Source organism: Pseudarthrobacter kochi (assembly GCF_055412805.1).
In genome coordinates, this window is sequence record NZ_JBVAYV010000001.1 from 165,845 (window position 1) to 223,515 (window position 57,671).

The 57,671-nt window shown below is 67.2% G+C and carries 48 protein-coding genes (1 of these 48 cut by a window edge); 32 read left to right on the forward strand and 16 right to left on the reverse strand.

From position 1 onward, the window contains the following. Positions 1 to 118 precede the first annotated feature (118 nt). Both rplM and rpsI read left to right on the forward strand, forming a co-directional pair. Positions 119 to 562 carry a 50S ribosomal protein L13 gene (gene rplM, locus ACZY0Y_RS00905; RefSeq protein ID WP_024367145.1) on the forward strand — a complete coding sequence of 148 codons (444 nt, stop codon included), beginning with the start codon at positions 119 to 121 and terminating at the stop codon, positions 560 to 562. 36 nt (positions 563 to 598) lie between these two features. Further along, positions 599 to 1,108, forward strand: coding sequence for a 30S ribosomal protein S9 (gene rpsI / locus ACZY0Y_RS00910; RefSeq protein ID WP_024367144.1), 510 nt, complete (start codon positions 599 to 601; stop codon positions 1,106 to 1,108). Between the two features lie 120 nt (positions 1,109 to 1,228). Here rpsI and ACZY0Y_RS00915 read toward each other — a convergent pair whose 3' ends face one another. The 3 genes from ACZY0Y_RS00915 to ACZY0Y_RS00925 all read right to left on the reverse strand — a co-directional run bounded on the left by ACZY0Y_RS00915 (position 1,229) and on the right by ACZY0Y_RS00925 (position 6,283). Then, positions 1,229 to 2,878, reverse strand: a complete 1,650-nt coding sequence (locus ACZY0Y_RS00915) for an ArnT family glycosyltransferase (protein ID WP_463956468.1) — start codon at positions 2,876 to 2,878, stop codon at positions 1,229 to 1,231. A gap of 280 nt (positions 2,879 to 3,158) precedes the next feature. Continuing rightward, on the reverse strand, positions 3,159 to 5,048 hold the full coding sequence (locus tag ACZY0Y_RS00920) for a glycosyltransferase family 39 protein (RefSeq protein WP_463956470.1): 1,890 nt from the start codon (positions 5,046 to 5,048) through the stop codon (positions 3,159 to 3,161). Then, on the reverse strand, positions 5,045 to 6,283 hold the full coding sequence (locus tag ACZY0Y_RS00925) for a bifunctional glycosyltransferase family 2/GtrA family protein (RefSeq protein ID WP_463956471.1): 1,239 nt from the start codon (positions 6,281 to 6,283) through the stop codon (positions 5,045 to 5,047). The genes ACZY0Y_RS00920 and ACZY0Y_RS00925 overlap by 4 nt, the downstream gene beginning before the upstream one ends. A gap of 220 nt (positions 6,284 to 6,503) precedes the next feature. Here ACZY0Y_RS00925 and glmM point away from each other — a divergent pair, with 220 nt between their 5' ends. Next, complete coding sequence (gene glmM / locus ACZY0Y_RS00930; RefSeq protein WP_463879837.1) at positions 6,504 to 7,865, forward strand: phosphoglucosamine mutase; 1,362 nt, start codon at positions 6,504 to 6,506, stop codon at positions 7,863 to 7,865. An 84-nt stretch (positions 7,866 to 7,949) separates the two neighbouring features. Here glmM and mscL read toward each other — a convergent pair whose 3' ends face one another. The 3 genes from mscL to coaA form a co-directional block, all read right to left on the reverse strand. After that, a complete protein-coding gene (gene mscL, locus ACZY0Y_RS00935) occupies positions 7,950 to 8,357 on the reverse strand; it encodes a large conductance mechanosensitive channel protein MscL (RefSeq protein ID WP_463879840.1) in 408 nt (135 codons plus the stop codon). Positions 8,358 to 8,428: 71 nt separating this feature from the next. Next, positions 8,429 to 9,346, reverse strand: a complete 918-nt coding sequence (locus ACZY0Y_RS00940) for a M15 family metallopeptidase (protein ID WP_463956472.1) — start codon at positions 9,344 to 9,346, stop codon at positions 8,429 to 8,431. 5 nt (positions 9,347 to 9,351) lie between these two features. Continuing rightward, entirely contained in the window at positions 9,352 to 10,317 is a 966-nt protein-coding gene (gene coaA, locus ACZY0Y_RS00945) for a type I pantothenate kinase (protein ID WP_160664371.1), read from the reverse strand. Between the two features lie 167 nt (positions 10,318 to 10,484). Here coaA and glmS point away from each other — a divergent pair, with 167 nt between their 5' ends. The 8 genes from glmS to ACZY0Y_RS00985 all read left to right on the forward strand — a co-directional run bounded on the left by glmS (position 10,485) and on the right by ACZY0Y_RS00985 (position 23,121). After that, positions 10,485 to 12,374, forward strand: coding sequence for a glutamine--fructose-6-phosphate transaminase (isomerizing) (gene glmS, locus ACZY0Y_RS00950; protein WP_463879845.1), 1,890 nt, complete (start codon positions 10,485 to 10,487; stop codon positions 12,372 to 12,374). A gap of 4 nt (positions 12,375 to 12,378) precedes the next feature. Then, the gene (locus tag ACZY0Y_RS00955) at positions 12,379 to 12,726 is read left to right on the forward strand and encodes a holo-ACP synthase (RefSeq protein ID WP_463879848.1); all 348 of its coding nucleotides are present in this window, start codon (positions 12,379 to 12,381) and stop codon (positions 12,724 to 12,726) included. Positions 12,727 to 12,789: 63 nt separating this feature from the next. After that, positions 12,790 to 14,328, forward strand: coding sequence for an NAD(P)H-hydrate epimerase (locus ACZY0Y_RS00960; RefSeq protein WP_463956473.1), 1,539 nt, complete (start codon positions 12,790 to 12,792; stop codon positions 14,326 to 14,328). 90 nt (positions 14,329 to 14,418) lie between these two features. Next, positions 14,419 to 16,659, forward strand: a complete 2,241-nt coding sequence (gene glgX / locus ACZY0Y_RS00965) for a glycogen debranching protein GlgX (RefSeq protein WP_463956474.1) — start codon at positions 14,419 to 14,421, stop codon at positions 16,657 to 16,659. Then, positions 16,656 to 19,001: a malto-oligosyltrehalose synthase gene (treY, locus tag ACZY0Y_RS00970; RefSeq protein WP_463956475.1), complete on the forward strand. Its 2,346-nt coding sequence runs from the start codon at positions 16,656 to 16,658 to the stop codon at positions 18,999 to 19,001. Before glgX ends, treY begins: the two co-directional genes overlap by 4 nt. A 27-nt stretch (positions 19,002 to 19,028) precedes the next feature. Next, complete coding sequence (gene treZ, locus ACZY0Y_RS00975; protein WP_463956513.1) at positions 19,029 to 20,813, forward strand: malto-oligosyltrehalose trehalohydrolase; 1,785 nt, start codon at positions 19,029 to 19,031, stop codon at positions 20,811 to 20,813. A gap of 15 nt (positions 20,814 to 20,828) precedes the next feature. Beyond that, positions 20,829 to 21,866 carry an L-glyceraldehyde 3-phosphate reductase gene (gene mgrA / locus ACZY0Y_RS00980; protein ID WP_463956476.1) on the forward strand — a complete coding sequence of 346 codons (1,038 nt, stop codon included), beginning with the start codon at positions 20,829 to 20,831 and terminating at the stop codon, positions 21,864 to 21,866. 169 nt (positions 21,867 to 22,035) lie between these two features. Further along, complete coding sequence (locus ACZY0Y_RS00985; RefSeq protein ID WP_463879859.1) at positions 22,036 to 23,121, forward strand: inositol-3-phosphate synthase; 1,086 nt, start codon at positions 22,036 to 22,038, stop codon at positions 23,119 to 23,121. A gap of 85 nt (positions 23,122 to 23,206) precedes the next feature. On the opposite strand, the gene ACZY0Y_RS00990 is transcribed toward ACZY0Y_RS00985, so the two are convergent. From ACZY0Y_RS00990 to mshA, 3 genes are all read right to left on the reverse strand, one after another. After that, entirely contained in the window at positions 23,207 to 24,124 is a 918-nt protein-coding gene (locus ACZY0Y_RS00990) for a DUF559 domain-containing protein (protein WP_463956477.1), read from the reverse strand. Between the two features lie 120 nt (positions 24,125 to 24,244). After that, positions 24,245 to 25,990 (reverse strand): formate--tetrahydrofolate ligase, encoded by a 1,746-nt coding sequence (locus ACZY0Y_RS00995; protein ID WP_463956478.1) that lies wholly within the window; start codon positions 25,988 to 25,990, stop codon positions 24,245 to 24,247. 59 nt (positions 25,991 to 26,049) lie between these two features. After that, positions 26,050 to 27,336: a D-inositol-3-phosphate glycosyltransferase gene (mshA, locus tag ACZY0Y_RS01000; protein ID WP_463956479.1), complete on the reverse strand. Its 1,287-nt coding sequence runs from the start codon at positions 27,334 to 27,336 to the stop codon at positions 26,050 to 26,052. Positions 27,337 to 27,489: 153 nt separating this feature from the next. On the opposite strand from mshA, the gene ACZY0Y_RS01005 reads away from it, so the two are divergent. Continuing rightward, positions 27,490 to 28,026 carry a GNAT family N-acetyltransferase gene (locus ACZY0Y_RS01005; RefSeq protein ID WP_463879869.1) on the forward strand — a complete coding sequence of 179 codons (537 nt, stop codon included), beginning with the start codon at positions 27,490 to 27,492 and terminating at the stop codon, positions 28,024 to 28,026. A 9-nt stretch (positions 28,027 to 28,035) separates the two neighbouring features. On the opposite strand, the gene ACZY0Y_RS01010 is transcribed toward ACZY0Y_RS01005, so the two are convergent. Next, a complete protein-coding gene (locus ACZY0Y_RS01010) occupies positions 28,036 to 29,448 on the reverse strand; it encodes a family 4 glycosyl hydrolase (protein ID WP_463879871.1) in 1,413 nt (470 codons plus the stop codon). A gap of 81 nt (positions 29,449 to 29,529) precedes the next feature. Between ACZY0Y_RS01010 and ACZY0Y_RS01015 the strand changes: the two genes are divergently transcribed. The 6 genes from ACZY0Y_RS01015 to tsaD all read left to right on the forward strand — a co-directional run bounded on the left by ACZY0Y_RS01015 (position 29,530) and on the right by tsaD (position 35,120). Further along, positions 29,530 to 30,621 carry a PfkB family carbohydrate kinase gene (locus tag ACZY0Y_RS01015; protein WP_463879873.1) on the forward strand — a complete coding sequence of 364 codons (1,092 nt, stop codon included), beginning with the start codon at positions 29,530 to 29,532 and terminating at the stop codon, positions 30,619 to 30,621. A gap of 327 nt (positions 30,622 to 30,948) precedes the next feature. Beyond that, a complete protein-coding gene (alr, locus tag ACZY0Y_RS01020) occupies positions 30,949 to 32,169 on the forward strand; it encodes an alanine racemase (RefSeq protein ID WP_463879875.1) in 1,221 nt (406 codons plus the stop codon). After that, on the forward strand, positions 32,166 to 32,777 hold the full coding sequence (tsaE, locus tag ACZY0Y_RS01025; protein WP_463956480.1) for a tRNA (adenosine(37)-N6)-threonylcarbamoyltransferase complex ATPase subunit type 1 TsaE: 612 nt from the start codon (positions 32,166 to 32,168) through the stop codon (positions 32,775 to 32,777). The genes alr and tsaE overlap by 4 nt, the downstream gene beginning before the upstream one ends. Further along, positions 32,777 to 33,448 carry a tRNA (adenosine(37)-N6)-threonylcarbamoyltransferase complex dimerization subunit type 1 TsaB gene (tsaB, locus tag ACZY0Y_RS01030; RefSeq protein WP_463956481.1) on the forward strand — a complete coding sequence of 224 codons (672 nt, stop codon included), beginning with the start codon at positions 32,777 to 32,779 and terminating at the stop codon, positions 33,446 to 33,448. The genes tsaE and tsaB overlap by 1 nt, the downstream gene beginning before the upstream one ends. A 77-nt stretch (positions 33,449 to 33,525) precedes the next feature. Further along, the gene (rimI, locus tag ACZY0Y_RS01035) at positions 33,526 to 33,993 is read left to right on the forward strand and encodes a ribosomal protein S18-alanine N-acetyltransferase (RefSeq protein WP_463956482.1); all 468 of its coding nucleotides are present in this window, start codon (positions 33,526 to 33,528) and stop codon (positions 33,991 to 33,993) included. After that, a complete protein-coding gene (tsaD, locus tag ACZY0Y_RS01040) occupies positions 33,990 to 35,120 on the forward strand; it encodes a tRNA (adenosine(37)-N6)-threonylcarbamoyltransferase complex transferase subunit TsaD (protein ID WP_463956484.1) in 1,131 nt (376 codons plus the stop codon). The genes rimI and tsaD overlap by 4 nt, the downstream gene beginning before the upstream one ends. 111 nt (positions 35,121 to 35,231) lie before the next feature. Here tsaD and ACZY0Y_RS01045 read toward each other — a convergent pair whose 3' ends face one another. Then, positions 35,232 to 36,383: a glutamate--cysteine ligase gene (locus ACZY0Y_RS01045; protein WP_463879887.1), complete on the reverse strand. Its 1,152-nt coding sequence runs from the start codon at positions 36,381 to 36,383 to the stop codon at positions 35,232 to 35,234. 226 nt (positions 36,384 to 36,609) lie between these two features. On the opposite strand from ACZY0Y_RS01045, the gene ACZY0Y_RS01050 reads away from it, so the two are divergent. Then, positions 36,610 to 37,437 (forward strand): shikimate 5-dehydrogenase, encoded by an 828-nt coding sequence (locus tag ACZY0Y_RS01050; RefSeq protein ID WP_463956486.1) that lies wholly within the window; start codon positions 36,610 to 36,612, stop codon positions 37,435 to 37,437. A gap of 32 nt (positions 37,438 to 37,469) precedes the next feature. Here the strand turns inward: ACZY0Y_RS01050 and ACZY0Y_RS01055 are convergent, their stop codons facing one another. Further along, entirely contained in the window at positions 37,470 to 38,747 is a 1,278-nt protein-coding gene (locus ACZY0Y_RS01055; protein ID WP_463956488.1) for a THUMP-like domain-containing protein, read from the reverse strand. A gap of 57 nt (positions 38,748 to 38,804) precedes the next feature. Here ACZY0Y_RS01055 and ACZY0Y_RS01060 point away from each other — a divergent pair, with 57 nt between their 5' ends. The 3 genes from ACZY0Y_RS01060 (at position 38,805) to groL (ending at position 41,439) form a co-directional block, all read left to right on the forward strand. Beyond that, complete coding sequence (locus ACZY0Y_RS01060) at positions 38,805 to 39,236, forward strand: hypothetical protein (RefSeq protein ID WP_463956489.1); 432 nt, start codon at positions 38,805 to 38,807, stop codon at positions 39,234 to 39,236. Positions 39,237 to 39,454: 218 nt separating this feature from the next. Then, entirely contained in the window at positions 39,455 to 39,751 is a 297-nt protein-coding gene (gene groES, locus ACZY0Y_RS01065) for a co-chaperone GroES (RefSeq protein ID WP_024367421.1), read from the forward strand. A gap of 77 nt (positions 39,752 to 39,828) precedes the next feature. Further along, positions 39,829 to 41,439 (forward strand): chaperonin GroEL, encoded by a 1,611-nt coding sequence (gene groL / locus ACZY0Y_RS01070; RefSeq protein WP_024367422.1) that lies wholly within the window; start codon positions 39,829 to 39,831, stop codon positions 41,437 to 41,439. 123 nt (positions 41,440 to 41,562) lie between these two features. Here groL and ACZY0Y_RS01075 read toward each other — a convergent pair whose 3' ends face one another. Beyond that, the gene (locus ACZY0Y_RS01075) at positions 41,563 to 42,531 is read right to left on the reverse strand and encodes a DUF389 domain-containing protein (protein ID WP_463956490.1); all 969 of its coding nucleotides are present in this window, start codon (positions 42,529 to 42,531) and stop codon (positions 41,563 to 41,565) included. 145 nt (positions 42,532 to 42,676) lie between these two features. On the opposite strand from ACZY0Y_RS01075, the gene ACZY0Y_RS01080 reads away from it, so the two are divergent. From ACZY0Y_RS01080 to ACZY0Y_RS01090, 3 genes are all read left to right on the forward strand, one after another. Then, positions 42,677 to 44,755 (forward strand): acyltransferase family protein, encoded by a 2,079-nt coding sequence (locus ACZY0Y_RS01080; RefSeq protein WP_463956491.1) that lies wholly within the window; start codon positions 42,677 to 42,679, stop codon positions 44,753 to 44,755. 180 nt (positions 44,756 to 44,935) lie between these two features. Beyond that, on the forward strand, positions 44,936 to 46,447 hold the full coding sequence (guaB, locus tag ACZY0Y_RS01085) for an IMP dehydrogenase (RefSeq protein WP_463879899.1): 1,512 nt from the start codon (positions 44,936 to 44,938) through the stop codon (positions 46,445 to 46,447). 110 nt (positions 46,448 to 46,557) lie between these two features. Further along, positions 46,558 to 48,399: an ABC transporter ATP-binding protein gene (locus ACZY0Y_RS01090; RefSeq protein WP_463956492.1), complete on the forward strand. Its 1,842-nt coding sequence runs from the start codon at positions 46,558 to 46,560 to the stop codon at positions 48,397 to 48,399. Between the two features lie 21 nt (positions 48,400 to 48,420). On the opposite strand, the gene ACZY0Y_RS01095 is transcribed toward ACZY0Y_RS01090, so the two are convergent. The 3 genes from ACZY0Y_RS01095 to ACZY0Y_RS01105 all read right to left on the reverse strand — a co-directional run bounded on the left by ACZY0Y_RS01095 (position 48,421) and on the right by ACZY0Y_RS01105 (position 50,182). Next, on the reverse strand, positions 48,421 to 48,972 hold the full coding sequence (locus tag ACZY0Y_RS01095; protein ID WP_463956493.1) for a hypothetical protein: 552 nt from the start codon (positions 48,970 to 48,972) through the stop codon (positions 48,421 to 48,423). A gap of 65 nt (positions 48,973 to 49,037) precedes the next feature. After that, a complete protein-coding gene (locus ACZY0Y_RS01100) occupies positions 49,038 to 49,676 on the reverse strand; it encodes a hypothetical protein (RefSeq protein ID WP_463879905.1) in 639 nt (212 codons plus the stop codon). Between the two features lie 65 nt (positions 49,677 to 49,741). Beyond that, positions 49,742 to 50,182: a hypothetical protein gene (locus tag ACZY0Y_RS01105; protein ID WP_463879907.1), complete on the reverse strand. Its 441-nt coding sequence runs from the start codon at positions 50,180 to 50,182 to the stop codon at positions 49,742 to 49,744. 394 nt (positions 50,183 to 50,576) lie between these two features. Between ACZY0Y_RS01105 and ACZY0Y_RS01110 the strand changes: the two genes are divergently transcribed. The 7 genes from ACZY0Y_RS01110 to ACZY0Y_RS01140 form a co-directional block, all read left to right on the forward strand. Next, entirely contained in the window at positions 50,577 to 51,713 is a 1,137-nt protein-coding gene (locus ACZY0Y_RS01110) for a GuaB3 family IMP dehydrogenase-related protein (RefSeq protein WP_463879909.1), read from the forward strand. A 74-nt stretch (positions 51,714 to 51,787) separates the two neighbouring features. Then, a complete protein-coding gene (locus ACZY0Y_RS01115) occupies positions 51,788 to 53,539 on the forward strand; it encodes a glycerol-3-phosphate dehydrogenase/oxidase (RefSeq protein WP_463956494.1) in 1,752 nt (583 codons plus the stop codon). Positions 53,540 to 53,608: 69 nt separating this feature from the next. Next, positions 53,609 to 54,097, forward strand: a complete 489-nt coding sequence (locus ACZY0Y_RS01120; RefSeq protein ID WP_463879912.1) for a PTS sugar transporter subunit IIA — start codon at positions 53,609 to 53,611, stop codon at positions 54,095 to 54,097. A 61-nt stretch (positions 54,098 to 54,158) separates the two neighbouring features. Further along, positions 54,159 to 55,037: an SURF1 family protein gene (locus ACZY0Y_RS01125; protein WP_463956495.1), complete on the forward strand. Its 879-nt coding sequence runs from the start codon at positions 54,159 to 54,161 to the stop codon at positions 55,035 to 55,037. Continuing rightward, the gene (locus tag ACZY0Y_RS01130) at positions 55,034 to 55,546 is read left to right on the forward strand and encodes a DUF3817 domain-containing protein (protein ID WP_463879916.1); all 513 of its coding nucleotides are present in this window, start codon (positions 55,034 to 55,036) and stop codon (positions 55,544 to 55,546) included. The genes ACZY0Y_RS01125 and ACZY0Y_RS01130 overlap by 4 nt, the downstream gene beginning before the upstream one ends. A 108-nt stretch (positions 55,547 to 55,654) precedes the next feature. Further along, the gene (gene guaA / locus ACZY0Y_RS01135; RefSeq protein WP_463956496.1) at positions 55,655 to 57,244 is read left to right on the forward strand and encodes a glutamine-hydrolyzing GMP synthase; all 1,590 of its coding nucleotides are present in this window, start codon (positions 55,655 to 55,657) and stop codon (positions 57,242 to 57,244) included. Positions 57,245 to 57,518: 274 nt separating this feature from the next. After that, positions 57,519 to 57,671: the beginning of an AAA family ATPase gene (locus ACZY0Y_RS01140; RefSeq protein WP_463956497.1), read on the forward strand. It continues 3,927 nt past the right edge of the window; 153 of the gene's 4,080 nt are visible here — the first part of the coding sequence; it begins with the start codon at positions 57,519 to 57,521; its stop codon lies beyond the right edge, outside the window.

Genomic DNA, 57,671 nt, shown 5'->3' on the forward strand with positions numbered 1-57,671 from the left:
CTTCAGGATGACTGGTTACATAGAGCCCTCACCTCTGTTCCGGTAACGCATAGATAGTAGGTGCACCTTCGTGTGACGCCTAAAACAAGAACGCCAGAACAAGAACGAGGCAAACACCGTGCGTACGTACACCCCGAAGCCCGGCGATATCAACCGCCAGTGGCACGTCATTGACGCCACCGACGTTGTCCTTGGTCGTCTTGCCAGCCAGACCGCAATCCTGCTGCGCGGCAAGCACAAGGCCACCTTTGCGTCCCACATGGACATGGGCGACTTCGTCATCATCATCAACGCTGAAAAGGTTGCCCTCACCGGCGCCAAACTGGAGCAGAAGCGCGCATACCGCCACTCCGGTTACCCGGGCGGCCTGACCTCCGTCACCTACGCGGAGCTGCTGGAATCCAACCCGGTCCGCGCCGTGGAGAAGGCCATCAAGGGCATGCTCCCGAAGAACTCCCTCGCTGCCCAGCAGCTGGGCAAGCTAAAGGTCTACAAGGGTGCCGAGCACCCCCACGCCGCCCAGCAGCCCAAGACGTACGAAATCACCCAGGTCGCCCAGTAGTCCTGGCCACCAACCAACTTTTAATCAAGGAGAATCGTGGCTCAGAACGAAGAACTGACCACCGAGGCCGTTGTGGCTGAGGAAAACCTGACCAGCTACACCTCGGAAAGCGGTCCTGCAGAAGCAGAAGCGCCCAAGAAGGAACGCCCGGCCCTCACGGTTGCCGGCGCAGCAGTTGGCCGTCGCAAGGAAGCCGTCGCACGCGTTCGTATCGTGCCCGGCACCGGCAAGTGGACCATCAACGGCCGCGAACTGGCGAACTACTTCCCGAACAAACTGCACCAGCAGGACGTCAACGAGCCCTTCAAGATCCTTGATCTTGACGGCGCCTACGACGTCATTGCCCGCATCCACGGTGGCGGCATCTCCGGCCAGGCCGGTGCCCTGCGCCTCGGCATCGCCCGTTCACTGAACGAGATCGACACCGAGAACAACCGCGCCACCCTGAAGAAAGCCGGTTACCTGCGCCGTGACGCCCGCGTCATCGAGCGCAAGAAGGCTGGCCTCAAAAAGGCCCGTAAGGCTCAGCAGTACTCCAAGCGTTAATCCCGCTTCCACGAAAGCCCGTTCCGCCCCTTGTGGCGGGGCGGGCTTTCGCCGTTTGTGGAAGGCTGTAGCCGCCGGGAGTGCTGCCGCACAGGGGCTCCAGGCGCGCGGCAGGGCACATCAGGGCGTGAGCCGGTAGACAGTGCTGCCGTCCATGTTCTGGGGTGTGTAGTTCGCGCGCACCCAAGCCTGAATGGCCATAAGTTCGGAGCTGTTACCCGGGACCTCAAGCTGCGCAGATTGTTCCACCAGGTAGCACACCCTGCCCGACGCCACCCATTGCTGGAACCGCTCAAGGCTGGGACTTGGATCGAGCGCGGCAAAACCGCCCAATGGCATGATTGCCCGGCCGGTCTCCAACTGGAAGCGCGCCGCGGTCTGGCCCGGATAAGTCGCAGCGGCCCACGTGCACGCCGGATCTGCCGCCATAAGTGTTTCGGCCACCGTGGAATTCGGAGCGTGGCCTATGCCCAGCCCCGTGACCCAGGCAGGGTTACCCGACTTGGCGTCCCGTAAGAACCGACTCAGCGTGTTCTCGCTTCTGGTGACGCTTCCCGATAACGGATTGGAACCGGCCTGTGGCGTCCCTGCCGTAATGACGGCACTCGCTACAGGCCCGATCAAAAGCCCGCCGACGGCGACGGCTCCTGCGACCCGCTCCAGGACCGGCCATGGTGCAGGGGCGGCCAACAGTGCGGCCGACACCAGGACAACGACGAGGATGACTGTCCCGAACTCCAGCGGCAGCGCGACTCCCAGCCGCCACATGGCATAGGAACAAATCGCGCTGAGCAGCAGACCGACCACCACGAGGAGGCGCGCGGGGGCTTTCTTCCGCACCTCAAACATCATGAAGGCCCCGATGGCGCAGGTGAGTGCCAGCGGCGGGGCGAGCGAGGCCGTGTAGTACGAGTGGAAGCTGTTCCCCATGAAGCTCAGCATTGCGTACGTGGTGATCATCCAAACGGCAGAAATGCCGGCTAAGACCGACTGGGGTTCATCGAATCGTCGCCGGAACAGCCGCCAGATGATGACTAAAGCGCTCAGAAGAGCGGGCGCCAGCAGCCAGCCAATTTCCTGGCCATAGTTCATGTTCAACAGCCGGAGAAAGCCTGCGTCTGAGCCGACGCTACGAAGCGCTTCGGGAAGCAACGCTGCGTTAGGGTCGTCTTCTTGCTGGACCACGCGATTGATCCCGTTGTAGCCGAGGGTTAGCTCGAGCACGCTGTTCTGCGGGGAGCCACCCACGAACGGACGCTGATCGGCCGGCGTGAGATCCACGGCCAGGGGCCAGGCCAGGGAAACACAGATGAGTATCGCGCCTGAACCGGCGATGGCCAACATCCGCTTCGGCCAAGGAATCCGAGCAAGAACGAGAAAGACCAAGACGAGGGCCGGGAGGACCAGGAAAGCCTGGAGCTGTTTTGTCATAAAGCCCAGGCCCAGCAGCAGGGCGGCCAGAAAAAGCATCCGTGGCCTGGCCTCCTCGGTTGCGCGGACACCGGCATAAACCGCCGACAGCATCAGGAAGATCATCAAGGGATCGGGATTGTTGTAGCGTGCGAGCAGAACGGTGATTGGCGTTAGGGCGAAGATCGCGCCAGCCAGAAGGGCGCAATATGAGGGGAAACATCTGCGCACCAACGCGTAGACGATGAAGGTGCTGCCGACGGTCAGGAGAGCTTGCGGCAGCAGTAATGACCACGTGTTGAGGCCAAAGAGCCAGACAGAGGCCCCCATAAACCAGAGGCTCAGTGGAGGCTTGTCCACGGTGATTGAATTGCCCCAGTCCAAGGACCCGAAGAAGAAGGCTGACGGATTATGCTGGCCGGCCTGGACGGCGGCTGAATAATAGGCATTCGCCCAGCCGTTCTGATCCAGTCTCCACACATAAAGCAAAGACGCGCACAATAGAAGCGCGAAAAGTGCCGGGCGTTCCCAGGGCTGGCGGTCCGTTGGGCCCTGCCAGATGCTTCTCAGGGCAGATCGGCTGCGGGTGGAGAATGAATCGGTGCTGGCCCTGGACCCGCCGGAGGCTGGAGCGTTTGTGTCAGTTTCGGAGGTCGTAGAGTCGGACACCGTCAATTGTTTGCTCCTTGAAGTTATCCTGCACCCAATGGGAGATCTCTATGGTTTCCAGGCTCAGTTCCCTCCGGTCCAGCAGATCTTGTTGCCAGATGAAGTAGCCTATTCTCCCGTTCGACACCAACTCCCGGAATTGGTCAAGGGTGGGAGCTGGATCAGTACCAAGCCAGCCTCCCAGCGGGATCACCGGCTGCCCTGACTCTAGCTGGTAGAGGGCCGCATTCTGGGCCGAGTAGGTTGCAGCCGCCCAGTCCTGCTCACCCGCCGTCTGCCGCAGCAGCCCCAAGACCGATTCGGAAGGCACGGCCCCAAAGGCAGTCTGCGTGGCCCAGGCCGGATTCCCGGCCTTGACTCCCACCATGTGACTGGAGATCGCCCTCGGGTCGTTGGCGACGGGGCCGGATTGTGGGTTGGTGCCCTTTTGCGGGGCGGACATGGTGTAGACGTTTGCCCCGAGGGGTCCCGCCAAGAGACTCACGGCAACGACAGCCAATGTAGCCCGCCTCCACTTCAGCGACCTGCTCCAAAGCCAGCCTGCCGTGGCGACAGCACCGCTCAGGACAACCACCGCTCGGAACCACAGAGGCCATTCGTCGCTGTAGTTGAGGATCCGCAAGGCCATGTACGTCGAAGCGCCCACTACGACCGCGCCAATGAGCCGGACTACCCATCTGTCTCTTCTTTGCCAGAGAACGGAAAGTCCAATGGGAACTACAAGCGCCACTGGGGCGGCAAGAGAAAACGTGTAGTACGTGTGGATCATGGTTCCCATATAGCAGAGGAGGAGGAATGCCGTGACGAACCAGACAACCGCCAGGATTGCGACCCTCTTTTGCGCCTCGCCAAAGGTTAATGCGCGGTTGAGCGCCACCAGGACAATTCCGAGCGCAATGGCAGGAAACAACAGCCACGCGATTTCGGGAGCGAAGTTTCCATCGAACATTCGGGAGAACCCGCCGTTGTAGGGTGCGAGCTCGTCATTGCCCGGGCTCGGACGATCACCCGAAACCGTTATCGGAATCAGGATGAATCGACCCAGCCCGTTGTAGTCGAGCGTCAATTCAAGGGCGCTGTTACTCGCCGATCCTCCGATGTACGGCCGCTGTGAGGCTGGTGTCAGTTCCACCGCCGCGAGCCAAGCCGTGGACGTCACGAGCAGCGCCGCTGCCGCCGTCAACAGCTGCCGTACCCGCGAGCCCATGCGGCCGTGGCTGAACATGAGCACCGCACTGCACAGGGCCGGAACCATCACCAACGCTTGGGCCTGTTTGGCCATAAAGGCCAATCCCAGCAGTAGACCGGCGGCGGCAAAGGTCCTCAGCTTCCCGCTGTCCATGGCCTTCAGTGCGATATAGGCAGTCCCGACGGTCAAGAGACCCATCAGCGGTTCCGGGTTATTGAACCGGGACATGAGGAACACGACAGGGGTGGCCGCATAGATGGCCCCGGCCAACAATGACGGCGCGGCACCGAAACCGCGACGCACAATTTTGTAGATCAGATAGGTTGTGGCGACCCCCATCAACGCCTGAGGCATCAGGAGGCTCCAGCTGTTCAGACCAAACAGCCTGACGGACAGCGACATCACCCAAATGCTTAGCGGCGTCTTGTCGACGGTGATGAGATTGCCCCACTCAAAAGACCCGAAGAAGAATGCGGTCCAGTCCTTGGAACCTGCCTGCGCAGCCGCCGAATAGTAGGGATTGGCCCAGCCATTGCTGTCGAGCCCCCACAGAAAGAATATTGCAGTGGCTGCAAGGAGCGACGCCAGCCCCACCCGCTCCCACCGGGGCGATCCTTGCTCCGGGTACTCGGTCGCTTGTCTCGCGGCCCCTGAGGCCGTGACCAGCGTCAACGGACTGGTTCCTGGGCCGGGTTCAAGGTGAGACCGTAAGACAGTTCATCGCTGCGGCGGACCCGGAACACCCAGACCCGCAGCAAAACGAACCTGAGAAGCGTCGCGAGAACATTCGCCCCAGTCAGGATAAGGAGCTCGTGGCTCGGCGCAGCGTCAACATTGACGGCATGAAGAATGGTCAGTGCGGACGAGGTAATAGTCCAGGCGAGAAGGAAGACCACTAGTCCCTGGAACTGCTGGGTGAAGAGCCTTGCCGGGCCGCTAATGCCGAACGTGAACCTGCGGTTGGCTGCGGTATTGCCGACGGCGGTCAGAAGCAGCGCCAGGAAGTTCGCCTGCTGTGCGCCAAAAGGTGCCTGAAGGGCCAGATAGAGCAAGGCAAAAGCTATGGTGGAAGCCGCTCCCACCAATCCGAAACGGAGTACCTGGCCGAAGAAACTAGGCCGGCCAGGCGGGACTATGGGCCTGCGGCCCAGTTCCGCGTAAATGGCCTGGACCGGAATAGTTCCCCGCACCAGCGATCCTGCAACGCGGACCAGGCCGCGCAGGTCATCCAGCGCAGTTTGCTTAATATCGACCCTGCTGTCCGGGTCGTCTACCCAATCCACGGGAATCTCGTGAATCCGCAGGCCGGAGCGCTCCGCGATAATCAGCAGTTCGGTGTCAAAGAACCAGCCGTTGTCCTCGACATGCGGCAGCAGCTTCCGCGCTACGTCGGCGCGGATAGCTTTGAACCCGCATTGCGCGTCAGAGAACCTCACCTGCATGGTCCTTTTGAGGAGATAGTTGTAGGACCGGGAAATAAACTCACGCTTGGGGCCGCGGCTGACCCTGGAACTCTGGCCGAGCCTGGTGCCAATGGAGATATCCGAATGTCCGGATAACAGGGGAGCCACCAGTGGCGGCAACGCCGCGAGGTCCGTTGAGAGGTCCACATCCAGGTAGGCAAGGACTTTGGCGGAGGAGGCCCCCCAGGCATCGCGCAGGGCGAAACCGCGGCCCTTAACGTCAAGCCTGCGATAGGCGACGTTAGGTAATTGCGAGGCCAGCCGCGTGGCAATAGCAGCGGTATTGTCCGTGCTGGCATTGTCCGCGATGGTAATTTGCCACGTCGATGGCATTTCCTGCGATAAATACGTCGCGAGCTTTGTGATGCTGTTTTCGAGTACCAATTGTTCGTTAAAGACCGGTACCACGATTTCGAGCGCCAAGCCCCCAGAGCTAGGTGTCATGCGTCGAAGCCTAAACGGCTACTGATTGGCTGGCGAGTGTTTTGGAGAAATAGAGTACACGGGAATGGAAAACCAAGTAGTCGGCTTCCCCTTTTGTACCGAAACAGCTCTTCTCCGCCCCACGCAGGGTTCCCGCGAAGCCTGGACATCGGTCCCTTGAAACCTCGTCGCGTCGGGCCGCGGCCCGCAGGCGGCCCCTGCATCGTCTAAACTTGACACGATGTCTAGATTATTTGGAACAGATGGTGTCCGGGGTTTGGCTAACGGGCTGCTGACGGCCGAGTTGGCGTTGCAGCTGGCCCAGGCCGCCGCCGTCGTGCTCGGCCATGACCGCAATACCAGCGGAACACGGCCGCGTGCCGTGGTTGCGCGCGACCCCCGCGCCAGCGGTGAGTTCATCGCGGCCGCCGTGGAAGCAGGGCTGTCCAGCTCCGGGATCGACGTTTATGACGCCGGCGTGCTCCCGACCCCGGCCGCGGCGTATCTGGTGGCGGACCTGGACGCGGATTTCGGCGTGATGATTTCCGCTTCGCACAATCCCGCCCCGGACAACGGCATCAAGTTCTTCGCCCGTGGCGGACAGAAACTCCCTGACGCTGTGGAAGACGCCATCGAGGAACAGCTCAGCAAAGAGCCTTTCCGCCCGGTTGGGGGAGATGTCGGCAGGATCCAGCGCTTCTCCGACGCTGAAGACCGCTACATCGTGCATCTGCTGGGCACGCTGCCGCACCGCCTGGACGGGCTCAAGGTGGTGCTGGACTGTGCCCATGGTGCGGCGAGCGGCTGTTCCCCCCAGGTCTTCAAGGATGCCGGCGCCGACGTCATTGTCATCGGTGCCGAACCGGATGGCCTTAACATCAATGACGGCGTCGGGTCCACCCACCTGGGGCCGCTGAAGCAGGCGGTCCTGGACCACGGCGCAGACCTGGGCATTGCCCACGACGGCGACGCGGACCGCTGCCTGGCAGTGGACCACGAAGGCGGCGAAGTCGACGGCGATGAGATCATGGCCATCCTCGCCGTGGCCTTGAAGGCTTCGGGCAAGCTCAAGGACGACGTCCTGGTGGCGACCGTGATGAGCAACCTCGGACTCAAGATCGCTCTGCGTGAGGCCGGCATCAGCCTGCTCGAAACCGGTGTGGGCGACCGCTACGTCCTGGAAGGGATGCGCGAAGGCGGCTTCAACCTCGGCGGCGAGCAGTCCGGCCACGTCATCTTTGCCGACCATGCCACGACAGGCGACGGCGTCCTCACCGGCCTGCAGATTGCCGCACAGGTGGCCCTCACGGGCCGCCCGCTGAAGGAACTGGCTGCGGTGATGACCAAACTCCCGCAGGTCCTGATTAACGTCAGGGGCGTGGACCGCACCCGCGTCAAGGGCGACGACGCCGTGGCGGAGGCCGTGGCCCTGGCCGAAGCCGAGCTCGGCGACGCCGGCCGCGTGCTCCTGCGCCCCTCCGGCACCGAACCGGTGGTGCGCGTCATGGTTGAAGCAGCGTCGCAGGAAACCGCCCAGGACGTCGCGGAACGCCTGGCGCAGGTGGTCCGGACCGAGCTGGCCCTGGTGCTTGTCTCCGACTAAGCCGGACCCGTAGCCGACACAAACAACAATGGCGTCCCCCAAGGGGCGCGCCATTGTTGTGTGTCGAGGTTTTGTGCCGGGTTATTACACGGTGCGATCAGTCCGGAGGGCGTCGCGGATTTCGGTGAGCAAGGCAATTTGCGGATCCTCGGCCGCTTCTTCCTTGACGTCCGCGTTGATGCCGAGGCGGCGGTTGCGCCGTTCGATCATGTGGTTCATGGGCACCACAACAACGAAGTAGATGGCGGCCGCGACCAACAGGAAGTTGACGATCGCCGTTAGCAGCACCCCGAACTTGATGTCGTTGCCGTTCAGGGTCACGACGGCGAAGCTGTCGAAGTTGGGCGAACCGACCAGGCCCGCAATGAAGGGCATGAGGACGCTCTGGACCAGTGCCGTTACCACGGCGCCAAACGCGGCGCCGATGACGACTGCAACGGCAAGGTCCACGACGTTGCCCTTGAGAATGAAGTTCTTGAATCCTGTCAGCATGTCCCCACGCTAGCCCAGCCGCGTGAACGCCCTGTGTCACGCAGGTAAGCAGCGAGGTCCGTGTAGGGCCGCTACAGGTACCCCGGGGCAGCTTCGAGTCCGAAGTACTCCTCGAGGGTCGCAATGCCCCGGGCATTCATGTCGGCCGCCGCCTCCACGCCCACGAAGCGCAGGTGCCAGGGCTCGTAGTAATATCCGGTGATCCCATGGAACATCCACGGGTAGCGCACCACGAAGCCGAATAGGTGGGCGTTGGCCTTCGCCCAAACCGCGGCCGGCTGGTTGGCGAAGGCCGGGGTGAAGCTGTCCCGGCCGCTGCCGTCGCCGATGTCGAAGGACCAGCCCGTCTGGTGTTCCGAATAGCCCGGCCGCGCGGAGGCGGTGTCCGCCGCGGCCTGGCCCTCTGTGTTCACCCAGCTGTTATAGGTGGCGACCTGGGTGTTGAAGGAGCGGTAGCCGCTCGCGAGGGTAAGGACGACGCCGCCGGCTGCTGCCGCCGCGAACATCGTTTCCGCCGCTCCCGCCGTCGTGCTGTTGAGCAGTGCCGCTTCGCCCGAGGTGGCCAAACGCACGCGGGGCTGGACGAGGTCGGCCGGGACGAAATCGGCGGGGGAGAGCGGCCGGTGCTTGTTCACCACCACCCACGGGCTCGCCGGATCGGTGAGGGAGTGGCGTGCCGCGGGGGCGGCGGCGGAGGGCGCCGGGGCCAGCGGGATGGATGCCGGGGTCGTCGCGGCGGGACTGCCCGGCACGGGCTCAGCGGACGGGGTGGCACCGGGGCCGGCGGACGCCGTCGTGGTGTTGCCCGCCGACGTCAGTGACATGGAGGCCGGGGCCGACGGCGTCAGCCCGGACCCCTCCGGGGTGCAGGCGCTCAGGGCTGCGAGTCCGGTTCCTGCCAGCAGCAGGCGGTTGAAGGCCCGCCTGCCGGGCGTGCCGGGGGTGGTCTCCGCCGCCACCGGCCACTCCCCGGAACCGTCGTAGCACACGTGTGCTAGACCTTGCGCAGCAGCATGCGCCGAATGGAGTGGTCGGAGTCTTTGGTGAGGACCAGCTGCGCCCGCCCGCGGGTGGGCAGCACGTTCTCCTCAAGGTTCGGCTCGTTGATGCGCTTCCAGATCTCGCGGGCTGTCTGTTCCGCCTCGGCGTCCGAGAGCGTGGCATAGCGGTGGAAGTAGGAGTCCGGCTGCGCGAACGCCGTGGTCCGAAGTTTGCGGAAGCGGTCCACGTACCACTCCTCGATGTAGGACGTTTTGGCATCAACATAGATGGAAAAATCGAAGAAGTCACTCAGGGCCAGGCCCTGCCGGCCGTCATGCCGCGGCCGGGCCGGCGCCAGGACGTTCAGCCCCTCGACGATCAGCACGTCGGGGCGGCGCACCACCACTTCCTTGCCCGGGACGATGTCATAGGTCACATGGGAGTACCAGGGCGCCCGGACCTCCTCCGCGCCGCCTTTGATTTCGCTCACAAAACGCAGCAGGGCCCGGCGGTCATAGGACTCAGGGAATCCCTTGCGTTCGAGCAGCTGGCGCCGCTTGAGTTCCGCCAGGGGGTAGAGGAAGCCGTCCGTGGTGATGAGCTCAACATTGGGGGTGCCGGGCCAGCGGCGAAGCATCTCACGGAGCACACGGGCGATGGTCGACTTGCCCACGGCCACCGAACCGGCGACGCCGATCACAAACGGGGTGCGCTGGGTCTGCTCGCCCAGGAAGGTGGTGGTTGCCGCGTGGAGCTGGCCGGCAGCCTCAACATACAGGTGCAGCAGCCGTGACAGCGGGAGGTAGACCTCGCGGACTTCCTTCATATCCAAGGGATCGCCGAGGCCGCGGAGACGGAGCACGTCCTCCTCGTTGAGGGGCTGCTCCATCTGGGCAGCGAGCCGGGACCAGGTCTGCCGGTCCAGCTCCACGAACGGGGAGACGCCGTCGCCGTTCGCTTCATTGCGTTGCAAAGTCACCCTAGAGATTCTGCCCTCCGCCGGGCCGAGAGCGAAATGGGCGGTCCTGCCCGGGCGGCAGGCGGGCCCCGTGCGGGCGGCAGGCGGGCCCCGTGCGCGCGGCGGGCGGCGTGGTGTGGCCGTTCATCCTACGTCCGCTGTCCCGGAAACCCGCTAGGCTTGAGTCCATGTGTGGAATCGTTGGATATGTGGGCCACTCCGCTGGCCGGGTAAATACTCACAATGCCCTGGACGTTGTCCTTGAGGGACTGCGGCGCCTGGAATACCGGGGCTACGACTCTGCAGGCATCGCCGTCGTGGCGGACGGGACTATTTCGTCCCGCAAGAAGTCGGGCAAACTGATCAACCTGATTGCCGAACTCGAGGCCAACCCGCTGCCGGACTCGCTGACCGGCATCGGTCACACACGCTGGGCGACCCACGGCGGACCGACAGACCGGAACGCCCACCCGCATCTCGCCGATGAGGGCAAGCTGGCTGTCATCCACAACGGCATCATCGAAAACTTCGCCGAGCTCAAGCTGGAGCTCGTGCGCAAGGGAGTGACGTTCCTCTCCGAGACTGACACCGAAGTTGCCGCCGCGCTCCTGGGCGACATCTACCGGAACCAGCTCCAGGGCGACCCCTCGAAGGGCGGCCTCACCAAGGCCATGCAGCTCGCCTGCCAGCGCCTCGAAGGCGCCTTCACCCTCCTCGCCGTACACGCGGACCAGCCCGACGTCGTCGTGGCGGCCCGCCGCAACTCCCCGCTCGTCGTGGGCCTCGGTGACGGCGAGAACTTCCTCGGCTCCGACGTCTCCGGCTTCATCGACTACACACGCCGCGCCGTCGAACTCGGCCAGGACCAGATCGTCACCATCACCGCCGACACCGTGGAAATCACCGACTTCTACGGCGCCCCGGCCGAAGGCAAGGAATACCACGTCAACTGGGATCCGGCCTCGGCGGAAAAGGGCGGCTTCCCGTCCTTCATGGAAAAGGAAATCCACGACCAGCCGGACGCCGTCCTGCAGACCCTGCTGGGCCGCTCGGACATCAACGGCAAGCTGACCCTCGACGAGCTCCGGGTTGACCCTGAACTGCTTAAGAACGTCGACAAGATCATCGTCCTGGCCTGCGGAACCTCCGCCTACGCCGGCCAGGTCGCCAAGTACGCGATCGAGCACTGGTGCCGGATCCCCACGGAAGTGGAGCTCTCCCACGAATTCCGCTACCGCGACCCGATCGTGGACGGGAACACCCTGATCGTCTCGATCTCCCAGTCCGGCGAGACCATGGACACCCTGATGGCCGTCCGCTACGCCAAGGAACAGGGCGCCAAGACGGTCTCGATCTGCAACACCAACGGCTCCACCATCCCGCGCGAATCCGATGCCGTGCTGTACACCCACGCCGGCCCGGAAATCGCCGTCGCCTCCACGAAGGCCTTCCTGGCGCAGATCACCGCCGCCTACCTCCTGGGCCTCTACCTGGCCCAGCTGCGCGGCAACAAGTTCCAGGGCGAGATCAAGGACATCCTTGCGGACCTCAACAAGATCCCGGCCAAGATCCAGCAGATCCTCGACAACGAGGCGCAGATCAAGGAGCTCGGCCAGTCCATGGCCGACGCCAAGTCCGTGCTGTTCCTGGGCCGCCACGTCGGCTTCCCGGTGGCGATGGAGGGCGCGCTCAAGCTCAAGGAGCTCGCCTACATCCACGCCGAGGGCTTTGCCGCCGGTGAACTCAAGCACGGCCCGATTGCGTTGATCGAGGAAGGCCAGCCCGTCTTCGTGGTGGTTCCCTCGCCCCGCGGCCGCGACTCGCTGCACGCGAAGGTGGTCTCCAACATCCAGGAAGTCCGGGCGCGCGGCGCCAAGACGATCGTGATTGCGGAGGAAGGCGACGAGGCCGTCAAGGCCTACGCCGAGCACGTCTTCTACATCCCGGAGACCCCGACGCTGCTGGCTCCGCTGCTCAGCACGGTCCCGCTGCAGATCTTTGCCCTTGCCCTGGCCTCCGCCAAGGGTTACGACGTCGACCAGCCTCGCAACCTGGCCAAGAGCGTGACCGTAGAATAACGCCATGATTGTTGGCATTGGCGTAGACGTCGTAGACATTGAACGGTTCGGCCGGCAGCTGGAGCGCACCCCTGGGCTGCGCGACCGGCTGTTCGTCCCCGCGGAGCGCGAACTGAACACCCGCTCCCTGGCTGCCCGGTTCGCCGCCAAGGAGGCCGTGGCCAAGGTCCTCGGCGCTCCGGCCGGCATGAACTGGCAGGACTGCTGGATCGGGCTGGACCAGAACGGGCCCACCGTCCAGGTCAAGGGCACGGTGCTGGCTGTCGCGGAGTCGAAAGGTGTCAAACGCTGGCACCTGTCGATCAGCCACGACGGCGGCATTGCCACGGCGACGGTCATCGCCGAAGGCTGAGCTGTAGACGCCTGACAAGAGCCGGACTTCCCGCAGCGACAGCACCGAGAATGGACTGAGACCATGATCAGCGCCTACACCGGAACCCAGATACGAACCGTTGAAAAGCGGCTTCTTGACTCAAGTTTGGGAACTGGTGTGGGCGCTGTTCTCATGCAGCGGGCTGCGTATGGGCTGGCTAACGCCGTGGTCCGCGAAGTCCAGGCCCGCGGCGGGCGCCTCTACGGCGCCAGTGTCACGGTGCTCGCCGGCAAAGGCAACAACGGCGGGGACGGTCTGTTCGCGGCGGCCATGCTGGCCCGCCGCGGCATGCGGACGACGGCGGTACTCACCATGGGGGAGGCCCACCCGGACGGACTCGCAGCCTTCGAGGCGGCCGGCGGCCGGGTGCTCCGCCTGACGCCGGAGAACGTCGCCGTTGCGGCGGAGGCCGCTGCCGGAGCCGGCGTTGTCATAGATGCGGTGCTTGGCACCGGTGCGCAGGGCGGGCTCCGGGGCTCCGCCGCGGCGCTGATGGATGCGCTGATACAGGCGCCAGGACATTCGCACTCCGGACTCGTGGTGGCCTGCGACATCCCCAGCGGCGTGGACGCCGATACCGGCGTTGCCCACGCTCCCGTGCTCAGCGCGGACGTCACCGTGACCTTCGGGGCCGCCAAAGCCGGTCTACTGGCCGATCCGGGCGCGGACTTCGCCGGCCGCGTCCAGGTCATTCCGATCGGCATCGAGGCGGCCCTGCCTGAGCCGGCCCTGCGCCGCTTCGAAGCCGAGGACCTGACGACGCTCCTGCCCCATCCCGGACGGCGGTCCCACAAGTACTCCCGCGGCGTTCTGGGCGTCGTGGCCGGCTCTCAGCAGTATCCCGGCGCCGCCGTGCTGGCCTGCCGCGGCGCGCTGGCCTCCGGGGTGGGCATGGTGCGTTACCTCGGGCCGCCGGATGTCGCCGACCTGGTCCGCCGGTCCTGCCCGGAAGTCGTGTGCGGCTCCGGCAGCGCCGCGGATACCCACGTCCAGGCCTGGCTCCTGGGGCCGGGCCTCGATGAGCAGGCCCACGAGCAGCTGGAGCGCGTCCGCGACGCCGCGGCCACCGGGCTTCCCGTCGTGGCCGACGCCGGGGCCCTGCCGGCCCTGCCCCTCGAGCTCGCCCCGCAGTTCGTGCTGACGCCGCACGCCGGAGAACTTGCCGCCCTGCTGGCCCGCTACGGCGCAGAACCCGGCCGCCCCGAGGTGGAGGACGCCACCCTTGCGGCCGCACGGCGTGCCGGTCAACTGACCGGCGCCACCGTGCTGCTCAAGGGCGCCACGACACTGGTGGCCGCACCGTCGGGTACCGTCTTCAGCCAGGCCGAGGCGACTCCCTGGCTGGCAACGGCCGGCAGCGGCGATGTCCTGGCGGGTGTGCTGGGGTCCCTGCTGGCGCAGCTGGCCGAAAACGCCGGGGCGTTCGCCGCCCATGGCATCCCTGCCGCCGACCGCTGGGCCGCCATCGCGGCGCTGGCCGCCAGCGTCCACGGCCGGGCCGGAAGCCGCGCCTCGCACGGCGGGCCGGTGACGGCGTCGGACGTGGCGAAATCCGTCCGGGAGGTCATGACAAAAGTGTAATAAACGCGCGCGCCAGTGCGCTGAGTCAATTAGTAATCCTACTTACCAGTAGTCTATCTAGAGAATTTTCGCCACGCACGAGGAGTACACATGGAAGTCTGGCCCGGAACGGCTTACCCGCTGGGAGCCACCTTTGACGGCACCGGCACCAATTTTGCCCTGTTCAGCGAACGCGCCGAGCGGGTGGAGCTGTGCATCCTTGCTGATGATTTGAGCGAGACGCGGATCGAGCTGACCGAGGTGGACGGCTACGTGTGGCACTGCTACCTGCCGCACATCCAGCCGGGACAGAAGTACGGCTACCGGGTCCACGGCCCGTACGAACCCGAGCACGGCAACCGCTTCAACCCCAACAAACTGCTGATGGACCCCTACGCCAAAGCCGTCCAGGGCCAGATCGACTGGGACCCGGCGCTCTTCACCTACGAATTCGGCGACCCCGACTCCCGCAACGACGCCGACTCGGCGCCGCACACCATGCACGGCGTGGTCATCAACCCGTTCTTCGAGTGGGACGGCGACCGCCAGCTGCGCATCCCCTACCACCAGTCGGTCATCTACGAGGCCCACGTCAAGGGCCTGACCGAGCTCCACCCGGAGGTCCCCGAAGAGCAGCGCGGCACCTATGCCGGCGTCTCGCACCCGGCCGTGATCGACCACCTGAAGAAGCTGGGCGTCACCGCGATCGAACTGATGCCCGTGCACCAGTTCGTCAACGACGGCACGCTCGAGGAGAAGGGCCTCAACAACTACTGGGGCTACAACACCATCGGCTTCTTCGCGCCGCAGAACACCTACAGCTCCTCCGGCGACGTCGGGCACCAGGTCCAGGAATTCAAGGCCATGGTCCGCGATCTGCACAAGGCCGGCATCGAGGTGATCCTGGACGTCGTCTACAACCACACCGCGGAAGGCAACCACCTCGGCCCCACGCTGTCCTTCAAGGGCATCGACAACCAGGCCTACTACCGGCTGGTCGACGACGACCTGAAGCACTACATGGACTACACCGGCACCGGAAACTCCCTGAACGTCCGGCACCCGCACTCCCTCCAGCTGCTGATGGACTCCCTGCGCTACTGGGTGACGGAAATGCACGTCGACGGCTTCCGCTTCGACCTCGCCTCCACCCTGGCCCGCGAGTTCTACGACGTCGATAAGCTGTCCACCTTCTTCGAACTCATCCAGCAGGACCCGATCGTCTCCCAGGTCAAGCTGATCGCCGAGCCGTGGGACATCGGCCCGGGCGGCTACCAGGTGGGCAACTTCCCGCCGCAGTGGACTGAGTGGAACGGCAAATACCGCGACACGGTCCGTGACTTCTGGCGCGGCGAGCCCTCGACCCTGGGCGAGTTCGCTTCCCGCCTGACCGGCTCGGCCGACCTCTACGAAAGCTCGGCCCGGCGTCCGGTGGCCTCGATCAACTTCGTCACGGCCCACGACGGCTTCACCATGCGCGACCTCGTGTCCTACAACGAGAAGCACAACGACGCCAACGGCGAAGGCAACAACGACGGCGAATCCCACAACCGCTCCTGGAACTGCGGCGAGGAAGGGGACACGGACAACGACCACGTCCTGACCCTCCGCGCCCGCCAGCAGCGCAACTTCATCGCGACCCTGCTGCTCTCACAGGGTGTCCCGATGCTCCTGCACGGCGACGAACTCGGCCGCACCCAGCAGGGCAACAACAACACCTACTGCCAGGACTCCGACCTGAGCTGGATCCACTGGGACGCGATGGACCAGCCGCTGGTGGAGTTCACCGCAGTCGTCAACAAGATCCGCCACGACCACCCGACGTTCCGGCGCAGCCGCTTCTTCGACGGCCGCCCCGTGCGCCGCGGCGAGGGCGAGAAGCTGCCGGACATCGTCTGGCTGACGACGGACGGCACCGAAATGCTCCCGGAGGACTGGGACAGCGGCTTCGGCCGGACCATCGGCGTGTTCTACAACGGCCACGGCATCCAGGAGCAGGACTCCCGCGGGCGCCGGATCACCGACGACAGCTTCGTGCTGTGCTTCAACGCCCACGACGACGACGTGGACTTTGCGCTGCCGACCGAGGAGTACTCACGGTTCTGGGACGTGCTGGTGGACACCGCGGACCAGGCCGACACCGAGGAACCGCTCAAGGCCGGCTCTGTGGTGAAGCTGGCGGCGAAGTCGATGGTGGTGCTCCGGGCACACTCCGGCCCCGAGGTGGAAGTGGACTACTCCGCGGCCGCTTCGCTGGCTTCCATGGCCGAGCACGAGGAAGCCCACGAGGACATGGTGGAGGCCCAGGAGGAGGCCGCCGCAACCAGCGCCGCGAAAGCTACCGCTCAGTGAGGACCCCCGCCTCCACCTACCGGCTGCAGATCCGGCCCGGCTTCACCCTGCAGGATGCTGCCGGGACCGTGCCCTACCTGAAGTCGCTCGGCGTGGACTGGATCTACCTCTCGCCGATCCTGACCGCGGAAAAGGGCTCGGACCACGGCTACGACGTCACCGACCCCTCCGCGATCGACCCGGACCGCGGCGGCGCCGAAGGCCTCGCCGCCGCGTCACGGGCGGCCCGGGAGGCCGGCATGGGCGTGCTGGTCGACATCGTGCCCAACCACGTCGGCGTCGCCACCCCCGCGCAGAACCCGTGGTGGTGGTCCCTGCTCAAGGAGGGACAGCAGTCCCGCTACGCCACGGCGTTCGACGTCGACTGGGACTCCGGCGGCGGCCGCATCCGGATCCCCGTACTGGGGGAGGACTCCGACGTCGACGCCCTGGAAATCACGGACGGGGAGCTGCGGTACTACGACCACCGCTTCCCGCTCGCCGAGGGAACCTATACCGCAGGTGACTCCACTGCCGATGACCCCCGCGCGGTCCACGACCGGCAGCACTACGAGCTGATCGGCTGGCGCCGGGCCGACACCGACCTGAACTACCGCCGGTTCTTCGCCGTCAACAGCCTCGCCGGGATCAGGGTGGAGCTCCCGGAGGTCTTCGACGAGGCGCACGCCGAGATTGTCCGCTGGTTCGGCGAGGGTCTGGTCGACGGGCTCCGGATCGACCACCCGGACGGGCTGGCCGACCCGGAAGGATACCTGCGCCGGCTCCGCGAGGTCACCGGCGGCAGCTACCTGCTGATCGAGAAGATCCTTGAACCGGGGGAGGAACTCCCGGCCGGCTTCGACTGCGACGGGACCACCGGTTACGACGCCCTCGCGGACGTCGACCGGCTCTTCGTTGACCCCGCCGGGCGGGAAACCCTCGACGCCCTCGACACCGAGCTGCGCGGCGGCCAGGCCGCGGACTACGAGGACATGATCCGGGGCACCAAGCGCCGGATCACGGACGGGATCCTGCACTCCGAGATGCTCCGGCTGGCGCGGCTGGTGCCGTCCGGAACAGGACTAAGCGGAGAACAGGCCGCTGACGCCCTGTCCGAGATCATCGCCGCCTTCCCGGTCTACCGCAGCTACCTGCCCGTGGGTGCTGAGATCCTGAAGTCGGCGTGCGAACTAGCCGTCCGCCGTCGCCCGGAGCTGGCGGACGCCGTCGGGCTGCTGCTGCCGTTGCTGCTCGACGCCGGTCCGGAGGACGGCGCCGAACTCGGCCGCCGCTTCCAGCAGACTTCCGGCATGGTCATGGCCAAGGGTGTGGAGGACACTGCCTTCTTCCGCTACACCCGGCTGGGCACCCTGACGGAGGTCGGGGCCGACCCGACTGAGTTCTCGGTCGCGCCGGACGAGTTCCATCGCCGGATGACGCGCCGCCAGGCCGAAATCCCGCTGTCCATGACCACGCTGAGCACCCATGACACCAAACGCAGCGAGGACACCCGGGCCCGGATCTCCGTGCTCGCGGAGCTGGCGCCGGAATGGCGGGCCGCCCTGGCCCGGCTGCAGGAACTGGCGCCGCTGCCCGACGGGCCGCTGGCCAACCTGCTGTGGCAGGCCATTGCCGGTGCCTGGCCCGCGGACCGTGAGCGGCTTCAGTCGTATGCGCAGAAGGCTGCCCGCGAGGCCGGCAACTCGACCGACTGGCTGGACCCGGACGCCGCCTTCGAGGAGAAGCTGGCCGCCGCCGTCGACGCGGCCTTCGACAACCCGGACGTCCGGGCGGAACTGGAATCCCTCGTGGAGCTCCTGGCGCCTTTTGATGCCGTCAATTCGCTCGGCGCCAAGCTGGTCCAGCTGACCATGCCGGGAGTCCCGGATGTCTACCAGGGCACCGAGTTCTGGGACCGTTCGTTGACCGATCCGGACAACCGGCGACCGTTCGACTACGGTGCGCGGCGCGCGGCCCTGGCCGCGCTCGACGCCGGCGAACGTCCGGCGTCGTACACCGACGAGGCCGCGAAACTCCTGGTCACTTCGCGGGCCTTGCGCTTGCGCCGCGACCGGCCCGGGCTGTTCACCGGCTACACGCCGGTTGCGGCAGCCGGTGCAGCTGCGGGGCATCTGATCGGCTTCGACCGCGGCAGCGCAGGTGCCCCCGGCGCCGTCACTCTCGCTACCCGGCTGCCGCGCGGACTCGAGCAGCAGGGCGGCTGGCGGGACACCGCAGTCGTCCTTGCCTCTGCGATGACGGATGAACTGACGGGTGCCACGTTTGGCCCCGGCGCCGTGGAGCTGGCCGCGATTCTGGCCAGCTACCCGGTGGCCCTGCTGGTCCCCGCCAGCACTGATTGAACCCCTGAACGCGAACGGAAAGCTGTGATCACTGTGCCTGCCGATGGAAATGACCGCCTTGACCTCTGGGCGCCGGAAGCGGGCACCGTGACGCTGCTGGCCGACGGCCGGCAGTATCCGATGATCCGCCGGCCCGACGGCGACGGGGATGCCGGCGGTGACACCGGCGGCTGGTGGACCGCCCCGGGTGCCCCGGCTTCCGGGGATGTCGACTACGGCTACCTCCTCGACGGGGACACCACACCCCTGCCTGACCCCCGGTCCCGGCGGCAGCCAGCCGGCGTCCACGCCCTGTCCCGGACGTTCGATGCCGGGAGTCACCAGTGGGCCGACAGCCAGTGGCAGGGCCGCGGGCTGCAGGGCGCCGTGATCTACGAGCTGCACCTGGGCACCTTCACCCCCGAGGGGACCCTGGATGCGGCTATCGGGAAGCTGGACTACCTCGTGGAGCTCGGCATTGACTTCGTGGAGCTGCTGCCCGTGAACGGCTTCAACGGCACGCACAACTGGGGCTATGACGGCGTCCTCTGGTACGCCGTGCACGAAGGCTACGGGGGACCCGCCGCGTACCAGCGCTTCGTCGACGCCGCCCATGCCGCCGGGTTGGGCGTCATCCAGGACGTGGTCTACAACCACCTCGGCCCCAGCGGGAACTATCTTCCGCGTTTCGGGCCCTACCTGAAGCCGGGGGAGGGCAACACCTGGGGCGACTCGGTGAACCTCGACGGCCCCGGGTCCGACGTCGTGCGCCGCTACATCCTGGACAACGCCGCCATGTGGCTGCGGGACTACCATGTGGACGGGCTGCGGCTCGACGCCGTGCACGCCTTCAAGGACGAGCGGGCTGTCCACCTGCTCGAGGAATTCGGTGCGCTCGCGGACGAAGTCTCCGCCGAAACCGGACGTCCTGCGACGATGATCGCCGAGTCCGACCTCAACGATCCGCGGCTGCTGTACCCGCGCAACATCAACGGCCACGGCCTCGCCGGCCAGTGGAGCGATGACTTCCACCATGCGGTGCACGTCAACGTCAGCGGCGAAGCCACGGGCTACTACGCGGACTTCGAATCCCTCGAGGCCCTCGCCAAGGTCCTGGTGGATGGGTACTTCCACGACGGCAGCTACTCCAGCTTCCGCGGCCGGCACCACGGCCGGCCCATCAACACCGGCGTCGTCCACCCGGCAGCGCTGGTGGTCTGCAGCCAGAACCACGACCAGATCGGCAACCGGGCCACCGGTGACCGGCTGTCCCAGACCCTGGGGTACGGGCAGCTGGCGCTTGCCGCCGTCGCAACCCTGACCTCGCCGTTCACCCCCATGCTGTTCATGGGCGAGGAATACGGCGCCACCACCCCGTGGCAATTCTTCACCTCGCACCCGGAGCCGGAACTCGGGAAGGCCACTGCGGAGGGCCGGATCCGGGAGTTCGAGCGGATGGGCTGGGACCCCGCCGTCGTGCCCGACCCGCAGGACCCGGAGACCTTCACGCGCTCCCGGCTCAACTGGGCCGAAGCGGCCGAGGGCGACCACGCCCGCCTGCTGGAGCTGTACCGGCAGCTGATCGCGCTGCGGCGCTCGACGCCGGAACTCGCCGGACTCGGCTTCGAGGACACCGCCGTTGCCTTCAGCGAGGCCGACGGCTGGCTGCGCCTGCGCCGCGGCAGCGTGGAAGTGGCCATGAACTTCTCCGCCGGGCCGCGCCGGCTCGCCGTTACCGGGGCCTCGATCCTGCTGGCCACCGACAGCGCAGTGCGCCTCGACAGCGGCCAGCTCGAGCTGCCCGGCCACAGCGCCGCCATCATTTCGAAATAGGACAGGATAGTACGTATGACTTATGTTGCAGCAGACACCCGTTATGACTCGATGCCGTACCGCCGCGTGGGCCGCAGCGGGCTGAAGCTCCCCGCCATTTCGCTGGGCCTGTGGCACAACTTCGGGGACGACTTGCCCTTCGAAACCCAGCGCGCCATCCTGCGCCGGGCCTTCGACCTCGGCGTGAACCACTTCGACCTGGCCAACAACTACGGGCCGCTGGCCGGTTCGGCCGAGACCAACTTCGGCCGCCACCTGAGGGACGATTTCGCGCCCTACCGGGACGAGCTCATCATCTCCACCAAGGCCGGCTACAACATGTGGCCGGGCCCGTTCGGTGAATGGGGTTCCCGCAAATACCTGCTCGCCAGCCTGGACCAGTCGTTGGACCGGATGGGCCTGGACTACGTGGACATCTTCTACAGCCACCGGCCCGACCCGGAAACGCCGATGGAAGAGACCATGGGCGCCCTGGACCACGCCGTCCGCTCCGGGAAAGCCCTGTACGCGGGCATCTCCTCCTACACCCCGGAACAGACCCTCGAGGCCGCCCGGATCCTCAAGGAGCTCGGTACCCCGCTGCTGATCCACCAGCCCAGCTATTCCATGCTGAACCGCTGGACCGAAAACGGCAGCCCCAACCTGTACGAGGCCCTGGAACAGGTGGGGGCCGGCTCGATCGCGTTCTCGCCGCTGGCGCAGGGCATGCTGACCGACCGCTACCTGAACGGGATCCCGGCCGATTCACGTGCCGCCCAGGACAAATCCCTGGACGAACACAGCATCACTGAGGACAAGCTGGACCGGGTGCGCGGCCTGCACCGGATTGCCGAAAGCCGCGGGCAGTCCCTCGCGCAGATGGCCATCGCCTGGATCCTGCGCGAGCAGGGCAAGGGCTCCCCGGTGACCTCCGCGCTGGTCGGCGCGTCCAGCGTCCGGCAGCTCGAGGACACCCTGTCCGCCATCAACAACCTCCGCTTCACGGCCGCGGAGCTGGCGGCGATCGACGAGTTCGCCGTCGAGTCCGACATCAACCTGTGGGCCCAGAAGTAGCCCGCTCCGCCCGGAATTAACACAAACGGTGCGGCGGCCGGGAACAACTTAGGCCGCCGTGCCGTTGACTAGAATGCTAAGGGCGCCGTACGGCGCCGTGTCCGCTGCCGCCGTCGTGCATCAGAGTACTTCCGCGCCGGGCACATGAAGTTGTCCCCAAAGGAGTTCCGTGTCTTCACATCCGATTCGTGTTGCAATCGTCGGCGTAGGTAACTGTGCCACTTCGCTGGTCCAGGGCGTCGAGTACTATCGGGATGCCGACCCCACAGCCACGATTCCGGGGCTGATGCACGTGGAGTTCGGCAAATACCACGTCAACGACGTCGAGTTCGTCGCCGCGTTCGACGTCGACGGCAAGAAGGTGGGCCTGGACCTGTCCGACGCCATCCTGGCCAGCGAAAACAACACCATCAAGATCGCCGACGTCCCGCCGAAAGGTGTCACCGTCCAGCGCGGCCCGACCCTCGACGGCCTCGGCAAGTACTACCTCGAGACCATCGAGCAGTCCACGGAAGAGCCGGTCGACGTCGTCCAGGCCCTCAAGGACGCCAAGGTCGACGTGATGGTCTGCTACCTGCCTGTCGGGTCGCAGGAAGCCGCCGAGTTCTACGCCCAGTGCGCGATCGACGCCGGCGTCGGCTTCGTCAACGCCCTGCCGGTCTTCATCGCCGGCACCAAGGCCTGGGCGGATAAGTTCACGGCCGCGGGTGTCCCGATCGTGGGCGATGACATCAAGAGCCAGATCGGTGCCACCATCACGCACCGCGTCATGGCCAAGCTGTTCGAGGACCGCGGCGTCACCCTGGACCGCACCTACCAGCTGAACGTCGGCGGCAACATGGACTTCAAGAACATGCTGGAGCGCGACCGCCTCGAATCCAAGAAGATTTCCAAGACGCAGGCCGTCACGTCCAACGTGGAAGCCGACCTCGCGCCGCGCGACGTCCACATCGGCCCGTCGGACTACGTCCAGTGGCTCGACGACCGCAAGTGGGCCTTCGTCCGCCTCGAGGGCCGTAACTTCGGCGACGCCCCGGTGTCGCTCGAATACAAGCTGGAGGTCTGGGACTCGCCCAACTCCGCCGGCGTGATCATCGACGCCATCCGCGCCGCCAAGATCGGCCTGGACCGCGGCATCGGCGGCCCGCTGCTCTCCGCGTCGAGCTACTTCATGAAGTCCCCGCCGGAGCAGTTCAACGACGACCTCGCCCGTGACAAGGTCGAGGCCTTCATCCGCGGGGACCTGGAGCGCTAACCCCTCCCGCCTCCCCTGGTTGCCCTATCACTTACGGTCCCCAAACCCCTGGTTTGGCCGCCACAAGTGATAGGGCAACCGGCGTTTAACGGCAGTGGAGCGCGAGCCGGACCCGTCGGACCGCACCGCGGAAGTCATCCGCCAGATCGTCGGCGTTGAACTTGAAGTAACGCCAGCCGGCCGCGTTGAATGTTTCGTCACGGCGGTTGTCGCGGGTCTGTTGTTCGCGTGTGCGGTGGTGGCCGCCGTCGTACTGTATGGCGACCCTTTGCCTCCGGTAGCCGAGGTCCGCCGCGGGGGAGTAGGGGTCGCCCGGCGCGATCCGGAGCTGCAGCTCGGGCTCCGGCAGCCCGGAGGCGGTCAGCGCCAGGCGCAGGAACGTTTCCGGGGCGGAGTCGGAGCCGGGCCGGATGAGCTCCAGTGCCTGGCGCGCTTTCACGATTCCTTTGAGTTTCGGGTGCCGTGTGAGCATCGCCCTGAGCTGGGGAAGTGTCGCCCACGGCTCCGTGCGGTCCTCCAGACCAACGCGGGGCCGCCGCACTAATTGGTCGCCAACCGCCACGAGATCCTCCAGCGGCAGGATGCGGGCAAGGTCCAGCCAGGTCCGGGCGGGCGTTGACATCCGGATTCCGTCCCAGACCATGAGCTCGTCGTCGAACACCAGGACGGTATGCCCGACCACACCCTCACGCCGGACCGGCGGCAGCGCCTTGGGCTTGCTGAGATGCAGTTCCCGGACCCCGCGATACCACGAGGGGAGCCACAGCCCCAGCAACACGGCTGCCGTAAGGTGCGAAATCCACGCACCCGGCGTTGCCGCTGACAGGGCGCGCGCCAGCCCGCGGAGTTCGAACTCCCAGCCGGTGGGCAGATAGAGCAACCGGCCGGCCGTCGCGAGGTCGGAAGCACGGAGCCGGGCGCTGCCCAGGGTGGCAGCCCGCGCCTCATAGACGGTGAAAGGGGCCGAGGCGAGGTGCGCAGGCAAAGCTGCTGGTGGTCGCATGCGGACCATTCTTATCCGAAGGCCGGATCCCCGCTCGCGTTATCCACAGGCGCCCGTTGCGCTATCACTTTTGGTCCCTATCCGCCGGAAATAGCAGCCAGAAGTGATAGGGCAACGGGTCTAGAAGAGGCCGACTGGGTTGCCGCCGGCGTCGACGTCCATGCGCATTGCGGCCGGGACCCTGGGCAGTCCCGGCATAGTCATGACCGCGCCGGTGAGGGCCACGATGAAGCCTGCGCCGGTCTTGGGGATGAGGTCGCGGACATGCACCGTGAAACCCTTCGGGGCGCCCAGCTTGCCCGCGTCGTCACTGAAGGAATACTGGGTCTTCGCCATGCACACCGGGAAGCCCGACCAGCCGTTCTTCTCGATCTCCGCAAGCCGCTTAAGGGCCGGGACGGAGAAATCCACCCCGTCGGCGCCGTAGATTTCCTGCACGATCGTCCGGATCTTGTCCTCCACCGACATCTCCAGCGGGTACAGGTGCCGGAAGGTGTGCGGCGCCTCAATGGCCGCGGCGACCTTGGCCGCGAGCTCGTCACCGCCGTCGCCGCCCCCGCCGCGGCCCCAGACATCGGCCACGGCCGCCTGGACGCCCTCCGCGGCGCACCATTCCAGCAGCCAGTCCAGCTCCTCGCGGGTGTCTGTGGCGAACTTGTTGATCGCCACTACCGGGGTGATGCCGAACTTTTCCACGTTGCGGACATGGCGCTGAAGATTGACGACGCCGGCAGCCAGCGCGTCCAGGTTGGGCTCCTTAAGCTGGTCCTTGGCGACGCCGCCGTGCATCTTCAGGGCCCGGACGGTCGCCACGATCACGACGGCGGACGGAGCCACATCGGCGACGCGTGACTTGATGTCCATGTATTTTTCCGCGCCCAGATCCGCGCCGAAGCCGGCCTCGGTGACGACGATGTCCGCGAGGCTGCGGGCGGTCTGGGTGGCGATCAGGGAATTGCAGCCGTGGGCGATGTTGGCGAACGGTCCGCCGTGGACCAGGGCAGGGGTCCCGGCGATGGTCTGCACCAGGTTCGGTTTGATGGCGTCCTTGAGCAGCATGGTCAGGGCGCCCTGGACCCCCAGCTGGGCCACTGTGACCGGCTGCCGGTCGTAGGTGTAGCCGAACGTGATGCGGCCCAGCCGATCCCGGAGGTCGGCGAGGTCCGTGGCGAGGCAGAAGACCGCCATGATCTCCGAGGCCACGGTGATGTCGAAGCCGTCCTGCCGCGGGATGCCCTGCGTGGGACCGCCCAGGCCGATCACGACCTCGCGCAGGGAACGGTCGTTCATGTCCAGCACCCGCTTGAAGGTCATCCGGCGCGGGTCGATGTTCAGCTCGTTGCCCTGGTAGATGTGGTTGTCCACGAGGGCCATGAGGGCGTTGTTTGCCGAGGTGACGGCGTGGAAATCGCCGGTGAAGTGCAGGTTGATCTCATCCATCGGCAGCACCTGGGAGTAGCCGCCGCCCGTGGCGCCGCCCTTCATGCCCAGGATCGGGCCGAGCGAGGGTTCGCGCAGGGCGATCATCACCTTGTGGCCCGCACGGGCCAAGGAGTCCGCCAGCCCCACCGTCGTGGTGGACTTGCCCTCGCCGGCGGGCGTGGGCGACATCGCGGAGACGAGCACCACCTTGCCCGGGGCGCGGGCCGGGCCGCCCGCCGTCGAACCCGCGAGCTTGGCCGGATCGATCTTCGCCTTGAACCGGCCGTAGAGCTCGATGGCCTCGGCGCTGATGCCGGCCGCGGCGGCAATCTCCTCGATGGGCTTCATCGTGGCCTTCTGCGCGATCTCCAGGTCACTCAGCGCTGCGGTGCCGCCGGACGGTGCGGCGGCGGCAGCGGATCCGGGAATCGTGGTTTCAGACATCGTTGTCCTTTTTCTCGTGGCGTCGGTGGGTGTACCGGCCAGTGGTTTCAGGCCGCTTGTCAGCGGCCCGCGGTTCCGGTGGAGGGCGTGTGGCCCACCGGAATGGTCAAGTTTCCAAAATACTGGCTCAGCGCCGTGTGGTAGCTCTCCAGCGTGATCGCTGCCGTGCGTTGCCAGCCGAATTCCTGTGCATGCAGTGACGCCGCGCGGCCCATGTCCTCGCGGGTCGCCGGGTCGTCGTACAGGGCTTCCAGGGCATCGGCCCAGTCCGCGGCCTTGTGGCCCTCGACGAGCAACCCGGTCCGGCCGTCGAAGATGGCCCGGGACAGACCGCCGACTTTGGTGGCCACCACCGGTGTCCCGCACGCCTGGGCTTCGAGGGCCACGAGACCAAAGGATTCGCTGTAGGAGGGCATCACCACGACGTCGGCGGACCGGTACCAGCCAGCCAGTTTCGGAGCGCTGACCGGCGGATGGTGGGTGACGACGTCGTCCATTCCGGCGGCGCTGATTAGCGACTTCAGATCGAAGTCCCGGGACCCGCTGACCGCCCCGACGATAGTCAGCTGAAGGTCGATGTCAGGGCGGCGTGCCCGCAGCAGGGCGGCGGCCTTGATCAGGACCTGCGGGCCTTTCAGTCGCTGGATCCGCCCGGCGAACAGCAGATGGAAGCGGCCCGGCGGCACTCCGTGGGCGGCCCGGGCCCGGCTGCGGAACGCCGGCGTGAAGATGTCCAGGTCCACGCCCGGCGGGGCCACATCGATGTGGTCGTTGTCCGCGTTGTAGTGCGAGACCAGTTCCTCCGCTTCGGTGCCCGTGTTGGCGATCAGCCGGGTGGCGCCGTCGACAATGCGCTGCTCGCCGTCCTCGCGCCGGCGCGGTTCCGGCTGCTCACCGGCAACCAGCAGCATGTTCTTCACCTTGGCCATGGTGTGCATGGTGTGGACGAGGGGAAGTCCCCACAGGCTGGCGAGCTCGAGCCCGGCCACCCCGGAAACCCAGTAGTGCGAATGGATCACGTCATAGCGGCCGTGCGGCTGGAGCTGCCGGATCCGGTCGATTTCGGCAACCATGCTGTGCAGCAGCCCGGGCAGTTCCTCCTTGGGCAGCTTCCGGGCCGGGCCGGCCAGGACGTTGTGGACGCAAACTCCGGGGGAGGGGTGTTCGACGGCGGCCTGCCCGGCGGACGTGGAACGGGTGAAGATCTCCACCTCGACGCCGGTATCGGCAAGGGCCGCGGCGAGGGCGCGGATGTAGACGTTCATGCCCCCGGCGTCACCGGAACCGGGCTGCTCCATCGGCGAGGTGTGCAGCGAGAGGAAGGCGACGCGGCGGATCAGCGACATTCTGCTCCCTCCCGTGGACAGGTCCTGATGGCGCCCTGTTGGACACTGCCGGATCTGCGTTTCGATAAAACACTACTCCTGAAGTTCCCGCGGGTTCACAGGGCGGCGGGCGGCGCCGGTCACAGGGCCGGGCGTGCTGCTAACGTGACGGCTGTGAGCACAGAAGATCAGACAGCATCCACCGCCCCCGGCTGGGTCATCCGCCCGGCCGCCGGCGCGGACTGGCCTGCGGTCTGGGAGATCCTTGAGCCCGTCATCAGGGCCGGGGAAACCTTCACCTGGGACCGGGACACCACCGAGCACCAGGCCCGCGAACGCTGGTTCAAGCAGACCCCGGGCCAGACCTTCGTCGCGGCGGGGCGGGGTGAGCTCGCAGGGGTCATCCTGGGCACCGGCGAGCTGCACGCGAACCAGGGCGGCGGCGGAAGCCACGTCGCCAACGCCGGGTACATGGTCCATCCGGCGCACGGGGGCAAGGGGGTGGCCCGCGCGCTGTGCGCCTACTCGCTGGACGCGGCACGGGCCGCCGGGTTCCGCGCCATGCAGTTCAACGCCGTCGTGGAAAGCAATGTCCGGGCCGTTGCGGCCTGGCGGTCCATGGGCTTCGAGGTGCTGGCCACCATCCCGGACGCGTTCCTGCACCCGCGCCTGGGCTATGTGGGCCTGCTCGTGATGTACCGCAGGCTGTAGGTCCGGGACCTACTGCTTCCCGCGCCAGAGCTCCTGGAGTTGCGGAAATGCGTCCTCGTACCCGGCCAGCAGTTTTCCCGCGAGGTCCCCGGAGCCGACCAGCGGGTGCCGGGCGAAGGCCGCCAGGGCCGCGTCCCGCCGCCCGGCCCCCGTGGTCCCGGCATCCCGGCTGGTGGCCGTCACGACGAGCCGTTCGACGTCCTTGACCTGCTGCAGCAGCGCGAGTTGCGCCGGTGCGGGGCGTTCCTGCCGCAGGGGGACGACGCCGTCGGGACTCACCTGGCAGGGGACCTCGACGACGGCGTCCGCCGGCAGCCCCGGGATGGCCGGGTCGCCCGCGCCGGATTGGCCGGTGCTGTTGGGGGTGTTCAGGATCAGCTCCGCCGGGCCGCCGCCGGAGAGGGCGCGCATGACGGCGAGGGCGACCCGTTCGTAGCCGCCGCCGGCCAGATCCGTTTCATCCCGGCGCTCGCCGGCGGCCCGGGCTTCGGCGAGATAGCCCTCCTCGCGGGACCGGCGGGCGGCGTTCCACAGGGGGTAGGCCTCCGGGCCGGCGGCCGCGAGCCGGGGATAGAGCTCGGACTGTTGCCGGTCGATGGACTCGCCGCGTGTCGTGGCGGCGGACTGGATGCCGGCCAGGGCACGTTCGGTCTCGTAGTAGTAATAGAGGTATTCATTCGGCAGGCGCCCCAGGTCAGCGAGGAAGGGCTGCGGAAATAGCCGGCCTTCCTCGAAGCCGGCCAGGGCGCCGGCGTCGGCCAGCAGCCCGGGCAGCCTGTCCCTGCCCCCGGACTCCAGCCGGTACAGCCAGCCGAGATGGTTCAGGCCGTAGTACCCGACGCCGTCGAGCGTTCCCTCGGGCAGCACGACGCCGGCGGCGAGTGCCGCCCGGTGCACCAGCCCGCTGGCCGAATCGCAGATGCCGACCACCTTGCGGCCGAGCACCGGAACCAGGGCCTCGGTGACCATGCCCGCCGGGTTCGTGAAGTTCAGCAGCCACGCATCGGGGCAGTAGCGGCGCATGTGGGCAGCGAGGTCCAGCATGCGGGGGATGGAGCGCAGCGCGTAGGAGATGCCGCCGGCCCCCGTGGTCTCCTGGCCCAGGAGGCCCAGGTCCAGGGCCACCCGTTCGTCCGCGGTGCGGCCGGCTGTCCCGCCGGGGCGGATCGCGGCGAAGACGAGGTCCGTGCCGCGCAGCGCCTCGGCCAGGGATGTGGTGGCCCGGACGGCGGGAAGGGCGGCGGCGCGGGGCGCGTCCTGTTCTGCGAACGAGGCCAGCACCGCGTTAATGGCGGCGAGGCGGCCGGGGTCGACGTCGTACAGCACCAGCTCCCGGACCAGTCCGGCGAAGGGTCCCGCGCAGAGCGCCCGGTAGACCAGCGGTACCCGGAATCCGCCGCCCCCGGCAATCATCAGCCGCATGCCGACAGTCTATGCACACCGGCCCCGTCCGGGCCCGGCGCACGCCTTTCCAGCGGTTCCGGGACGGCGTAGGGTGCATACATGGACGCGATACCGACGCGGCGTTTTGACCCGCTTTCCGCTGTCCGTACCCCGGCGGCGGAGGGCTTCGACCTGCTGCTGACCGGAACTGTCTTCCAGGACATCATCTTCACCGGACTGCCGCACGCCCCCGTCGCCGGAACCGAGATCTGGAGCGACGGGATGGGCAGCTGCCCCGGAGGCGTGGCCAACCAGGCCATCGCTGCTGCACGGCTGGGGCTGCGGACCGGGCTGGCCGCCGCATTCGGCGACGACGGCTACGGCGACTACAACTGGAAGATCCTGGCCGGACAGGAGCACGTGGACCTGTCCCTGTCCCGGCGGGTCGCAGGCTGGCACTCACCGGTCACGGTGTCCCTCAGCGTGGAGCACGACCGGTCCATGGTGACGCACGGGCACCCGGCACCCGTGAGCTCCAGCGAACTGGTCGGCTGCCCGCCGCCGGCGCTCGCGGCCGTGGCTGAGCTTGGCGAGGAGCTGGAGCCGTGGGCGCTCGATGCGTACAAGGCCGGGGTGCGGCTGTTCGGCGACGTCGGCTGGGATCCCACCGGTGCCTGGTCCTCCTCCCGGCTGGACAACCTGCAGTACTTCCACGCCTTCATGCCGAACCAGCACGAGGCGATGGCCTTCACCGGGCACGACAACCCGTGGGCGGCCCTCTACACGCTGGCGGACAAGGTGCCGGTCGCCGTCGTGACCCTGGGGCCGCAGGGGGCCATGGCCGTGGACTCCCTAACCGGCGAAGAGGAGTGGGTGCCGTCGTTGCCCGTGTCCGCGTACGATCCGACCGGCGCGGGGGACTGCTTCGGCGCTGCGTTCATCGTTGGCTGCCTGGCCGGCTGGCCGCTCGGCGACAGGCTGCGGTTCGCCAATCTCTGCGCAGCCCTGGCCGTGCAGGAGGTCGGCGGCTCGCTGGCCGCACCCGGCTGGGGCGACATCGCCGACTGGTGGCAGCGGGCCAACGCCCGGAAGGAACGGCAGAGCAGCCAGTGGCTTCGGCGGTACCGCTTCCTCGAGGACATCATCCGTGATGTTCCGCAGGAAGCGCAAAGGCGGGCGACGGCGACCATCGCGCACCTTTCGGACGCGTAGACGGAGTCCGCGCGGCCCCCTCCCACTGGACATGCCCTCCGCTCAGGTCAGGGATTGGACATAATGCCGTTGTGCCCAGTCGTGGTCGCGGGCACTGAGCATGTCCCTCGCTCGGGCGGCGCGGGCGGCTCGGGTGGGCGGGGATGTGCATCACTCCTGGACCTGTTGGCCGCTGGACATGTCCTCCGCTCAGGTCGGGGAATGGACATAATGCCGTTGTGCCCAGTCATGGTCGCGGGCACTGAGCATGTCCCCCGGGGAGCGGAGTGCCAGGCGGCCGCGGCGCCCGAATTAAGCCGCATGCCCAGCCGCCCCTAGAATCGTTAAGTGACTTACCCAGCAGCAACAGGTGAATTCCGGCCCGACCCGGCGGTTCAGCCGGCCTACGCCGAGGAACGATCGGCAGTTATCGACCTTGAAGCCATCCGGCACAACGTCCGACGGCTGGCGGCTGTGGCATCGCCGGCGCAGGTCATGGCGGTGGTCAAGGCCGATGCCTACGGCCACGGCGCTGTTCCCGTGGCCCGCGCGGCCCTCGGCGCCGGAGCGAACTGGCTGGGGACCGCCCACATTTCCGAGGCCCTGGCCCTCCGCGCCGCCGGCATTGACGCCCCTCTGCTGGCCTGGCTGCACACCCCGGAGAGCAACTTCGCGGCTGCCGTGGCTGCCGGGATCGACATCGGCTGCTCGGGCTGGGAACTGGAACGCATCGTGGCGGCCGCCCGGGAGCAGGAACGGCCGGCCCGCGTGCACCTCAAAGTGGACACCGGGCTGGGCCGCAACGGGGCGACCCTGGATGCCTGGGACGGCCTAGTCGGCGAAGCCATGGAATATCAGGACCAGGGCCTGCTGCGGGTGGTGGGCATCTTCTCCCACCTGGCCGTCGCCGACGAACCCGAGCGCCCGGAAACTGACGAACAGCTCGCAGCCTTCCGCGAAGCCCTGGCCATCGCCCGGGACGCCGGCGTGGATCCCGAGGTGCGGCACCTCGCCAACACCCCGGCCACACTGTCCCGCCCCGACACGCACTTTGACCTTGTCCGCGTCGGGCTCGGCCTCTACGGGCTGTCGCCGTTCGACGGGCAGAGCTCGGGGGAGCTGGGCCTGCGCCCCGCCATGACCGTCCGCACGGTCGTTGCGCACTGCAAGGATGTGCCTGCCGGCCAAGGCGTCTCCTACGGGCTGAACTACCGCACCGGCGGTGCCAGCACGCTGGGGCTGATCCCGCTGGGCTACGCCGACGGCGTCCCGCGGATCGCCACCGGCGGACCGGTCCGGGTCGATGGCGTGAACTACCCCGTGGTGGGACGCATCGCGATGGACCAGATGGTCATCGATTTGGGTCCGCTCAGCGTGGCGGCCGGCGGGCGCAGCGTCCTCGGCGCCGAGGCGGTGCTGTTCGGCAACGGTGACGACGGCGGCCCCACCGCAGAGGACTGGGCCCGCGCGGCCGGCACCAACAACTATGAGATCGTCACGCGGATCAGTCCCCGGGTGCCGCGCCGCTACATCAATGAAGAGCCCGCCCGCGACGGGTCGCGGCCGTGAGCGCGCCAGCCTGGGAACGGACCCTGAACGTCCGGACCGCCGACGAAACCCACGCCCTTGCGGCCGTCCTCGGCGCCCAGCTCAGGGCCGGCGACCTGCTGGTCCTCACCGGCGAGCTCGGAGCGGGAAAGACCACCTTCGCCCAGGGCCTCGGGGAGGGCCTGGGGGTCCGCGCCGGGATCATCTCGCCGACCTTCGTGCTGGTCCGCATCCACCCCAACCTGCCCGACGGCCCCCGGCCGGGCGGCCCGGACCTGGTCCACGTTGACGCCTACCGGCTGGGTTCGGCCTCGGAAATCGACGACATCGACCTGGAAAACACCATGGACAGCGCGGTGACGGTCGTGGAATGGGGCCGCGGCCGGGTGGAGCACCTGAGCGAGAGCCGGCTTGAGGTGGACCTGATCCGCAGCCTGGGCGGCACCTCCGCCGCCCCCGAAACCGCCACCCTCTCGCCGGGAACCCTCGATTTCGACACCGGGGAGGACGACGAACCCCGTACGATCGTGATCCGCGGTTTCGGTCCCCGCTGGCTGGATCCCCCCGTCCTGCCCGCGCCCGCGAGGACCGCAACCACGCCCGCGCCCCACACCCCGGAAGGGAACTGATGCTGATCCTTGCCATGGACACCTCGGCCGTGGCCAGCGCCGCGCTCGTTTCCGATGACACCCCGGAATCCGTCGTGGCGAGCTTTGCCACCGAGGACACCCGGAGCCACGCCGAAGTACTGGCGCCGGGAATCGCGGCGCTCCTGGCCGAGGCCGGCCTCACCGGCGCGGACGTCGACGCCGTCGTCACCGGGGTGGGGCCCGGCCCCTTCACCGGCCTGCGCTCGGGGATTGTCACGGCCCGCACCCTCTCGTTCGTCTGGGGCAAACCTCTCTACGGCCTCATGAGCCTGGACGCCATCGCCTTGGAGGTGGCGGAGTCCACGGACGCGGCGCCCGAGTTCATCGTCGCCACCGATGCCCGGCGCAAAGAGGTCTACTGGGCCCGGTATGCCCTCAGCACTGGCCAGCTGCCCCAGCTGCTGGACGGCCCGCACGTCGGCTTCGCCGCGGAACTTCCCGGGCTTCCGGTCTACGGCGCCGGCGCCGGCCTGTATGCCGACGTCGTCAAGGCCGTCCCGGAATTCAGCTCCCGCCAGCCGGAGGCCCTCTCGCTGGGCCAGTTCGCCCTCGCACGGCTCGCGGCAGGGGAACAGCTGCTCGATTCCACCCCGCTCTACCTGCGCGAGTCCGATGCCCAGGTCCCCGGCCCGCGGAAGCGGGCGCTGTGAACACGGGGTCCGCAGGACCGAACACAGGACAGAATGCAGGACCGGCGGGGCTTCCCGGCGGTGTGACCCTCCGGGACATGACCGCTGCGGACATCCCCGCGGTGCATGAGCTGGAGTGCCGGCTGTTCCCGGTGGACGCCTGGCCCATGCAGATGTTCGTCGCCGAGCTGGCGCAGGCCGACACCCGGCGCTACCTCGTGGCCGAGCGTGCCGGTCAGATCGTCGGCTACGCCGGGCTGATGTGCATCGAGCCGATCGCGGATGTCCAGACCATCGCCGTCGTGCCGGAGCAGGAAGGCAAGGGGATAGGGTCGGCGCTCCTCACCGAACTCATCCGGGAAAGCCGGCAGCGACGTGCCGAGGACGTGCTCCTGGAGGTCCGGGCCGACAACCCCCGCGCCCAGCAGCTCTACCGCCGCTACGGATTCGAGCAGATCCACGTCCGGCCCCGCTACTACCGCGACGGCGTCGACGCGCTGATCATGCGGCTCCGGCTCGGCACCACCCACCCCCACACCGCGCCCAGGGAAGCAGACCGCCCATGAACAGCACCCAGCACGCCGGGCCGCTGGTCCTGGGCATCGAATCCTCCTGCGACGAGACCGGCGTCGGGATTGTCCGCGGGACGCAGCTGCTGACAAATACTGTGTCCTCCTCCATGGACGAACACGTCCGGTTCGGCGGCGTGATTCCCGAGATCGCCTCCCGCGCCCACCTGGACGCCTTCGTCCCCACCCTCCGCGAGGCGCTGGCCGAGGCCGGGGTGACGCTGGAGGACATCGACGCGATCGCCGTCACGTCCGGTCCAGGGCTCGCGGGAGCCCTGATGGTGGGGGTCTGCGCGGCCAAGGCGCTCGCCGTTGCCACCGGCAAACCGCTTTACGCCATCAACCACCTCGTGGCGCACGTCGGCGTCGGGCTGCTCCAGACGGACGACGGCGGCCCGGCCTTCGCCGGCACCCCGCGGGCGAACGCCATGCCCACGAACGCCCTGCCGGAAAACTTGGGCGCCCTGCTGGTCTCCGGCGGCCACACCGAAATCCTGCGGATCCGGAACATCACCGGGGACGTTCAGCTGCTCGGGTCCACCATCGACGACGCCGCCGGCGAGGCCTACGACAAGGTGGCGCGGCTGCTGGGCCTGGGTTATCCGGGCGGCCCGGCCATCGACAAGCTGGCACGCGCCGGCAACGCCAAGGCGATCCGCTTCCCGCGCGGCCTGAGCCAGCCCAAATACATGGGGACCGCGGACGAACCCGGCCCGCACCGCTACGACTGGTCATTCAGCGGACTCAAGACCGCCGTCGCGCGCTGCGTGGAGCAATTCGAGGCCCGCGGCGAGACGGTGCCGGTGGCGGACATCGCCGCAGCCTTCCAGGAGGCTGTCGTGGACATCATTACGTCCAAAGCGGTGCTCGCTTGCCGGGAGAACGGCATCACCGAACTGCTGCTGGGCGGCGGCGTGGCAGCGAATTCACGGCTGCGCCAGCTCACGGAACAGCGCTGCAGAGCCGCCGGGATCCGGCTGACCGTCCCGCCGCTGGCCCTGTGCACGGACAACGGCGCCATGGTCGCGGCCCTCGGCGCGCAGCTGGTGATGGCCGGGATCGCCCCAAGCGGCATCGGCTTCGCACCGGATTCCTCGATGCCGGTCACCACCGTCTCGGCCTGAGGCGGTCCGCGTCGCTGGCCCAAGTAGCTGGCAGTTGCGGCCGTTTTGGGGGCTGAAAACGGCCTTTGCTGCCAGTCAGATGGGCGCGCCTCGCGGAAGCAGAGGCGTGTCCTAGGCTTCGGGGCCCTTACGCATCTGCTGGACCAGATCCAGTACGACGGCGCGCAGGTCGCCGCCGTGCTCTGCCGCCACGCGCCGCTGCCGCTGGTACCCGGCGCCGCGCTCGATGATCTTCAGGACGTCAGCCAACTCTGCAACGCAGTCCAGTTTCACGGCGACGGGTCCAAGCCGCGCGACCGTCTCGCGGATGTGGTCCGTGACGAGCTGTTCGTTGCCCTCGGCGTCGAGGATGATGATGGCGTCCAGCCCGTAGCGGGCGGCACGCCACTTGTTCTCCTGCACATGCCAGGGCGGCATGGTGGGGATGGTGCCGCCGTTGTCCAGCGTCGTGGAGAACTCGTCGACGAGGCACTGGGTCAGGGCGGCGATGGCGCCGACTTCCTCGAGCGTGGCCAGACCGTCGCAGATGCGCATCTCGATGGTGCCGAAATGCGGGACGGGCCGGATGTCCCAGCGGATTTCGGAGAGTGAATCGATCACGCCGGTGGTGAACATGTCCTGGGCGTAGGACTCGAAGTCCTCCCAGGTGGCGAACTGGAACGGGAGGCCAGCGGTGGGCAGCTGCTGGAACATCAGGGCCCGCTGGGAGGCGTAACCGGTGTCCTCGCCGCCCCAGAACGGGCTGGAGGCGGAGAGCGCCTGGAAATGCGGGAAATAGTTCACCAGGCCGTCCAGCACGGGAAGGACCTTGTCCCGGCTGTCCAGGCCGACATGCACGTGGACGCCGTAGATCACCATCTGGCGGCCCCACCACTGGGTGCGGTCAATGAGCTTGGCGTAACGCTCCTTGTCCGTCACGGGCTGCAGCTGCGGGGGGCTGAAGGGGTGGCTGCCGGCGCAGAAGATTTCGACGCCCATCGGATCGGTGACGTCACGGACGGCGGCGAGGGAGCTGCTCAGGTCCGCTTTCGCTTCCGCCACGGTGTTGCAGATCCCGGTGACCAGCTCCACCGTGTTCAACAGCAACTCCTGCTTGATGTGCGGGTGCTCGTCGTCCTCGTTCAGCTCGGGATGCCTCGCAGCGACACCGCGGAGGACCTCTTTGGCCACGGAGGCCAGTTCCCCGGTTTCCGCGTCCACGAGGGCGAGTTCCCATTCCACACCAAGAGTTGATTGCCTGGATGAAGCGAAATCAATCTTCATGTGGTCCCTTCATTGTTTGGCTGTCCGTTTCCTGCCGGCGGCCAGCGTCATGGGCGGATTTGCCGGACAGTTGGCGGGGCAACGGTGGCTCAAGTCTAGTGCAGGAGCGGCATTGGGCCGGCGGAAGGATTGCTGCAAAAACGTGAAAGTGTTCACAAAAGTACGCGGATGCGGCGCTGTGCGGGGGGCGCCCGCCGTCGCGGCCGGCCTGGCGTTTAATGGAGGGGTGCCCATCCTGAATAAAGACATGACCCTGTGCATCTCGCTCTCGGCCCGGCCGAGCAACAACGGGACGCGCTTCCATAACCACCTGTACGAACAGCTTGGCCTGAACTGGATCTACAAGGCCTTCGCCCCCACGGACCTTGCCCAGGCTATCGCCGGCGTGCGTGGCCTGGGAATCCGCGGCTGTGCCGTGTCCATGCCCTACAAGGAAGACGTCATTGCGCTTGTGGATGTGATGGACCCGTCCGCGAAAGCCATCGACTCGGTCAACACAATCGTGAACGACGGCGGCACGCTCACCGCGTACAACACCGACTACACGGCGATCGAGCAGTTGCTGCAGCGCAACGCCGTGCCGACTGGCTACTCGGTGCTGTTGAAGGGTGCCGGCGGCATGGCCAAGGCCACCGCCGCTGCCCTGCGCGACGCCGGGTTCCGGAACGTCACCGTGATCGCTCGCAACGAGGAGGCGGGACGGGCGCTCGCCGGGCTCTACGGTTTTGCCTGGCGCGCCGACGTCGATTCATCCGGCGCGGTGGCGGCCGACATGCTCATCAACGTGACGCCTATTGGTATGGCAGGCAGCCCCGACGCCGGCTCGCTGTCATTCCCGCAGGAGGCCATCGACGCCGCAAAGGTGGTCTTCGACGTCGTCGCGTTGCCGGCTGAGACCCCGCTGATCAAGGCCGCGCGCGCGGCCGGCAAAGCCGTCATCACCGGCGCAGAGGTGGCGACCATCCAGGCGCTGGAGCAGTTTGTGCTCTACACGGGGATCCGGCCCACGGACGAGCAGGTCCGGGCAGCCGAGGAGTTTATGCGCGCCCAGTAGCGCACTGCGGCTCCGGGCCAGGGAAACCAGCCCTAGACCGGCGCCACCGAAATGGCCACCCGCTCGTCCCCGATCCGGGTGAGGACCAGGGTGGCCGTTTCTTTGCCGACGCCTTTCCCTCCGGTCTTCCCTCCCGTCTTCCCTCCGGTCTTCCCTCCCGTCTTCCCTCCGGTCTTCCCTCCGGGGAGGAGCTGTTTGCGCAGCTCCTCCGGGGTGACGGAAGTGCCGCGCTTCTTGATATCCAGCACGCCGATGCCCTGGTCCTTGACCCAGGCCTTGAGGGCCTTGACGTTGTAGGGCATCACATCCAGGACCTTGTAGGCCCGGGCGAAGGGGGTGTCCCGCAGTTCCGGGGCGCAGATGTAGGCGATGTGCTCGTCCACGAGGTGCCCGCCCAGCTGCAGGGCGACGTCGGCCACGAGTCCGGCGCGGATGACGGCGCCGTCGGGCTCGTAGAGGTACCCCTCCACCGGGCCGACCGGGGCGACCGGGCCGCCGTCGAAGTCCTCGGCGCTGGTGAGCTCCGCTGCGCCTGCGGGCCCGAGCAGGAGGGCCGCGCGCCGGATCCCGGGCCGCCGGACAGCGTTGAACCACAGCGCCACTTCGGTGACGTCCCCGCCCACCGACACCCACTGGGCTTCGCAATCCCCGGGCACTGAGTCGTGCGGCATGCCCGGGCCCATCTTCACGCCCACGGCGAGCCCGGCGCCGGCCAGGGACTCGACGAAGGACAGCGGCGGGGAAAAGTCCTCCGGGTCCCAGAGCCGCTTCGTGCCCGAGGTGGAGGTGGTGCGGCGCGCCGGGTCCAGCCAGACGCCGTCGATTCCGTCGAGGGAAACGGTCGTTGCATCGGAATGGACCACCGTGGCGTTCCGGAACGGGATCAGGTTCATCGTGGCGCAGGCCGCCGTCGTTTCGTCCCTCTCCACGGCCGTGACCGTGATGTCCAGGGAGGCGAGTGCCATGGCATCGGCACCGAGGCCGCAGCCGAGATCCGCCACATGCTGCGCGCCGGCCTCCGCGAAACGCTGCGCGTGCCGGGCCGCCACGGTGAGCCGGGTGGCCTGTTCCAGACCCGCCTGGGTGAAGATCATCTGCCGGGCGAACTCGCCGAACTTGGCCTCGGCCCTGGTCCGCAGCCGGGACTGGGTGAGTACGGCGGAGACGAGTTCGGGGGAGTGGCCGGCCTTCCGGAGGGAGGCGTTGAGGCGGAGCGCCTCCTCCTCCCGGTACGGGCCGAGCGACGCCAGTAACTCCCAGCCCTCGGGGTTCAGCAGCGGTGCGATCTGGTCCTGCGGTGCGTCAGCCATGGGATCAAGCCTAGTTCAGGGCGTCGTGGGGGCCTTGCGCCCGATAGGCTTGACGGCATGGACGACAGCGGCACAGCAGACAGCGGCACGGATGCAGGATACCCGGAAGGCGACGCCGCCCGGCCGGATGCCGACGGCGGCCGTCCCGCCCGCCACGGACTCGCCCGCTATGCCCGCCCGGCGCTGGTCGCCGGCATTGCCATCGCCGTCGTTTGCGCGGCGTTCCTGGTCATCATCTTCTTCCTGGACTCCTTCAACGCCACCGTGTATTCCGTCGGCGGCAAGGACGTCACCGATGCCACCGACGAGGCCAAGGCCATCCGCGAGAACTACGCTGCGGTCCGCGCCGGCGGCATTGCCTTCCTGGTCACCGGCGCTGCCCTTGCAGCGGCGGGCGGACTGGTGCTGTACCGGCACCGGAACGACCCCGGAGGCCGCGGCGAGGACAACGGTGAGGATGTGGACTTCGAGGACCTCGGCGGACAGTAGCCAGCCGCGGTGCAGCGTTCACCCATGACGAATTTCTGGCACTCGCCTTGACCGAGTGCTAACTCCTTACATAGAGTCGTCATTAGCACTCTCCCTAGGCGGGTGCTAACACCTGAAGCTTTATCAGCCAGGCTGCTGCCGGCACCGCGACGACGGTCTGTATGCCTTGGCCCCACAGCTTTAATGTCCACGAATTTGCTGACGAAAAGGAGAGGTCATTGTCGGTCTCTATTAAGCCTCTTGAGGATCGTATTGTTGTCCGCCCGCTCGAAGCCGAGCAGACCACGGCTTCCGGCCTGGTTATCCCGGACTCCGCGCAGGAAAAGCCGCAGGAAGGCGAAGTTGTTGCAGTAGGCCCCGGCCGCTTTGACGACAACGGCAACCGCGTTCCGATCGACGTCACCGTCGGCGACGTTGTTATCTACTCCAAGTACGGCGGAACTGAAGTCAAGACCGGCGGCACCGAGTACCTCGTGCTCTCCGCCCGCGACGTTCTGGCGATCGTCGTAAAGTAACTCTCTTGGACCCCGCGCCGCAGATCCTTTTCAGACGGGTCAGCTGCGCGGGGTTCTGTCTTTGAAAGGACAAAACCATGGCAAAGCAGCTTGCGTTTAACGACGCTGCCCGCCGGTCGCTTGAAGCCGGCATCGATAAGCTCGCCAACACGGTCAAGGTGACGCTTGGCCCCCGCGGCCGCAACGTCGTGCTGGACAAGAAGTGGGGCGCCCCCACGATCACCAACGATGGTGTCACCATCGCCCGCGAAGTCGAACTCGACGATCCCTACGAAAACCTTGGCGCGCAGCTTGCCAAGGAGGTCGCCACCAAGACCAACGATGTTGCCGGTGACGGCACCACCACGGCTACCGTCCTGGCTCAGGCGCTCGTCAAGGAAGGCCTCCGCAACGTGGCGGCAGGCGCAGCTCCGGGCGAAATCAAGCGCGGCATCGAGGTCTCTGTTGAGGCCGTCGCAGCCCGGCTGCTCGAAAACGCCCGCCCGGTCGCCGGCGACCAGGTCGCCAACGTCGCAGCCATCTCCGCGCAGAGCGACGAGATCGGCGAGCTTCTGGCCGAGGCCTTCGGCAAGGTCGGCAAGGATGGTGTGATCACCATTGAGGAATCCTCCACCACGCAGACCGAACTGGTCCTCACCGAGGGCATGCAGTTCGACAAGGGCTACCTGTCCCCGTACTTCGTCACCGACGCGGAACGCCAGGAAGCAGTCCTCGAAGACGCACTGATCCTGATCAACCAGGGCAAGATCTCCTCGGTCCAGGACTTCCTGCCGCTGCTGGAAAAGGCGCTGCAGAGCTCCAAGCCGCTCTTCATCATCGCCGAGGACGTCGAGGGCGAGGCACTGTCCACGCTCATCGTCAACCGCATCCGTGGCACCCTGAACGTTGTCGCCGTCAAGGCACCGGGCTTCGGCGACCGCCGCAAGGCCATGCTGCAGGACATCGCCACCCTCACGGGCGCACAGGTTGTCTCGCCGGAACTGGGCCTCAGCCTGGACACGGTCGGCCTTGAGGTGCTCGGTACCGCCCGGCGCATCACGGTCACCAAGGACAACACCACCATCGTTGACGGCGCCGGTTCGGCAGAGGACGTTGCAGCCCGGGTTTCCCAGCTGCGCGCCGAGCTGACCCGCACCGATTCCGACTGGGACAAGGAAAAGCTGCAGGAACGCCTGGCCAAGCTGGCCGGCGGCATCGGCGTGATCAAGGTCGGCGCAGCCACCGAGGTCGAGCTCAAGGAAAAGAAGCACCGCATCGAGGACGCCGTGTCCTCGACCCGCGCTGCCCTTGAAGAAGGCATCGTCGCCGGCGGTGGCGCCGCCCTCATCCACGCCCTCAAGGCGCTCGACGAGGATCCCGCCGTCAAGGCCCTCGAAGGTGACGCGGCTGCTGCTGTCGGCATCGTCCGCCGGGCACTGACCCAGCCGCTGCGCTGGATCGCCCAGAACGCAGGCTTCGACGGCTACGTCGTCGTCGCCAAGGTGGCCGAATCCGCCAACAACCAGGGCTTCAACGCCAAGACCGGCGAATACGAAGACCTGATCGCTGCCGGCGTCATCGACCCCGTAAAGGTGACGCGCGCGGCCCTCCGCAACGCGGCTTCCATCGCGGCGCTGGTGCTCACCACGGAAACCCTCGTGGTCGAAAAGCCTGCCGACGAAGACCAGCACGCAGGCCACCAGCACTAAGGTTCACGGCGGCTCCTACGCGGGTGCCGAAGCTACACCAGGACCAGCACAATAAAAGACCGGACCAGCACCAGCTGGTCCGGTCTTTTATTGTTCGCCCCCCGCTGGCCCCTTCGGCGTGGATCAGCCCCCGGAGCGTGTGGCCTTCCGCCGCAGCCGCAGTGCGGCGCCCCGCGGAGGGCGATTGGTGACGAGCCGGTAGAAGATCAGCACGGCAACCGCGGCGGCCACGATTCCCACGAGGTTCAGCCCCAGCTGAAGGGCCGAACCGGCCGCCTTCTGGTATTCGCCCAGGACCAGCGCCACAGCTACGAACCCCGCGGCCGGGACCGTCGTCACGGAGATGAACACCCCGACCAGCGCAGCAGACCGCCGGCTGATCACGGACAGCATCCCCGCGGTCCCGGCCAGCACGGCAACGATGAGCGAATAGGGGCCGGGGTGGTAAATGAAATCCACGGCGGATCCGCGGTCGAGCACGTCGGCCGGAAAGAGGCCCAGCGGCACGGATAGCCACGCGGTGAGGGCAGCCGCCAGCATGGCCACCGGGAAACCGATGCCAAGCGCCAGCGCCGCACTGCGCCCCAGCGGCCATTGCCGCCGCACAAGTGCCACCGCCAATGCCGCCAGGGGACCGAATTCCGGGCCTACCGCCATCGCCCCGACAATGGCGATGGTCGAATCCGTGACGATCCCGATGGCCGCCAGCTGGGTCGCAAGGATCAGGAACGCCAGATAGCTCCATGTGAGCCGCGAGTCTTCGCCTGTCTGCCGGGACACCTCGTCCCAGATCACGGTGTCCGCGCCTTCGCCGGGGGCGTCGGCAGTGGCCTTGTCCGCCCGGTCCGAGAGCACCAACTCGGGCGTGGTGACCGAGATCGACCCCAGCTCCTGGACATTCAGGGCGTGGAGTTTCTCCACGAGCCGCTCCACGGACTCCCGCGCCAGCAGGACGTGGAGGATGTCCCCGGGAGGAAGAACGGAAGCAGCACGCTGGCGGGAAACTTCCGCGACGCCCAGCTCGCCCGTGCAGCAGTCCATGACGGCGGCGGACAGCTCGTCCGGGACACAAATGCGCAACTGTGCGATCACGACGGGGCCTCCTCTGGCTCGTTACAGGGTAGCCTCCGGGACGGCAGAAGACCCGCGGCCAAGCCTCTGTGTGGGGCGGTGATTGGCCAGAGAAATTACGGCTCGGTAACATTGACGTTTTGGAATCCGCCTGAAGGGGCTCTTTGTGTCGAACGAGCGAACCATAGCCAGCCCGCAGCCAGCGGATGCGGGTTCTCCAAGGCGCACAAAACCAGGCTACCGGCCCGAAGTCCAGGGCCTGCGCGCCCTCGCGGTCCTGATGGTGGTCACCTACCACGTGTGGCTCGGGCGGGTCTCGGGCGGGGTGGATGTCTTCCTGCTGATTTCGGCGTTCCTGATGACTCTCAGCTTCGCCCGCAAGGTCGAGGGCGGAAAGCCCCTGCGTCTGGCAAGCCACTGGCTCCACTTGCTCAAGCGGCTGCTGCCCGCCGTCGTCGTGGTCGTCCTGGGCGTCCTGGTGGGCACCCGGGTGATCCTCCCCGAGAACCGCTGGCCGGACGTGCTGGACCAGTCCTGGGCCTCCCTGCTGTACCGGCAGAACTGGCTCCTGGCGGAATCCGCCGTCGACTACTACGCACAGGACCATTCCGGCGCCAGCCCGCTGCAGCACTTCTGGTCGCTGTCCATCCAGGGCCAGGTGTTCCTGCTCTGGCCGCTCGTGTTTGCCGGCGCCGCCCTGCTGCTGCGCTTCCTGCGGCGGACCCCCTGGGGCAACCGGGTGAGCTACGCCGCCCTCCTGGCCGCGGCTTTCGGCGCGATCTTCGTTGCGTCGCTCCTTTTTTCCATCGAACAGACGGCCACCAACCAGTCCTACGCCTACTTCGACACCCGCACCCGGCTCTGGGAGTTCGCGCTCGGCTCGCTGCTGGCCCTTGCGCTGCCGCACCTCAAGCCCGGCAAAATGCTGCGGGTAGTCCTCGGCTGGGTCGGCCTCGCCGCGATGCTCTCCTGCGGCCTCCTGCTCACCGTGGACCGCTCCTTCCCGGGCTTCATTGCGCTGTGGCCGACGCTGGCCGCGGCCGCCATCATCGTGGCCGGACAAAGCGGCAGCCGCTTCGGCGTGGACCGATTCCTGACCTGGAAGCCGCTGGTGGCCCTCGGGGACAACTCGTACGCCCTGTACCTCTGGCACTGGCCGCTGCTGGTGCTGGCCCTCGCCGGGACGGGCATCGCCGCGCCGAACCTCGTCCAGGGCCTGGCGATCGTGGCCGCCTCGATCGTGCTGGCCGTGCTGACCACAAGGTTCGTGGAGAAGCCGTTGCGCGAGTGGCACTGGCCGCAGCGCCGCGGCTGGCGAACCGCCGTCGTGATTGCAGCGTGCGGCGCGCTGCTGGCGGGTCCGGTGTCCGTGTGGCAGAGCAGGATCATGGCAGACGAGGCCGTCGCCGCGGCGCAGCCGAAGGAATTGACCCCCGGCGCGGCCGCCCTGGCGCCCGAGAATGCGGGCAAGCCGACGCCTGAGGCGAAGATCATCCCGGCTCCGGTCGCCATGAAGAACGAGTGGGCTGACATCGACGGGCGGTGCGCGGACGGGAACGTCCCGGGCGATCCGCTGCTCGCCGGTTGCCTGCAGAACAGCCGCCCGGACACCGTCACCAAGCGCATTGTGGTGCTCGGTGATTCCCACGCCCAGCAGTACATGGCGGCGCTCGGCCCGATCGCCCGAAGCCACGGCTGGGAAGTCGTCGCGCTCCTGAAAGGCAACTGCCGTTTCGGCGGCGAGTCCCCGGACCGGGACGCCGAGTGCAACGCCTTCAACGCAGCCAGCGCCCAGTACGTCCTGGACCACAAGCCCGACGCGGTCTTCACGGTCGCCTCGCTCACCCACAAAGACGCACCCTTCGAAACCGAGGTGCCCCGCTACCTGGAAGGCATCAAACCCTTCACCGACGCCGGCATGGACGTGGTGGGCATCCGCGACAACCCGCGCTTCAACATGAACATGCCCGAATGTGTCCAGAAAAACGGACCCGACGCCCCGAAGTGCAGGGTGCCGCTGCAGGAGTCCCTGGCCGACTCCTCGCCCCTGGACGCGTACCGGGGGAGGGTGCCGGGACTGCACCTGATGGACCTGAGCGACTTCATCTGCGCCGACGGAATCTGCCCGGCCGTCGTCGGGAATGTGTACGTCTACAAGGACGACAACCACCTGACCAAGACTTATGTCCAGAGCATGATCCCCATGTTCGAAGACCGGCTGCTGGCGGCTACCGGCTGGACGTGACGCGGCGGCGCCGCATGGCCGGTGCCGTTGCTCACATTACTGCCCCGGAATATGGGGATCGCCGCCGAGGTTCTAGTATTTATTCAACACTTCTGCACAGGCCATGCCCGTAATGACGGGCTGGTCATCTGTTGCAACCCCTACCCGTGAAACCCCGTAACCAAGGTAAGAGGCGCACTCATGACCCAGCCCGAACACAACCCCTTCGGCTTCATCGGACTGACGTATGACGACGTCCTGCTGCTGCCCGGCCACACGGACGTCATCCCGTCCGAGGCAGACACCTCCTCCCGGATCTCCAAGCGCATCACCGTGAACACGCCGTTGCTCTCCGCCGCGATGGACACCGTGACCGAGTCGCGGATGGCGATCGCCATGGCGCGCCAGGGTGGCCTCGGGGTCGTGCACCGCAACCTCTCCATCGAAGACCAGGCCGACCAGGTGGACCGGGTCAAGCGCAGCGAATCCGGCATGATCACCAACCCGCTGACCATCGGCCCGGAAGCGACGCTCGCCGAGCTGGATGAAATCTGCTCGCACTACCGCGTCTCCGGCCTGCCCGTGGTGGACGAGGGCATGAGGCTGCTGGGCATCGTCACGAACCGCGACACCCGCTTCGTGCCGGAAGCAGACTTCCCGATCCGCCTGGTCAGCGATGTTATGACCAAGATGCCCCTCGTCACGGGGCACGTCGGCATCAGCCGCGAGGAAGCCTCGCACAAGCTCGCGACCAACAAGATCGAAAAGCTCCCGCTCGTTGACGAGCAGGGCCGGCTCAAGGGCCTCATCACCACCAAGGACTTCACCAAGGCCGAGCAGTACCCGCTGGCGACCAAGGACGACGAAGGCCGGCTGCGCGTCGGCGCGGCCATCGGGTTCTTCGGTGACGGCTGGGAACGGGCCATGGCCCTGATCGATGCTGGTGTGGACGCGCTCTTCGTGGACACCGCCAACGGCCACTCCCAGGGTGTCCTGGACATGATCCGCCGGCTGAAGTCGGATCCGGTGGCGGCACACGTGGACATCATCGGCGGCCAGGCCGCCACGCGCGAAGGCGCCCAGGCGCTCATCGACGCCGGCGCTGACGGCATCAAGGTCGGCGTCGGCCCGGGCTCCATCTGCACCACCCGCGTGGTCGCCGGCGTCGGCGTCCCGCAGATCACGGCCATCTACGAATCCGCCAAGGCCGCTATTCCGGCCGGCGTCCCGCTGATCGCCGACGGCGGACTGCAGTACTCGGGCGACATCGGCAAGGCCCTGGTCGCCGGAGCGGACACCGTGATGCTCGGCTCCCTGCTGGCCGGCTGCGACGAGTCCCCGGGTGACCTGATCTTCGTCAACGGCAAGCAGTTCAAGCTCTACCGCGGCATGGGTTCGCTCGGGGCCATGCAGACCCGCGGCAAGAACACCTCCTACTCCAAGGACCGCTACTTCCAGGCCGACGTCTCCGGCGATGACAAGCTCATCCCGGAGGGCATCGAGGGCCGGGTAGCCTACCGCGGCCCGCTCGCCTCGGTGGCGTACCAGCTGGTCGGCGGCCTCCGCCAGACCATGTTCTACACGGGAGCCCCGACCGTTCCGGAGCTCAAGGCCCGCGGGAAGTTCGTCCGGATCACGGCGGCCGGGCTCAAGGAATCCCACCCGCATGACATCCAGATGACGGTGGAAGCCCCCAACTACGGGTCGCGCTAGTCCCCAGCCGCCCGGTTCACCAAACTAACTGGCAGCAGGGGCCGTTTTGGACGCTCAAAACGGACCCTGCTGCCAGCTGGTTGGGCTGGCGCGTGTCCTAGGCTGGAGCCATGTCCGAACTTCTGCCCGCACGTGAGCCCAAGCGCAAACTGGCGCTAAGGCCCTACGCCCGGGCCGTGGCGCAGGTGTTGCGCGTCAGTTTCCGGGCCTCTCCCGCCGCCGTCGTGATGAAGGTTGTGGGCTCGCTGATTTCGGCGTTGCTGCCGCTGGTCACCACCTACTTCGCCGCCCTGACCACCACGGCCCTCGCGGCTGCCTATGCGGGCGACGCCGCGGCGGGGCAGCAGGCGATTGTGTATGTCATCATCACCGCGGCCCTGGGACTGTTCTGGGGCGCCTTCAGCAGCGTGGACCGGTACATCCAGCAGCTGATGAGCTTCCGGGTCGGAGCGATCGTGGGTGACCTGATGTACGAGCGCTTCCTGGCCCTCGATTTCTGGCGCTATGACGATAAAGAGACGGTGGACCTGTACGACCGGGCCAAGCGGTTCTCCGATTCCTACGCCCGGGTCCTGGACCGGATCGCCGCCATCTTCACGCAGCTGGTCTCGGTGATCCTCGCCATCGGGGCGCTGCTGCTGGTCAGCTGGTGGATCGCCGTGATCGTCCTCGTGGCGATCGTGCCCAGCGTCTACCTGCAGTTCAAGCTCTCCCGCGAGCAGATCGCACACTGGAACACCCAGGTGGATTCGCGCCGGCAGCGGCGGATGATCGAGACCAACCTGCTGCGCCCGCAGCACATCGCCGAGATGCGCCTCTACGGGATTGTCGGTTACCTCATGGGGCTGCGCTTCCGGCTGCGGGACGCTGACGAGAAGCGCCGGCTGGATTTCCAGAAGCGCTATATCCCCAAACAGCTGGCCGCCGACACCCTGCAGTACGGCGCCGAGGTCATCTCGCTCATCTGGGTGGTGGGGCAGATCATCGCCCGGGCGCAGCCGGTGGGGCAGTTCCTCTACGTCCAGCAAATCGTCAGCCGCGCACTGTCCACCGCCAACAGCCTGGTCTCCTCCCTCAGCTCCATCGACGAGGACCTCGCCAACCTCAAGGACTACGAGCTCTTCATGGCGCTCCCGGTGCACTCCGACCACGCACCGCCGCTGTTGCAGGCACCCACGACCGTGGAACTGCGGGACATCCGCTTCACCTATACAGGCAGCGAGCTGGAAGTCATCAAGGGCATCTCGCTGACCATCCGCGAAGGCCAGCACATCGCCATCGTCGGGGAGAACGGCGCCGGCAAGTCCACCCTCATCCGGATCCTCGCCGGGCTCTACCGCCCGGACTCCGGTCAGGTGATGCTCGACGACGTCGACCTCGCCGCCGTCGACGTCAAGTCCTGGCACCGCCATCTGGCGGTGCTCAGCCAGGAATTCCTGAAATACGAGTTCGCCACGGCGGCGGAGAACATCTTCTTCGGCGACGTCGATGCACCGCGCGACGACGCCCGGATCCGCCGGGCCGCGGCCGACGCCGAGGCCCTCGAGTTCATCAACAAGCTGCCCAACGGACTGGACAACCACGTCAGCAACTGGATGGAGGATCCGCGCGGACGCAAGGGGAGCGGGCTGTCCGGCGGTCAGTGGCAACGGCTCGCGATGGCCCGGAACTTCTACCGGAACGCCGCGTTCATGGTCATGGACGAGCCGACGTCGGCCATTGACGCCCTCGCGGAGCACCGGATCTTCACCCGGCTTTTCGCCGACCGCAGCAGCACGATCATCGCCATCAGCCACAGGCTGGCCACGATCGAGAAGGCGGACATTGTCTACATGCTCGAGGACGGCCGGATCGTGGAGCAGGGCACCCACAAGGAACTCGTGGCCCTGCGCGGCCGCTACTTCCGGATGTTCGAATCCCAGCTTGCCGTGGACGAGGCCGAAGGGGTCTGACGGGGGAACGCTGGCCCGGGTTTAGCTTCGTTCCCGCCACCGGGCATACAGACTGGCGCTGTTCATCATGAGCCGCCGGGTGTGGGCCAGCCCAGCGGCCAGGCCCAACGGCCAGACCACCAGCATGCCCAGCACCGGAAGTGTTTCCGGCGAGCCGCCCTGGGGTGTGAAGAGCACCAGCGCGGCAACGCCCAGCGCGCTGACGATCAGGACGCTCCGGATCATGACCGGAGTGATCCGGATTCCCTGTTCCACCCGGGGGATGTCCGATGCTGGCCTGGGTGGTTTGCGGCCGAACCGCGGCCAGGCCGTGAGGGCCCAGCCCAGGGCCGCGAGAACTGTTCCCGGGATTGCCAGGACAATCCCGGTTTCCGGGCTCTGGCCCAGCGCCAGGGCGAGCCCGGCATAAACGGCCCCGGAGATGGCCAGCACCGCGGGGTACCACCAGGCGGAGAAGACCCAGGACCGGCGCTGGGCGAAGCCGAACGCCGTAGCGTCCGGAACCGCCCCGGTGGCCGGGCCGGTCATGCCCGTACGGGCACCGGTGCCGGTTCCATGGAAATGTGGCTCCACCTTTTCCCCAAGTTGATTCTCCGTGCAGGATCCCGAAGGACTCGATCCAACCTAGATCATCCCCGTCAGTTTCGCGATGGGGACTCGTCCCCATCGGCTGCCGCTTGAACCACGGTGGTCCGGACCCGCGCCAGGCTGGGCTGTGGGGGAACGCTGCTGAAGCCAAAGGTGACGGCGGGCCGGATCGCGGACAGTCCGCCGGCGTCCCCGCCGTTCCAGCCCACGCTTGCCCAGCTGATGTTGTGCAGGTCAGTCACACCGTAGTACTCCTGCCGCCCGCCCTTCGCGGCGCCCGCGGTGCGGGCTCCGGGGCTGAGCCGGGCCGCGAGCGGGCTGATGGCCCGCAGCCACTGCGGATGCACCGCCAACGGCCGGGGGACCAGCCGTACCATGCTGCCCAGGCGGGTCCTGGCGCCGACGGCGGCCCGGATCCGGAGCGGGCCGGCGTCCACCCTGAGCTCGCGGGCACCGTAAGACGCCGTGACGTCCAGCACCCGGGTCTCGTCAAAGTTATAGACCTCAGCAATGAATTCGCCGATTTCGGTGGTCGGGGCGAGCAGGATCCTGTGGCCGGAGGGCAGTTCCACCATGGCGTCAGCGAAGGATCCGAAGGGGGACTGCTGCCAGAGGCCCACCACAGCGCGCAAACCGGATTCCGTTCCGATGCCTGCAATATGACCGTCGAAGACCCAGCGTTTACCCATGCCGCCAGCGTACTGGCCGTGGCGCAGGTGCTGCGCGTCAGCATCCGGGCCTTGCCTGCCGTCCTCTACAGGGGGCCGTAACCCGCGTTGCCGTGGGGGTCGCGCCACATGGCCAGATCGCTTACCACCGCTGTGCGGAGCCCCGGGTCCGTCTGGATCCTTCGCCGGAAGGACTGCCGGGCCCGTCCCAGGACTACGGACGGGATGAGGATAAAGGCCGCCAGCAGAGCCACAAGGAGTACATACGCGCCGCACACCGCGACCAGCGTCGCAGTTCCCCGGGAAGCGATCCCGGGGAAAGCCGTGGCCAGAATACCGCCCGGAATGATGGCCAGCACGGACACCATCATGACGCCGCCGCGCGCCGACCCCGGGCCACGGGCGATGAGGAGCCTCCTGGTGTTCGGCAGTGTGCCACGTACCCGCTTCCAGGAGACCAGGCCCAGCACCGTCAACGCAACGCCCAGCGAGCCGAGAATCAAGACCCAGGCGGGGTTGCCCGACATGGCCGAGACGAAGCCACCGGTCAGGAGCAGGAGGGGCCCGGATCCGATGGCGCTGCTCCAGGCTGCAGCGAGGGTGCGGGGAAGGGAGTTGGAACGCTCATGTCGGACTCCAGCCCCGGCCCGTTGCGAAGGCTTTGTTCCAGGGCCCGGAAGCGCCCCGCGTCGGCGCCCTTCCATGCGGCGCCATAGAGGCCAGGGGCCATGGGTGGTTCTCCTGGGAGCAGGGCAAGGGCGCTCGGCGAGGCCCGGTTTCCTCAGGTTATGGGATTCTGTGGGCGGCTGCCATGGGCATCGCTGCCCATGGACGCTCTCCCCGCTGCAGTCCCGGGCACATTCCGGCTCTACGGCCCTGCCGGGTCCGTGGCCGGTGCCGCGGCTGGGATAACCTAGAGCAGTGACTTACGAGATTGAGATTGGCCGTGGCAAGCGTGGGCGTCGTGCCTACTCCCTGGATGACATTGCGATCGTCCCCAACCGACGGACGCGTGACCCCAAGGACGTATCTGTTTCCTGGCAGATCGACGCGTATAAATTCGACATGCCCGTCATCGCGGCGCCGATGGATTCGGCCATGTCGCCGGAGACCGTCATCGCCCTGGGCCGCCTCGGCGGACTCGGCGTTCTCGACCTCGAAGGCCTTTGGACCCGCTATGAGGACCCGCAGGCCGTCCTGGACCAGATCGGCGCGCTCCAGGACGAGACCAACAGCCCCGCCGTCACCCGGCGGATGCAGGAGCTCTACCAGGCCCCGATCCAGCCGGAGCTGATCACCTCACGGCTCGCGGAAATCCGCGCCGCGGGCGTCACCGTTGCCGGCTCCCTCACCCCGCAGCGGACCCAGGAACACTACAAGACCGTTGTGGCCGCCGGCGTCGACATCTTCGTGATCCGCGGCACCACGGTCTCGGCCGAGCATGTCTCGAAGGACCACGAGCCCCTGAACCTCAAGCAGTTCATCTATGAACTCGACGTCCCCGTGATCGTCGGCGGCGCAGCCGGCTACACCCCGGCCCTGCACCTGATGCGCACCGGTGCCGCCGGCGTGCTGGTCGGCTTCGGCGGCGGCGCCACGAGCACCACCCGCCGCGCCCTCGGCATCCACTCGCCCATGGCCTCCGCCATCTCCGACGTCGCCGCTGCCCGCCGTGACTACATGGATGAGTCCGGCGGACGCTACGTCCATGTAATCGCCGACGGCGGCATGGGATCCTCCGGCGACATCGTCAAGGCCATCGCCGTGGGCGCCGACGCCGTGATGCTCGGCAGCGCACTCGCCCGCGCCGAAGAAGCCCCGGGCAAGGGCTGGCATTGGGGCCAGGAAGCGCACCATCTCGAGCTTCCCCGCGGCGACAGGGTCAATGTCGGCACCGTCGGACCGCTCGAGGAGGTCCTCTTCGGACCGGGCCACCACACCAACGGAACGGCCAACCTGATCGGTGCGCTGCGCCGCTCGATGGCGACCACCGGCTACTCGGACCTGAAGGAATTCCAGCGCGTCGACGTCGTCGTGTCGCCCTACTCCGGCGACTGAGCGCCCCCTGCCCATCCGGGGAAGTTGGAAGTAGTGTGGTGCACTACGAGCTTTGATCCGGATGGAGGCGTGACATGAACAGTTTGCCGGGCGGTTCTCCCAAGACCGGCGGTGCCCTGGGGCCCGCGGAACGCGAAGCTTCACTCGCGGTGCTGAGGGGCACCACGGACCCTGGGAAAGAACTCGACATCCTGATCGTCGGCGGAGGCATCGTCGGCACCGGCGCCGCCCTGGACGCCGTCACGCGCGGCCTGAGCGTCGGCATCGTCGAGGCCAACGACTGGGCCGCAGGCACGTCTTCCCGCTCCTCAAAGCTGATCCACGGCGGCCTCCGCTACCTGGAGATGCTCGACTTCGCCCTGGTCAAAGAGGCGTTGCACGAACGCGGGCTGATCCTGTCCGCGCTCGCCCCGCACCTCGCCCGGCCCGTCCCTTTCCTGTACCCGCTGACCAAGCCCTTCCTGGAACGGCCGTACGTGGGCGCCGGCATCGCCTTGTACGACGCCATGTCCATCTCCACCGGCCAGCGCCGCGGCGTCCCGTTCCACAAACACCTGAGCCGCCGGGGGACCCTCCGGGCCGCGCCGAGCCTCAAGGACGATGCGTTCGTCGGTTCCATCCGGTACTACGACGGACAGGTCGACGACGCCAAGTATTGCGCCAACCTGGTCCGCACCGCTGCCTACTATGGCGCCCACGCGGTGAACCAGATGTCCGTGGTCGCCTTCCTCCGGGAAGGCGAACGCGTGGTCGGCGCCAAGGTGGTCAACCACGAGGACGGCTCCACGTTCAACATCAAAGCCAAGCAGGTCATCAATGCCACGGGCGTCTGGACCGACGAGACCCAGGCCATGGTGACCGACCGCGGCCAACTCAAGGTGCGCGCCTCCAAGGGCATCCACCTCGTGGTGCCGCGGGACCGCTTCCAGTCGACCGTGGGACTGATCCTGCGGACCGAAAAGTCCGTCCTATTTGTCATCCCCTGGGGCCGGCACTGGATTATCGGCACCACGGATACCGACTGGCATCTGGACAAGGCGCACCCGGCGGCATCGAGCAAGGACATTGACTACATCCTTGAACACGTAAACAAGGTCCTGAAACGGCCGCTGACCCGTGAAGACGTCGAGGGCGTCTACGCCGGACTCCGGCCGCTGCTGGCCGGCGAAAACGACTCCACGGCCAAACTTTCCCGCGAACACGTCGTGGCGCATCCGGTGCCCGGGCTCGTTGTGGTGGCCGGCGGCAAATGGACCACCTACCGGGTCATGGCCAAGGACGCCGTCGACGAAGCAACCCGCAGCATGGACGAGCGCGTGCCGCCCAGCTGCACCGAATCCATTCCCCTGCTGGGCGCCAGCGGCTTCAAGGCCGCCTGGAACAAACGGAACCGGATGGCCGAGGAGACCGGCGTCCACGTGGCGCGGATCGAGCACCTGCTCAACCGCTACGGCTCCATGGCCCCCGAAGTGCTGGCTCTCATCACCGAGAACCCGGAACTGGGCGAGCCCCTGCCCGGCGCGGACGACTACCTTGCCGCCGAGGCCGTCTACGCCGCCACCCATGAGGGCGCCCGCCACGTGCAGGACGTGCTGACCCGCCGGACCCGGATTTCGATCGAGGCGTGGGACCGCGGTGTGTCCGCCGCGCCGGTAGTCGCTAAACTGATCGGAGATGTCCTGGGCTGGAGCGATGCGCAGCGCGAGGGCGAGATCAAGCACTACCTGGCCCGGGTCGACGCCGAACGGCTCAGCCAGGAGCAGCCGGACGACGAATCCGCTGACGCAGCACGCATGGGCGTCGAGGACATCGTTCCGCTGCGCTGACCGGCAGCGTCCGCCTGCAGCCCCTCCCGGGACTGCAGGCGCACTGACGCCACTTCGAAGGGATACCTCTTGGCGGAACCACTGGACCGGTATGACGCCGAGCTCACCACTCCCGAGATGGTGATCCTCGAAATGGACGCCACCGACAAGCTCGACGCAACCGCCCAGTTGGCGGAACGCATGCACGCCGCCGGACGCATTTCCGATCTTTCCGGCTTCCTGGAGCACGTCAACGCCCGGGAACACCAGCTGGCCACGGGCCTGCCGGGCGGCATCGGCCTGCCCCATGCCCGCAGTGAGTTCGTCTCCCGGACCACCATCGCCGTCGGCATCACGAAATACGGCAAGGCGCTCGACTTCGGGGCCGCCGATGGGCCGGCCACGGTGGTGCTGCTGATCGCGACCCCGGCCAGCTCCTTCTCCGAGCATCTTGAAGTCCTGGCCACCCTGGCCCGGTCATTGTCGAAGGAATCCTTCCGCGAATCGCTCCGGCGTGCCTACGACCCCGAAGTGATCGCGGAACTCATCAACTCCAGCCTGGTCTTTTTCGACCACTGAAACCACTCAGCCCGGCAGACCCGTTTCGTTGTTCTACACGCCGACGAAGTACGGTTAAGGGGTGTTGAAAACTGCCCTCAAACCCCGCTGGATCGCAGGACTGGTGTTCGCGATCGTCGTATCAGGGGTGTTTGTGCTGCTCAGCCAGTGGCAGTTCGGCCGCTCAACCCAGCCTGAGGTGACGGTCTCCGCCACCACCGAGGAGCCCAAAGCCCTCACCACGGTGCTGCAGCCCGGCGACTTCTTCCCCGGTTCGGTTGCTGACCAGGTGGTCACCGCCACCGGCAGTTATGACCCGCAGAGGCAGGTCCTGGTCCCGGGGCGCCTGCACGACGGCGCCCCGGGCTACTGGATCGTTTCCGCCCTGGCCGTGAAGGACGCCCCCGTCCTGACCGGAGCCGGCGCGACGCCGCAGACCTGGATCCCGGTTGCCCGGGGCTGGGTTGCCGACCCCGCGGACGCTTCGGCGCCGCCGTCGGGCACCATTGAATTGACCGGACGGCTGCTGCCGTCCGAAGCCCCGCTGCCGGGGACCGACGCCGGCCCCGGGCGGGCCAGCGCCGTTTCCGTCGCGGAACTCATCAACATCTGGGAAGTCAGCAGCTACCCCGGCTTTGTCGCCGCGAGCTCCGAGACCTCCGGCGGCAGCGATGTCAGTGCCTCCGCGGCCGGTGGGGCCGTCGTGCCGCTGAACATCGGGCCGCAGCCTCCTGCCGGGAAAGTCAACTGGCTCAACCTCTTCTACGCTGCCGAGTGGGTCGTGTTCGCCGGCTTCGCGCTGTTCATCTGGTGGCGCCTGGTCAAGGACGACTACCGCCGGGGGCTCGAGGATGCCCTCGACGAGGAACAGGAAGCCGCCGCGCTGCATCCGCCGGACCCGGACCCCACCGAACCTCAAGCCGCCGAACCCCACCCCGCCGAACCGAAAGTGCAATCATGATCGAGCCCCAGCCGGCCGTCCAGCCGCAGCAGTCCAGCGTCCCGGGAAGCGGGCGCGGCAAGAAGCGCCGATTCGGCGGAACCGAGGCGCAGATCCGCTCGGCGTTGAAGTTCTACAAGGTCCTCGCGTACATGACCGGCGGCATGCTGCTCCTGCTCTGCGCGGAACTGATTGCCCGGTATGTCTTCGGCCAGTACCTCTTCGCGGGCGGCACCAATGCCGTCACCGGCCAGCCGTTCGGCTTCGGATTCGCCGACGCCGAGCCGCCTGGCGTCATCGGCGGCGTGAATCTGTCCGTCGCGGTCCTGATCGTGCACGGCTGGATGTACGTCGTGTACCTTATGTCCAACTTCCGCCTGTGGTCGCTGATGCGCTGGCCGTTCGCGAAAATGATCATCCTGGCCCTCGGCGGGGTTGTGCCGTTCCTCTCCTTCTTCGTGGAGAAGAAGTTCCACGCCGAGGTGGAGGCCGAACTGGCCGCGAACCCGCAGGCCACGCAGCGCTACTGAGTGCGGGGCACCGGGCCCGGTGTGAGTTCCCTTACCCGGCCGCCCTTCCCGGGCCCGGACCGGCTTCTCAATGTGCGGGCGGACGGCGCCGCAAAGTAGGCTGGTACGGTGACTACTCCCACTGCATCCCAGACGTCCCACAAGCCCGTGCTGGTTGTTGACTACGGTGCCCAGTACGCGCAGCTGATCGCCCGCCGCGTCCGGGAAGCGAACGTGTATTCGGAAGTGGTTCCGCATACCTACAGCACCGAGCAGCTCCTGGCCAAGAACCCCGCCGCCATCATCCTCTCGGGCGGCCCCGCGAGCGTCTACGCCGACGGCGCCCCCAGCGTCGGCGCCGACCTGTTCGAAGCCGGTATCCCGGTCTTCGGCATCTGCTACGGCTTCCAGGCCATGGCCAACGCCCTCGGCGGCAAGGTGGCCCAGACCGGACTCCGCGAATACGGAGCCACCGAAACCACCACCATCGGCGAAGGCCGCTCCATCCTGGCCGGCATGCCGCAGCACCAGAGCACCTGGATGAGCCACGGCGACTCCGTCCACGAGGCCCCCGAAGGCTTCGAGGTCCTGGCGACGACGGCAGGCGCCGAGGTCGCAGCCTTCGCCAACGAGGAAAAGTGCCTCTACGGTGTGCAGTGGCACCCCGAGGTGAAGCACTCGGCGTACGGCCAGCAGGTCCTGGAGAACTTCCTGTTCAAGGGCGCCAAGCTGGAACCGAACTGGACCGCAGGCAACATCCTCGAAGAGCAGGTCGACCGGATCCGCGAACAGGTTGGCGACGCCCGGGTCATCTGTGGCCTGTCCGGCGGCGTTGACTCCGCCGTGGCCGCCGCCCTGGTCCAGCGCGCCGTCGGCGACCAGCTGACCTGCGTGTTCGTTGACCACGGACTGCTGCGCGAAGGCGAAGCCGAACAGGTCGAACGCGACTTCGTGGCCGCGACCGGCGTCAAGCTTTACGTCGCCAACGAGCAGGAGCGCTTCCAGTCGGCCCTCGCCGGCGTCAGCGACCCGGAGACCAAACGCAAGATCATCGGCCGCGAGTTCATCCGCGCCTTCGAGGAAGCCGAGCAGGCAATCATCGCCGAGGCGGCCGCGCACGGCGAGAAGATCAAGTTCCTCGTGCAGGGCACCCTGTACCCCGACGTCGTCGAATCCGGCGGCGGCGAAGGTGCCGCGAACATCAAGAGCCACCACAACGTGGGCGGCCTGCCGGAAGACCTGCAGTTCGAACTCGTGGAACCGCTGCGCGCCCTGTTCAAGGATGAGGTCCGCGCCGTCGGTGCCCAGCTTGGCCTGCCGCAGGAAATCGTCGGACGCCAGCCGTTCCCGGGACCGGGCCTCGGCATCCGGATCGTCGGCGAGGTCACCAGGGAGCGGCTGGACCTGCTCCGCAAGGCAGACGCCATCGCGCGCGCCGAACTGACCGCCGCCGGCCTCGACAACGAGGTCTGGCAGATGCCGGTCGTACTGCTGGCCGACGTCCGCAGCGTCGGCGTCCAGGGCGATGGCCGCACCTACGGCCACCCGATCGTGTTGCGCCCCGTGTCCTCCGAGGACGCCATGACGGCGGACTGGTCGCGGCTGCCCTACGATCTGCTGGCCAGGATCTCCAACCGCATCACCAATGAGGTGGACGGCGTGAACCGCGTCGTGCTCGACGTGACCAGCAAACCGCCGGGAACCATCGAGTGGGAATAGCCCGGTAGCGGGCTAACGGAATGGCCGGTCTCCGGAAGGAGGCCGGCCATTTCACGTCTGTCCGGGTCTGCCCGGCGGGGACGGTGCGGCCGCGTCTGGCGGGGCAAGGCTCTCCGGCGAATTCGCGTCGAATTTGTGTCCCTCCAGTGTTGCGTCGTCTCACCGGCGCAGGATTCGGGCTACCCTCGAAAGCATGCCGGTATGGTCCAGGACGTCCCGCGCGAGCACGGAAACCGTGAGCAGAGTAAACGCGAGCACAGAAAAGAAGGCAGAAGTGTCAGTTGGTCAAGGCCACCCCGAGGGCTCGGAGGAGCTCAGGAAATGGCTGTCGGGGCTCAAGCCCGTCACCGGAGCAGACACCATGCTGCGCTTCACCAAGACGCCCGAGGGCTCCATCGACCTGACCCATGCCCATCCCTCCGGACTG

Coding starts and splice junctions, on each gene's coding strand:
- ACZY0Y_RS00925 (WP_463956471.1), bottom strand. CDS start 6,283: ATGACACCTAGCTCTGGGGGCTTGGCGCTCGAAATCGTGGTACCGGTC.
- glmM (WP_463879837.1), top strand. CDS start 6,504: ATGTCTAGATTATTTGGAACAGATGGTGTCCGGGGTTTGGCTAACGGG.
- mscL (WP_463879840.1), bottom strand. CDS start 8,357: ATGCTGACAGGATTCAAGAACTTCATTCTCAAGGGCAACGTCGTGGAC.
- glmS (WP_463879845.1), top strand. CDS start 10,485: ATGTGTGGAATCGTTGGATATGTGGGCCACTCCGCTGGCCGGGTAAAT.
- ACZY0Y_RS00955 (WP_463879848.1), top strand. CDS start 12,379: ATGATTGTTGGCATTGGCGTAGACGTCGTAGACATTGAACGGTTCGGC.
- ACZY0Y_RS00960 (WP_463956473.1), top strand. CDS start 12,790: ATGATCAGCGCCTACACCGGAACCCAGATACGAACCGTTGAAAAGCGG.
- glgX (WP_463956474.1), top strand. CDS start 14,419: ATGGAAGTCTGGCCCGGAACGGCTTACCCGCTGGGAGCCACCTTTGAC.
- mgrA (WP_463956476.1), top strand. CDS start 20,829: ATGACTTATGTTGCAGCAGACACCCGTTATGACTCGATGCCGTACCGC.
- ACZY0Y_RS00990 (WP_463956477.1), bottom strand. CDS start 24,124: ATGCGACCACCAGCAGCTTTGCCTGCGCACCTCGCCTCGGCCCCTTTC.
- ACZY0Y_RS00995 (WP_463956478.1), bottom strand. CDS start 25,990: ATGTCTGAAACCACGATTCCCGGATCCGCTGCCGCCGCCGCACCGTCC.
- mshA (WP_463956479.1), bottom strand. CDS start 27,336: ATGTCGCTGATCCGCCGCGTCGCCTTCCTCTCGCTGCACACCTCGCCG.
- ACZY0Y_RS01010 (WP_463879871.1), bottom strand. CDS start 29,448: ATGCGGCTGATGATTGCCGGGGGCGGCGGATTCCGGGTACCGCTGGTC.
- ACZY0Y_RS01015 (WP_463879873.1), top strand. CDS start 29,530: ATGGACGCGATACCGACGCGGCGTTTTGACCCGCTTTCCGCTGTCCGT.
- tsaB (WP_463956481.1), top strand. CDS start 32,777: ATGCTGATCCTTGCCATGGACACCTCGGCCGTGGCCAGCGCCGCGCTC.
- rimI (WP_463956482.1), top strand. CDS start 33,526: ATGACCGCTGCGGACATCCCCGCGGTGCATGAGCTGGAGTGCCGGCTG.
- tsaD (WP_463956484.1), top strand. CDS start 33,990: ATGAACAGCACCCAGCACGCCGGGCCGCTGGTCCTGGGCATCGAATCC.
- ACZY0Y_RS01045 (WP_463879887.1), bottom strand. CDS start 36,383: ATGAAGATTGATTTCGCTTCATCCAGGCAATCAACTCTTGGTGTGGAA.
- ACZY0Y_RS01055 (WP_463956488.1), bottom strand. CDS start 38,747: ATGGCTGACGCACCGCAGGACCAGATCGCACCGCTGCTGAACCCCGAG.
- ACZY0Y_RS01060 (WP_463956489.1), top strand. CDS start 38,805: ATGGACGACAGCGGCACAGCAGACAGCGGCACGGATGCAGGATACCCG.
- groL (WP_024367422.1), top strand. CDS start 39,829: ATGGCAAAGCAGCTTGCGTTTAACGACGCTGCCCGCCGGTCGCTTGAA.
- guaB (WP_463879899.1), top strand. CDS start 44,936: ATGACCCAGCCCGAACACAACCCCTTCGGCTTCATCGGACTGACGTAT.
- ACZY0Y_RS01090 (WP_463956492.1), top strand. CDS start 46,558: ATGTCCGAACTTCTGCCCGCACGTGAGCCCAAGCGCAAACTGGCGCTA.
- ACZY0Y_RS01100 (WP_463879905.1), bottom strand. CDS start 49,676: ATGGGTAAACGCTGGGTCTTCGACGGTCATATTGCAGGCATCGGAACG.
- ACZY0Y_RS01105 (WP_463879907.1), bottom strand. CDS start 50,182: ATGTCGGGCAACCCCGCCTGGGTCTTGATTCTCGGCTCGCTGGGCGTT.
- ACZY0Y_RS01115 (WP_463956494.1), top strand. CDS start 51,788: ATGAACAGTTTGCCGGGCGGTTCTCCCAAGACCGGCGGTGCCCTGGGG.
- ACZY0Y_RS01130 (WP_463879916.1), top strand. CDS start 55,034: ATGATCGAGCCCCAGCCGGCCGTCCAGCCGCAGCAGTCCAGCGTCCCG.